This window comes from Pseudomonas lini, assembly GCF_030812475.1.
GTDB lineage: Bacteria > Pseudomonadota > Gammaproteobacteria > Pseudomonadales > Pseudomonadaceae > Aquipseudomonas > Aquipseudomonas lini_A.
The window spans coordinates 1-57,671 of the sequence record NZ_JAUSSR010000007.1 but is presented as its reverse complement, the minus strand read 5'-3'; the positions used below and the strand labels follow the sequence as shown (position 1 = coordinate 57,671).

46 protein-coding genes and 2 pseudogenes (1 of these 48 running past the window's edge) are annotated in these 57,671 nt (G+C 59.1%); 17 read left to right on the top strand and 31 right to left on the bottom strand.

Annotation, left to right across the window (positions count from 1 at the left end):
- The 4 genes from J2W17_RS14710 to J2W17_RS31265 form a co-directional block, all read right to left on the bottom strand.
- Positions 1–65 carry the start of a hypothetical protein gene (locus J2W17_RS14710; RefSeq protein ID WP_307335056.1) on the bottom strand. The gene continues 388 nt to the left of window position 1, outside the view, so 65 of the gene's 453 nt are visible here — the first part of the coding sequence; its start codon is at positions 63–65; its stop codon lies off the left edge, out of view.
- 352 nt (positions 66–417) lie between these two features.
- Positions 418–942, bottom strand: a complete 525-nt coding sequence (locus tag J2W17_RS14705; RefSeq protein ID WP_307335837.1) for an AAA family ATPase — start codon at positions 940–942, stop codon at positions 418–420.
- Positions 939–1,502 carry a nicotinamide riboside transporter PnuC gene (gene pnuC, locus J2W17_RS14700; RefSeq protein WP_307335054.1) on the bottom strand — a complete coding sequence of 188 codons (564 nt, stop codon included), beginning with the start codon at positions 1,500–1,502 and terminating at the stop codon, positions 939–941. The genes J2W17_RS14705 and pnuC overlap by 4 nt, the downstream gene beginning before the upstream one ends.
- Positions 1,503–2,447: 945 nt before the next feature.
- Positions 2,448–4,082 carry a methyl-accepting chemotaxis protein gene (locus J2W17_RS31265; protein ID WP_307335052.1) on the bottom strand — a complete coding sequence of 545 codons (1,635 nt, stop codon included), beginning with the start codon at positions 4,080–4,082 and terminating at the stop codon, positions 2,448–2,450.
- Between the two features lie 292 nt (positions 4,083–4,374).
- On the opposite strand from J2W17_RS31265, the gene J2W17_RS14690 reads away from it, so the two are divergent.
- Entirely contained in the window at positions 4,375–5,205 is an 831-nt protein-coding gene (locus tag J2W17_RS14690) for an undecaprenyl-diphosphate phosphatase (protein WP_064677579.1), read from the top strand.
- Positions 5,202–5,630: a DUF1294 domain-containing protein gene (locus J2W17_RS14685; protein WP_307335048.1), complete on the top strand. Its 429-nt coding sequence runs from the start codon at positions 5,202–5,204 to the stop codon at positions 5,628–5,630. Before J2W17_RS14690 ends, J2W17_RS14685 begins: the two co-directional genes overlap by 4 nt.
- Here the strand turns inward: J2W17_RS14685 and J2W17_RS14680 are convergent.
- The gene (locus J2W17_RS14680; protein ID WP_307335046.1) at positions 5,627–5,986 is read right to left on the bottom strand and encodes an MmcQ/YjbR family DNA-binding protein; all 360 of its coding nucleotides are present in this window, start codon (positions 5,984–5,986) and stop codon (positions 5,627–5,629) included. The two genes, J2W17_RS14685 and J2W17_RS14680, sit on opposite strands and share 4 nt — an antisense overlap.
- The gene (locus tag J2W17_RS14675) at positions 5,983–6,891 is read right to left on the bottom strand and encodes a LysR substrate-binding domain-containing protein (protein ID WP_307335044.1); all 909 of its coding nucleotides are present in this window, start codon (positions 6,889–6,891) and stop codon (positions 5,983–5,985) included. The genes J2W17_RS14680 and J2W17_RS14675 overlap by 4 nt, the downstream gene beginning before the upstream one ends.
- A gap of 127 nt (positions 6,892–7,018) precedes the next feature.
- Here J2W17_RS14675 and J2W17_RS14670 point away from each other — a divergent pair, with 127 nt between their 5' ends.
- Both J2W17_RS14670 and J2W17_RS14665 read left to right on the top strand, forming a co-directional pair.
- Positions 7,019–7,630: an FMN-dependent NADH-azoreductase gene (locus J2W17_RS14670; RefSeq protein WP_307335042.1), complete on the top strand. Its 612-nt coding sequence runs from the start codon at positions 7,019–7,021 to the stop codon at positions 7,628–7,630.
- A 167-nt stretch (positions 7,631–7,797) separates the two neighbouring features.
- Entirely contained in the window at positions 7,798–8,835 is a 1,038-nt protein-coding gene (locus tag J2W17_RS14665) for an alpha/beta hydrolase family protein (protein ID WP_307335040.1), read from the top strand.
- 25 nt (positions 8,836–8,860) lie between these two features.
- Here J2W17_RS14665 and J2W17_RS14660 read toward each other — a convergent pair whose 3' ends face one another.
- From J2W17_RS14660 to J2W17_RS14650, 3 genes are all read right to left on the bottom strand, one after another.
- Positions 8,861–9,286 carry a tail fiber domain-containing protein gene (locus tag J2W17_RS14660; RefSeq protein WP_307335039.1) on the bottom strand — a complete coding sequence of 142 codons (426 nt, stop codon included), beginning with the start codon at positions 9,284–9,286 and terminating at the stop codon, positions 8,861–8,863.
- A 167-nt stretch (positions 9,287–9,453) separates the two neighbouring features.
- Positions 9,454–10,650 carry an MFS transporter gene (locus tag J2W17_RS14655; protein WP_307335036.1) on the bottom strand — a complete coding sequence of 399 codons (1,197 nt, stop codon included), beginning with the start codon at positions 10,648–10,650 and terminating at the stop codon, positions 9,454–9,456.
- Positions 10,651–10,976: 326 nt separating this feature from the next.
- Positions 10,977–12,566 carry an ABC-F family ATPase gene (locus J2W17_RS14650; RefSeq protein WP_307335034.1) on the bottom strand — a complete coding sequence of 530 codons (1,590 nt, stop codon included), beginning with the start codon at positions 12,564–12,566 and terminating at the stop codon, positions 10,977–10,979.
- A 481-nt stretch (positions 12,567–13,047) separates the two neighbouring features.
- Here J2W17_RS14650 and lpxO point away from each other — a divergent pair, with 481 nt between their 5' ends.
- Complete coding sequence (gene lpxO, locus J2W17_RS14645; protein ID WP_307335032.1) at positions 13,048–13,947, top strand: lipid A hydroxylase LpxO; 900 nt, start codon at positions 13,048–13,050, stop codon at positions 13,945–13,947.
- 162 nt (positions 13,948–14,109) lie between these two features.
- On the opposite strand, the gene ku is transcribed toward lpxO, so the two are convergent.
- A complete protein-coding gene (ku, locus tag J2W17_RS14640) occupies positions 14,110–14,982 on the bottom strand; it encodes a non-homologous end joining protein Ku (RefSeq protein WP_307335031.1) in 873 nt (290 codons plus the stop codon).
- Between the two features lie 204 nt (positions 14,983–15,186).
- Here ku and J2W17_RS14635 point away from each other — a divergent pair, with 204 nt between their 5' ends.
- The 3 genes from J2W17_RS14635 to J2W17_RS14625 all read left to right on the top strand — a co-directional run bounded on the left by J2W17_RS14635 (position 15,187) and on the right by J2W17_RS14625 (position 17,420).
- Positions 15,187–15,531, top strand: a complete 345-nt coding sequence (locus J2W17_RS14635) for a hypothetical protein (RefSeq protein ID WP_307335028.1) — start codon at positions 15,187–15,189, stop codon at positions 15,529–15,531.
- A 50-nt stretch (positions 15,532–15,581) separates the two neighbouring features.
- Positions 15,582–16,733 carry a PQQ-dependent sugar dehydrogenase gene (locus J2W17_RS14630; RefSeq protein ID WP_307335027.1) on the top strand — a complete coding sequence of 384 codons (1,152 nt, stop codon included), beginning with the start codon at positions 15,582–15,584 and terminating at the stop codon, positions 16,731–16,733.
- Positions 16,734–17,150: 417 nt separating this feature from the next.
- Complete coding sequence (locus tag J2W17_RS14625) at positions 17,151–17,420, top strand: DUF1652 domain-containing protein (protein WP_307335025.1); 270 nt, start codon at positions 17,151–17,153, stop codon at positions 17,418–17,420.
- Between the two features lie 124 nt (positions 17,421–17,544).
- Here the strand turns inward: J2W17_RS14625 and J2W17_RS14620 are convergent, their stop codons facing one another.
- From J2W17_RS14620 to J2W17_RS14570, 11 genes are all read right to left on the bottom strand, one after another.
- Entirely contained in the window at positions 17,545–17,817 is a 273-nt protein-coding gene (locus J2W17_RS14620) for a DUF2790 domain-containing protein (protein WP_307335023.1), read from the bottom strand.
- Between the two features lie 164 nt (positions 17,818–17,981).
- Positions 17,982–19,478, bottom strand: coding sequence for a xylulokinase (xylB, locus tag J2W17_RS14615; protein WP_307335021.1), 1,497 nt, complete (start codon positions 19,476–19,478; stop codon positions 17,982–17,984).
- A 158-nt stretch (positions 19,479–19,636) separates the two neighbouring features.
- Positions 19,637–21,109 carry a mannitol dehydrogenase family protein gene (locus tag J2W17_RS14610; RefSeq protein WP_307335019.1) on the bottom strand — a complete coding sequence of 491 codons (1,473 nt, stop codon included), beginning with the start codon at positions 21,107–21,109 and terminating at the stop codon, positions 19,637–19,639.
- 16 nt (positions 21,110–21,125) lie between these two features.
- The gene (locus J2W17_RS14605; RefSeq protein WP_307335017.1) at positions 21,126–22,229 is read right to left on the bottom strand and encodes an ABC transporter ATP-binding protein; all 1,104 of its coding nucleotides are present in this window, start codon (positions 22,227–22,229) and stop codon (positions 21,126–21,128) included.
- 353 nt (positions 22,230–22,582) lie between these two features.
- Entirely contained in the window at positions 22,583–23,413 is an 831-nt protein-coding gene (locus J2W17_RS14600; RefSeq protein WP_307335015.1) for a carbohydrate ABC transporter permease, read from the bottom strand.
- 10 nt (positions 23,414–23,423) lie between these two features.
- Entirely contained in the window at positions 23,424–24,350 is a 927-nt protein-coding gene (locus tag J2W17_RS14595; protein ID WP_154851806.1) for a carbohydrate ABC transporter permease, read from the bottom strand.
- 257 nt (positions 24,351–24,607) lie between these two features.
- Positions 24,608–25,918, bottom strand: a complete 1,311-nt coding sequence (locus J2W17_RS14590; protein ID WP_307335012.1) for an ABC transporter substrate-binding protein — start codon at positions 25,916–25,918, stop codon at positions 24,608–24,610.
- A gap of 332 nt (positions 25,919–26,250) precedes the next feature.
- Positions 26,251–27,156: an AraC family transcriptional regulator gene (locus tag J2W17_RS14585; protein ID WP_307335010.1), complete on the bottom strand. Its 906-nt coding sequence runs from the start codon at positions 27,154–27,156 to the stop codon at positions 26,251–26,253.
- 73 nt (positions 27,157–27,229) lie between these two features.
- The gene (locus tag J2W17_RS14580; RefSeq protein WP_307335008.1) at positions 27,230–28,525 is read right to left on the bottom strand and encodes a glycosyltransferase; all 1,296 of its coding nucleotides are present in this window, start codon (positions 28,523–28,525) and stop codon (positions 27,230–27,232) included.
- A gap of 141 nt (positions 28,526–28,666) precedes the next feature.
- A complete protein-coding gene (locus tag J2W17_RS14575) occupies positions 28,667–31,627 on the bottom strand; it encodes a hypothetical protein (protein WP_307335005.1) in 2,961 nt (986 codons plus the stop codon).
- Between the two features lie 238 nt (positions 31,628–31,865).
- Positions 31,866–32,225, bottom strand: a complete 360-nt coding sequence (locus tag J2W17_RS14570) for a response regulator (RefSeq protein WP_307335004.1) — start codon at positions 32,223–32,225, stop codon at positions 31,866–31,868.
- Between the two features lie 252 nt (positions 32,226–32,477).
- Between J2W17_RS14570 and J2W17_RS14565 the strand changes: the two genes are divergently transcribed.
- The 5 genes from J2W17_RS14565 to J2W17_RS14545 all read left to right on the top strand — a co-directional run bounded on the left by J2W17_RS14565 (position 32,478) and on the right by J2W17_RS14545 (position 39,022).
- Entirely contained in the window at positions 32,478–35,969 is a 3,492-nt protein-coding gene (locus J2W17_RS14565) for a response regulator (protein ID WP_307335003.1), read from the top strand.
- Positions 35,969–36,802 (top strand): CheR family methyltransferase, encoded by an 834-nt coding sequence (locus J2W17_RS14560; protein WP_307335001.1) that lies wholly within the window; start codon positions 35,969–35,971, stop codon positions 36,800–36,802. The genes J2W17_RS14565 and J2W17_RS14560 overlap by 1 nt, the downstream gene beginning before the upstream one ends.
- Positions 36,799–37,392, top strand: a complete 594-nt coding sequence (locus tag J2W17_RS14555) for a chemotaxis protein CheB (protein ID WP_307334998.1) — start codon at positions 36,799–36,801, stop codon at positions 37,390–37,392. The genes J2W17_RS14560 and J2W17_RS14555 overlap by 4 nt, the downstream gene beginning before the upstream one ends.
- Positions 37,386–38,567, top strand: a complete 1,182-nt coding sequence (locus J2W17_RS14550; RefSeq protein WP_307334996.1) for a hybrid sensor histidine kinase/response regulator — start codon at positions 37,386–37,388, stop codon at positions 38,565–38,567. Before J2W17_RS14555 ends, J2W17_RS14550 begins: the two co-directional genes overlap by 7 nt.
- A gap of 77 nt (positions 38,568–38,644) precedes the next feature.
- The gene (locus tag J2W17_RS14545; RefSeq protein ID WP_307334994.1) at positions 38,645–39,022 is read left to right on the top strand and encodes a response regulator; all 378 of its coding nucleotides are present in this window, start codon (positions 38,645–38,647) and stop codon (positions 39,020–39,022) included.
- A gap of 120 nt (positions 39,023–39,142) precedes the next feature.
- Here J2W17_RS14545 and J2W17_RS14540 read toward each other — a convergent pair whose 3' ends face one another.
- The 3 genes from J2W17_RS14540 to J2W17_RS14530 form a co-directional block, all read right to left on the bottom strand.
- The gene (locus J2W17_RS14540; protein WP_307334992.1) at positions 39,143–40,813 is read right to left on the bottom strand and encodes a response regulator; all 1,671 of its coding nucleotides are present in this window, start codon (positions 40,811–40,813) and stop codon (positions 39,143–39,145) included.
- Complete coding sequence (locus tag J2W17_RS14535) at positions 40,810–42,312, bottom strand: ATPase domain-containing protein (protein ID WP_307334989.1); 1,503 nt, start codon at positions 42,310–42,312, stop codon at positions 40,810–40,812. The genes J2W17_RS14540 and J2W17_RS14535 overlap by 4 nt, the downstream gene beginning before the upstream one ends.
- Positions 42,313–42,745: 433 nt before the next feature.
- Positions 42,746–43,801, bottom strand: a complete 1,056-nt coding sequence (locus J2W17_RS14530) for a tetratricopeptide repeat protein (RefSeq protein ID WP_307334987.1) — start codon at positions 43,799–43,801, stop codon at positions 42,746–42,748.
- Between the two features lie 115 nt (positions 43,802–43,916).
- Between J2W17_RS14530 and J2W17_RS14525 the strand changes: the two are divergent.
- Positions 43,917–44,078, top strand: a pseudogene (locus J2W17_RS14525) (hypothetical protein); the annotation flags it as partial.
- Positions 44,079–44,142: 64 nt separating this feature from the next.
- A pseudogene (locus J2W17_RS14520) lies at positions 44,143–44,571 on the top strand (HlyD family efflux transporter periplasmic adaptor subunit); the annotation flags it as partial.
- A 307-nt stretch (positions 44,572–44,878) separates the two neighbouring features.
- Here J2W17_RS14520 and J2W17_RS14515 read toward each other — a convergent pair.
- The 3 genes from J2W17_RS14515 to mexE are packed head-to-tail and all read right to left on the bottom strand — an operon-like array spanning position 44,879 to position 50,745.
- The gene (locus J2W17_RS14515) at positions 44,879–46,300 is read right to left on the bottom strand and encodes an efflux transporter outer membrane subunit (RefSeq protein ID WP_307334985.1); all 1,422 of its coding nucleotides are present in this window, start codon (positions 46,298–46,300) and stop codon (positions 44,879–44,881) included.
- Entirely contained in the window at positions 46,297–49,479 is a 3,183-nt protein-coding gene (locus J2W17_RS14510) for an efflux RND transporter permease subunit (protein WP_307334983.1), read from the bottom strand. Before J2W17_RS14510 ends, J2W17_RS14515 begins: the two co-directional genes overlap by 4 nt.
- A 12-nt stretch (positions 49,480–49,491) precedes the next feature.
- Positions 49,492–50,745 (bottom strand): multidrug efflux RND transporter periplasmic adaptor subunit MexE, encoded by a 1,254-nt coding sequence (mexE, locus tag J2W17_RS14505; protein ID WP_307334981.1) that lies wholly within the window; start codon positions 50,743–50,745, stop codon positions 49,492–49,494.
- 707 nt (positions 50,746–51,452) lie between these two features.
- On the opposite strand from mexE, the gene J2W17_RS14500 reads away from it, so the two are divergent.
- Positions 51,453–52,751: an MFS transporter gene (locus J2W17_RS14500; protein ID WP_307334979.1), complete on the top strand. Its 1,299-nt coding sequence runs from the start codon at positions 51,453–51,455 to the stop codon at positions 52,749–52,751.
- A 289-nt stretch (positions 52,752–53,040) separates the two neighbouring features.
- On the opposite strand, the gene J2W17_RS14495 is transcribed toward J2W17_RS14500, so the two are convergent.
- Both J2W17_RS14495 and J2W17_RS14490 read right to left on the bottom strand, forming a co-directional pair.
- Positions 53,041–53,583 carry a histidine phosphatase family protein gene (locus tag J2W17_RS14495; protein ID WP_307334978.1) on the bottom strand — a complete coding sequence of 181 codons (543 nt, stop codon included), beginning with the start codon at positions 53,581–53,583 and terminating at the stop codon, positions 53,041–53,043.
- A 78-nt stretch (positions 53,584–53,661) separates the two neighbouring features.
- Positions 53,662–54,678, bottom strand: coding sequence for an SDR family oxidoreductase (locus J2W17_RS14490; protein WP_307335834.1), 1,017 nt, complete (start codon positions 54,676–54,678; stop codon positions 53,662–53,664).
- A 131-nt stretch (positions 54,679–54,809) separates the two neighbouring features.
- Here J2W17_RS14490 and J2W17_RS14485 point away from each other — a divergent pair, with 131 nt between their 5' ends.
- Positions 54,810–55,709, top strand: coding sequence for a LysR family transcriptional regulator (locus J2W17_RS14485; protein WP_307334976.1), 900 nt, complete (start codon positions 54,810–54,812; stop codon positions 55,707–55,709).
- Positions 55,710–55,788: 79 nt separating this feature from the next.
- On the opposite strand, the gene J2W17_RS14480 is transcribed toward J2W17_RS14485, so the two are convergent.
- Both J2W17_RS14480 and J2W17_RS14475 read right to left on the bottom strand, forming a co-directional pair.
- The gene (locus tag J2W17_RS14480; RefSeq protein WP_307334974.1) at positions 55,789–57,354 is read right to left on the bottom strand and encodes a BCCT family transporter; all 1,566 of its coding nucleotides are present in this window, start codon (positions 57,352–57,354) and stop codon (positions 55,789–55,791) included.
- Positions 57,355–57,578: 224 nt separating this feature from the next.
- Positions 57,579–57,671: NAD(P)(+) transhydrogenase (Re/Si-specific) subunit beta (locus J2W17_RS14475; RefSeq protein WP_163018286.1), on the bottom strand; the 93-nt coding region annotated here is incomplete at its 5' end.

Below are 57,671 nucleotides of genomic sequence, written 5' to 3'. Positions count from 1 at the left end.
AGCACCGAGCTGGCGGCACATCCAATCAGCAGTAAGCTGGTTAACCCTTTATTGAAAGTCCCCACAGCGGCAATTCCTTCTTCTTGTGGGCTGGCATCTGTCAGCGTTATGAAGGAGAGAGCGAAAGCTGTGCCGCTTTTTGATAGTCGTGGTAATTCAATAGCTTGCGAATTATGCGCGGAACGGGCTTGTTGGCACTGTTTCAAGTTTGAGACAGTCCAAAGTGCCTTCATCCGGTCAAAGTGGTTGCAATGCTCTAAAACGGGGGTTGACGGCGATGTGTATCACTGGCTTAACAGCCGAGGTGTAAAGATTATGAACCCGTTCAAATCGCGAGTTTGAGCTGGCAAGAGTGTTTCAAAAACGGACACTTTCCCCCCAAAACAGGGGAATTGGGGTGGGAATTCGCAAGAACAGTCAACAATCGAGCAGTCGTTCAACGGCGTTCAGGGCCTGGGTGCGACGCGCTGCCCAATCACCCTCCAGCACCTGAACCGGTTGTCGATGGTGCTCCAGCCAGGCGAGGGTCTGATCGAAGAACGCCCGGCGTTGACCCAGTTCGGGTTGGCAACGCTGACCGTCGTCGGTCCAGGGGACGTTTTCGGGGGATAACACCAGGTGCAAGTCGTACCTCCTGGCCAGCAATGCCTGTTCGATCCAGGCGGGGCAATCGCCGAACAGGGTCTGGCTCCAGAGGATGTTGCTCAGCAGGTGAGTGTCCAGCAGCAGCAATTGCGGCTGTCGGGCGCGGGCCTCGTCTTCCCATTGCAGTTGTCCGCGGGCTATGTGGGGAATGTCGGCCAGGCACGTGTCGCGCGGGTTCTGCTCGATGAACCAGCGGACATATTCATCCACCAGAAGGCCTCCGAACCGTGCTTGCAGCTCGGCCGCGAGCCAGCTCTTGCCACTGGATTCGGGGCCGGTGAGCACCAGGACTTTCATGTGCGCAATACCGGATCGGCGCGCCATTCCCGCCAGCCTTGCACGGCTATCACCGCAAACAGCCCGTAGAGGCCGGCGGTCAGGTACATGCTCTTGTAGATAAAAAGCCCGACGAAAACCACGTCGAGGGTGATCCACAGTGGCCAGCATTGCACGCGTTTCTGCGCCATCCAGACTTGCGCCACCAGGCTGAAACCGGTGAGCGCCGCATCGAGCCAGGGTTGGGCGGCATCGGTCCAGTGGGCCATGACGGCCCCCAGGATCAGACTGCCGATTGCGCCAATGGCAAGACTGACCGTTATCGATCGACCATCGAGCAGGCTGACCTGACGCCCCTGACGGGTATCGCCCGCACGGGTCCATTGCCACCAGCCATACAGCTGCAAGGCGGCATAGATCACCTGCAGCAACATGTCGGAATACAGCTTCACTTCAAAAAAGATCCAGCTGTAGAGCGACACCATGACCAGGCCGATCGGCCAGCACCAGGGGTTCTGTTTGACCGTCAACCAGACGGCGATGACGCCGAGGGTGGCGGCAAACAGTTCAAGCCCGGACATGGGGGTTCCTTGGGGAAGTTGGAGAGGGGGGCGATTGTAACGGGTAGGCGTGGGTGGTGGGTTGTTCGATCGTGTACATATTGGTTGCGGTTTTCGGATTCTTTGATCGTGTGCATATCCGTTGCGGTTTTCGGATTCTTTGATCGTGGGCATATCCGTTGCTGCGGTAACGTCTACTTAGGGTTTCGCCCTTACGGCGAGGCACTTTTTTCAAACGCCAAAAAAGTACCCAAAAAGGCTCGCCCCGGCGTCCGGCCCCTCGCTAAAGCTCGGGGTGCCTTCGCTCCGGTATTCATCCGGGGACACAGCCCGCAGGTTGGCTTCGCGACGACCTACATGCAGCGTGTTCGACTGCGTCGAACGGCGCTGCGCGCCACTCCCCGGATGAACACCTCCACTCAGCCTCCCGAAGGGGCGGGTGGATCAAGATCAAGAGCTGCAGGCGAGCTAACGCTCGGCCTGATGAGTGGTGAAGGGCGTCGATGTACGCCGATCCATTGTAGGAGCTAGCTTGCTCGCGATGGTCGTTAACGATAACGCGTGTTTACTGTTAAACGCGGCGCTCTCGAGTCCATCGCGAGCGAGCTCGCTCCTACAGGGGGACGCGTGCGCTTCAAAGGATAGGCCGGCCGGTAGGCCGCCTCGCTTTGGCTTTGGCTGTGCACGCCCCATCGAGAGGCCGAGTGGAGGTTCTGCGCAGTGGGCAACCCGGCATGGATGCCGGGTTAGCCGCCCCCGGCCATGGATGGCCGATGGCGGCGGGCCCACGGAGCAGGACCGGAGCGAGGGCATGCCGAGCCTAGGCGAGGCACCGAACGAAAGGGGCAAGAGCGCTTGGTTACTTGGCGCTTTTCCAAGTGACCCGCTGTAAGAGCGGAACCATCAGCGGCCGTTACCGCAGCAACGGATATGTACACCATCAAAAACCCGCCAAATACTCACTGGCTACACCCGAAACTGCCTGAGCAACCCGTTCAATTGCTCGCTCAGTTCCCTGAGATGCACACTGGCCAGGCTCGATTGTTCCGCCGCCAGCGCCGTGCTGTGGGACAAGCCGGCGGCCTGGGTGACGTTCTGGTTAATGTCCTCGACCACATGGGCCTGTTGCAGGGTCGCGCTGGCGATGGAAGCGTTGAGCCCGTTGAGGTTGCGCAGCGCCTGGCCAATGGCATTGAGGCTCGCACCGGCCAGTCCGGCCTGTTCGATGGTCAACTGCGAGGCGCGACTGCTGTCACCGATCACTTTTACCGCCGCTTCGGAGTGGCTTTGCAGGCGCTCGATCATCGACTGGATTTCGGCCGTGGACTTCTGGGTTCGCTGGGCCAGCAACCGCACTTCATCGGCCACCACCGCAAAACCGCGCCCTTGCTCGCCGGCCCGGGCCGCTTCGATCGCGGCATTCAGGGCCAGCAGGTTGGTTTGCTCGGCGATGGAACGGATCACTTCCAGGACGCTGCCAATCTGCGTGCTTTCGGCGGCCAGGGTGCGAATCACGTCTACCGCCTGATCGATCGTGGAGGACAGTTTGTCGATCTGTTGCAGGCTGCCATCGATGTTAACCTGGCCTTGCTGCGCCTGGGACTCGGCATCGCGCATTTCGCTGGCGGCGTGCTCGGCATTCTTGGCCACGTCCTGCACGCCGTAGGTCACTTCGTTGATGGCCGTGGCCACCAGTTCCATCTGCTGGGACTGCTGCTGGCTGCGTTGCCGGGCCTGGTCGGCGTCGTTGCCCAACTCGCTGGAAGACTGGCCCAGGGCACTGGCTGATGCCTGCAGTTCGCTGATCACCTGCCGCAGTTTGGCGGTGAAGGCATTGAAGTGGCGTGCCAGTTGCGTGACCTCATCCTGGCCGTGGGTGTCGAGGCTGCGGGTCAGGTCGCTCTCGCCACTGGCGATGTTGGCCATGGCGTTCACGGTTTCCTGAAGCGGACGCACGATGCTGCGGGCAATCAGGATCACCAGCAGCGCCATGATCAGGGCAATCACCAGGCCCATTAACGAGGCTTTCCCGACCTGGGTGTAAAACTCGTCCTGCATGTCATCGATGTACACACCCGAACCGATCACCCAGCCCCAGGGTTCGAACAATTTGACGTAGGAAGTTTTCTCGACCGGGGCGCTGGCGCCCGGTTTCGGCCAGCGATAGTCGATCGTCCCGGCACCCTTGGCCTTGGCCACGGCGACCATTTCGTTGAACAACGCGAACCCGTCCGGATCGCGGATTGTCGAGAGGTTCTGGCCGTCGAGTTTCGGATTGGTCGGGTGCATGACCATGACGGGGGTAAGGTCGTTGATCCAGAAATAATCGTTCTGGTCATAACGCAGGCCGCGAACTGCCGTCAGCGCCTGCTTCTGCGCCGCTTCCCGGGTCAGGGTACCGGCGGTCTCCAGGCCCTGGTAATAGCTCAGAATCCCGCTGGCGGTCTGCACCACGTGCTGGGTTTTCTGTGCCTTGGCTTGATACAAGTCCTGATGAATCTGTTTAAGCATCAAGGCGCCCAACGTCATCAACATCAAGACGGCCACGATCAAAATGAGCCACAAACGTCGGCTGATCGACATATTGCGCAAGCTGTTCATAACGCTGTCACTCCGGTTTCTTGTTCTTGTAATAATTGATCGCCAGCCTTCAGTCACGCGATGCCGGACGGGCCTGGAAGCCTCGATCCGTATAAAGGCGGCAGCGTTAATCGGGCTTGTCTGATAGGATTTCGGCCCCGCGCGGAAAAACCTGAGTCCAAGTTGATTTTTCACGGAATTTTTACGGTTTTGTGGGGCAATTGCGCGCGCGGGACTTCATCTGCACTGGTTACAGTGGCGTTCTGAAAAATATTAACGGGGCATGCCTGGCGCATCGCTTCTTGGGGGATTGATGGATCTTTGGACCGCCTTTCAGGCATTGATACTTGGCGTTGTTGAGGGATTGACGGAGTTTTTGCCCATTTCCAGTACCGGGCACCAGATCATCGTGGCCGACCTGCTGGACTTCGGGGGTGAGCGGGCCATGGCCTTCAACATCATCATCCAGCTCGGCGCGATCCTGGCGGTGGTGTGGGAATTTCGCCGCAAGATTTTCGATGTGGTCGTCGGCTTGCCGACCCAGCCAGGCGCTCGACGCTTTACCGCGAACCTGCTGATCGCCTTTATGCCGGCTGTGGTATTGGGGGTGATTTTCGCCGACCTGATCCACCATTACCTGTTCAACCCGATCACCGTGGCCACGGCGTTGGTCGTGGGCGGTGTCGTCATGCTGTGGGCTGAACAGCGTCAGCATGAAGTACATGCCCACACCGTCGACGAAATCACCTGGAAGGACGCCTTGAAAATCGGCTTTGCCCAGTGCCTGGCCATGATCCCGGGGACCTCGCGCTCCGGTTCGACGATCATTGGCGGTTTGCTGTTCGGCTTGTCGCGCAAGACCGCCACCGAGTTCTCGTTCTTCCTGGCGATGCCGACCATGGTCGGCGCGGCGGTGTACTCGGGCTACAAATACCGCGACCTGTTCGTGCCGGCCGATTTTCCTGTGTTCGCCATCGGCTTCGTCACGGCGTTCATCTTTGCGATGATTGCCGTGCGCGGCCTGCTCGTGTTCATCGGCAGTCACAGCTACGCGGCGTTCGCCTGGTATCGAATCGTGTTCGGCCTGTTCATCCTCGCCACCTGGCAGTTCGGCTGGGTCGACTGGACTGCCGTCACGCCATGAACGACTCCAGCGCGCGCAACAACCCCGGACGTCGGTCCGGGGGCGAGTTTCGCCGTCCCCGGCTGAAACTGCTGGTGTTTGCAATCCTGTGCGCGCTTCCGCTGTCGGGGTCGATGACGATGTGGCTGGGGGGCATTTCGCGGGTGCCCCTGGTGGCCTATGGCATCGTCAGCGCGCTGGCGTTCCTGCTGTACTGGAGCGACAAGCGCAAGGCCCGGCTCGATCACTGGCGCATACCGGAGAACGTGTTGCATGGGCTGGAACTCGCCGGAGGCTGGCCAGGCGCCTTGCTGGCCCAGCAGGTGTTCCGGCACAAGACGCGCAAGCTTTCGTTTCAGCTGCTGTTCTGGATGATCGTGCTGCTGCATCAGGTGTTCTGGATCGACCAGCTGTTCCTCGGCGCACATCTTTTCGCGTTGCTCTAAAGCAGCAGTCCCACTTGGGTGCGCTTGGGCAACTTGCGCACCACCAGTTGGTGGGATCGTTGCAACATCGCTTGCAGCTCTTCGGCGCCGAGCGGGTAGGGCGTTGCCATGATGATCCACTGCGCCCGCGCCAGATAAGGTGCCGGATGTATGCCCGGGCGGTCGCAATGGCCGACAAACAGGTCCTTGTCGACCTTGAACGCCAAGGATGCGCCCCGCAGGTTCTGCAAGGCGAACATCTTGTTCCCGGCAATCGAAAACACCCGCACGCCACCCCACTTGTAGTCTTCCCGCGCACCGGGCAATGCCAGGCAGAACTTCGCCACATCGTCTTCGCTCATGCGTACGGCCTTCATAACAATCGTTCTCCGCAGGCGTTGAATGATTCGATCAAATGGTCGATCCAGACCCGTACCGCCGGCATCACACCGCGCCGATGAGGGTAGACCGCTTGCAGCCAGCCGCCAGGCAATGACCAGTCCGGCAGCAATTGCACCAGTGAGCCGTCTGCCAGCGCCTGCTCGCAATACATCATCGGCAACAGTGTAAAGCCCTGGCCCGCCAGGGTGCAGGCCTTGCGCACGATGAAATCGTCGATACCCAATCGTGCTTCGAGGGCCAAGTCGACGCTGCTGCCCTGTTGATCGAGCAGGCGGATGTGCACCATGCGATCGGCTTCCAGCGCACCGAGCACAGGCAAATTCTTCAGGTCTTCAGGGTGGTTGATTTCACGTCCATGCAGGAAGGCGGGGCTGGCGACCATCGCCATTTGCGCCTGACGCAGGCGTCGGGTGACCAGCAAGGGGTCTTCGTCGCCCAAATCCCGTACGCGCAGGGCGACATCGACGCCTTCGGTGACCAGGTCGACCCGACGATTGAGCAACATGACCTCCAGTTGAACCTGTGGGAATTTCTCCAGGAAATCACTGATCACGCCCGGCAGTATTTCGTGTGCCAAGCCCACCGGGCAGGACACCCGAAGACGTCCCCGGGGTTCGCTGGACATGCTGGCCACTGCTTCATCGGCCATCTCGGCTTCCAGCAGCATCGCCTGACAGTGTCGCAGGTAACGCTCGCCCACGGCCGTCAGCTTGAGTTGGCGGGTGGTGCGCTGCAGCAATCGAGCGCCCAGGCGTTCTTCCAGTTCGGCGATTCGTCGCGACAGGCGCGATTTGGGAATCCCGAGCAAACGCCCGGCCGCCGCGAAGCCACCGGCTTCGACCACCTTGGCAAAATAGTAGAGATCATTGAGGTCTTGCATACCGTCACTCGATTGTTCTATCAGTGGGACGAACTATCGCATTTTAGCCAGCTAATCAGCTATTGGTTTCGTCTGTAGGATGGTAACCATCAGATCGCCATGAGCGGTCCTCACTTGGAGATCCCACATGAAATTGCTGCATATCGATTCGAGCATTCTTGGCGACAACTCGGCTTCCCGTCAGCTGAGCAGCGAAGTAGTCAAAGCCTGGCAAACCGCCGAGCCGAGTGCGGTGGTGACTTACCGTGACCTGGCTGCCGATGCCATCAGCCATTTCTCCGCCAACACCCTGGTGGCTGCCGGCACCACGGCTGAACTGCGCGATGCGGCGCAACAGCACGAAGCCGAGCTGAGCGCCCAGGCCCTGGCTGAATTCCTCGCCGCCGATGCCGTGGTGGTCGCAGCCCCGATGTACAACTTCACCATTCCGACCCAACTCAAGGCCTGGATCGACCGAATTGCCGTTGCCGGTCAGACCTTTCGCTACACCGAAGCCGGCCCTGAAGGCCTGTGCGGTAACAAGAAAGTGGTGATCGTGTCGACGTCCGGCGGTCTGCATCTTGGGGAGGCCACTGGCGTTGCCCACGAAGAGTACTTGAAGGTGATGTTCGGTTTTCTCGGTATCACCGACATCGAGTTCGTCCGCGCCCATGGCCTGGCGTACGGTGATGAAGTGCGTACCAAAGCCATGAGCGATGCACAGGCGCATATCAGCGAGCAGCTGTTCGACGCCGCATAAGGCGCACGCAAACGGCCACAAACAGCTCGGGCAACAGTCAAAAACTCTGTATTCTGGTCACGCAAGTGCCAGGTGCGGAGTTTTTTGTTTCTGAGTGTTGCAAGCTCTGGCCCGGGACAGGCAGTCGAAGGTTGCCGGTTGCGGTCACGAACAGGGTGGGGCATTCCATGGTGCGTCTATGTGCAAGCTTGCTGATGTGTGTGCTCGCCAGCCTGAATTCAGTGCACGCCGCCCCTGCGTCGCATCCGCACTGGAGCGTCGGTTTCCATGAGATGAGCTTTCTCGATCCGCTGGACCAACAGCCGATGCGCGCCATCGCCTTCTATCCCTCCAGCGACAAGGAACACACCAGCACACTCGAGGGCTATACGGTCGAAGCCGGCGAAGACGCGCGCGTCGCCATCGGTCGTTTTCCGATGCTGATGCTGTCCCATGGCAACACCGGAACCCCGCTGGCCCTGCACGATCTCGCCACCTCGCTGGCGCGCACGGGTTTCGTCGTGGTGGCGGTAATCCATCCCGGCGACAATTCCAGGGACCATAGCCGCCTGGGCACCTTGAGCAATCTCTACGGCCGGCCGATCCAGATTTCCCAAGCCATCACCGCGACCTTGGGCGATTCCATGCTTGCGCCCTTCGTCAACGCCCACCAGGTTGGCGTGATCGGTTATTCGGCAGGTGGGGAAACCGCATTGATCCTCTGCGGTGCGACGCCTGACCTGGACCGTCTGCGCCGCTATTGCCGGGAGCGGCCGGATGATCGCGATGCCTGCAACACCCAAGGCGAATTGATCGCAGATCGTGATGACCTGCAACCGGTGGCCGACCCACGGGTTCATGCCTTGCTGCTGATGGCGCCGCTTAGTCTGAAGTTCGGGCGCCATACCCTGGCCGACGTACACGTGCCGGTACTGCTTTACAGTGGCGACGGCGACAAACTGGTGGCATTCGACAAAAATGCCGCAGCGCTGGCGCGCAAGTTGCCGATCGCGCCGGACTTCAAGTTGCTGGCCGGGGCCGGGCACTTCGTGTTCATGGCGCCTTGTACCGAAGAGCAACTGGCGGCGATGCCTGCCTTGTGCACCGACGCCGATGGCGTCGATCGCAAGGACATTCATAGGACCATGACTTCCGAAGCCAGCCGGTTCTTTTTCCATGCGTTGGGCAATTCAGGCAGAGTAGGAATGCAAACCGCCGACCAATGAGCTGGTCGGCGAATTGTATGATCGGTTACTTATTGGCCAGGGCAGCTTCCAGTGTTTGAACCCTTGAATTCAGCTCGCGAACCGATTCGATAAGAGGCGCTACAAGTTTTTGGTAGTCTACTTGCAGATGACCGCCCTCAGTACGCACTAACTGTGGGTAAATGTTTTGCACGTCCTGAGCGATCAGGCCTATATCCGCTTGGTCGTTTTGCTTCCAGTTGAACGTTACACCCCGCAGTTTCAGGAGGTTTTCGGTCGGGTTTTCCAGGCGCTGGACATTGGTTTTCAATCGCTCATCGCTGAATGGGCAACACTCGCTGCCGATGTCGCCGAGATCCCAGCACTTGCCGTTATGGCAGATTTGCTGTTGAACCGAGTTTTCTGCATGTGCGGAGGAGATAAGGGCGAACGCCACCATCGGGGAGAGAAAAGTTAGAGGTAATATGCGCATTTTTTGTCAATTCCATTGTCGATCTAATATTAACTGCACCGTCTGGATATTGTCGTAATTAATAATTAAAACAACGCTGGCACTTTGCATTATTCGATTCGAAATGCTACATGTTGAATGTGGTTAAAATTGTTTAACTTTCTGTTGCACGTCTATTTAAACGGGATTCAACTAGCCGAGCGTTCAGCCAGCCGTGCCAGCAACAAGGTCAAGCCGAGTCCGCTCACCGACAACAACGCCGCGCTAAAGAAAATCCACGAGTACCCCAGGTTCAAGGCGATGGCACCCATCAACGGCCCGGCAATCGCCAGCGCCAGGTCGAAAAACACCGCGTAGGCACTCAACCCCGCGCCGCGACTGGAATTGGGCACCTGCTTGATCGCCTCCACACCCAGTGCCGGGTACACCAGCGACAGGCCGAAGCCGGTCAGCCCTGCACCGATCAATGCATAACTGGTCGAGGGCGCAAGCCACAGCAACCCCAGGCCCAGGGTTTCAATACTCATGCAGGCAATCGCCGAGGTGAATCCACCGAAGCGGCTGATGCTGGAAATGAACAACAGTCTCGCCAGAATGAAACAGACCCCAAACACCGTCAGGCAGTAAGCCGCGCCAGCCCAGCCGCGGCTGACGTAATACAAAGTGATAAAAGTGGTCAGGGTGCCGTAGCCGATGGAGGCCAGGCTCAGGCTTGCGCCAAATGGCGCAATGCGCCCAAACACCGCCCAAAATGGCAGGCGCTCGCCGCGAATCACCGGCACCGAGGGTTTGTTGCGGATCAGCAGCAATGCCGCCAGTGCCATCAGTGACAGTGCGATACCCAGGCTGGCGAATCCCAGCTCACTGACCATCACCACCCCCAGCGGCGCACCGATGGCGATGGCCCCATAGGAAGCAATGCCGTTCCAGGAGATCGAACGCGCGGTGTGTTCAGCGCCGACCTGGCCCATGCACCAGCTGATGGTGCCGACGCCGATCAGACCCTGGGCGACCCCCAGCAGCAAGCGGCCGGCAATCAGGATCAACAGGCTCGGCAGGGGAAAACTTTGCAGCAGCGTGGAAATCAAGGTCAACACGCCGCTCAACACAATCCCCGAAAGCCCGTAAACGATCGCCCGCTTGGTGCCAATGTTGTCCGACATGCGCCCGGCCATGGGCCGGCTGAGCAGGGTGGCCAGATACTGGCAGCCGATGGTCAATCCCGCCACGACGGCGCTGAAGCCCAACTGTTCGTGCACATACCCCGGCAAGACGGCGATTGGTAGGCCGATGCACAGGAAGGCAACGAAGGTATAAAAGACGATGGAGACGATCTGCAGGGTGATCGCCAGGGAGCTTTGCGGGGGCAGTTGCTGCACAGACATGAGGGCTCGTTCGCGGGCGGCGGTGGGAGAACTGCATCATGGCGCGGGCGTGGAATAAAAGAAAGCAGGCTAACTATGTTGATTGAGATCCGGGCTGCGTCTTCAGTATCTTCATTGGCTGTCAGGGCCTCTTCGCGGGCAAGCCCGCACCCACAGGGTTTTGTGCTGTACACGGGATTTGTGTATGACATAAACCCCTGTGGGAGCGGGCTTGCCCGCGAATAGGACCTCAGCACCGGCAAAATCATCGGCCATGAAATGCAAAAAGCCCCGTCACAAGGACAGGGCTTTTACTTGCAGCTTGCAGCTTGAACTAATAGCTGCTCTTAGAACACAACACCCTGACTACGCAGGTAGTCATCATAGGTGCCGCTGAAGTCGATCACGCCGCTGGCGCTCAACTCGATAATGCGGGTGGCCAGAGACGATACGAACTCACGGTCGTGGCTGACGAAGATCAGCGTGCCCGGGTAGTTTTCCAGCGCCAGGTTCAGCGCTTCGATCGATTCCATGTCCAGGTGGTTGGTCGGTTCGTCCATGATCAGCACGTTCGGCTTTTGCAGGATCAGCTTGCCGAACAGCATGCGACCCTGTTCACCACCGGAGATGACCTTGACCGACTTGAGGATCTCATCGTTGGAGAACAGCATCCGGCCGAGGGTGCCGCGAACGATCTGCTCGCCGCCCTGGGTCCACTGTCCCATCCAGTCGAACAGGTTGCAGTCGTCTTCGAAGTCGTGGGCATGGTCCTGGGCGTAATAGCCCAGTTCCGCAGCATCAGTCCACTTCACGGTACCGGCATCCGGGGTCAGTTCGTTGACCAGGGTGCGCAGCAGGGTGGTTTTGCCAATACCGTTCGGACCGATGATCGCCACGCGCTCGCCGGCTTCAACCTGGAAGCTGAAGTCCTTGAACAGCGGCTTGCCGTCGAAACCTTTGGCCATGCGCTCGACGATCACCGCCTGGCGGTGCAGCTTCTTGGTTTGTTCGAAACGGATGAACGGGCTCACGCGGCTCGAAGGCTTGACCTCGGCCAGTTGGATCTTGTCGATCGCCTTGGCGCGGGAGGTGGCCTGCTTGGCTTTCGAGGCGTTGGCCGAGAAGCGGCTGACGAACGATTGCAGCTCCGAAATCTGTGCCTTCTTCTTGGCGTTGTCCGACAGCAGTTGCTCGCGGGACTGGGTCGCCACGGTCATGTACTCGTCGTAGTTGCCCGGGAACAGGCGCAGCTCGCCGTAATCCAGGTCAGCCATGTGGGTGCACACGCTGTTCAGGAAGTGACGGTCGTGGGAGATGATGATCATCAGGCTGGAGCGCTGGGTCAGCACGTTTTCCAGCCAGCGGATGGTGTTGATGTCCAGGTGGTTGGTCGGTTCGTCGAGCAACAGCACTTCCGGATCGGAGAACAGTGCCTGGGCCAGCAATACGCGCAGTTTCCAGCCTGGGGACACTTCACTCATCGGGCCGAAATGCTGCTCGATGCCGATACCCAGGCCCAGCAACAGTTCACCGGCGCGGGATTCGGCGGTGTAGCCGTCCATTTCGGCGAATTCGGTTTCCAGTTCGGCCACGGCCATGCCGTCTTCTTCGGTCATTTCCGGCAGCGAGTAGATGCGATCGCGCTCGGCCTTGACCTTCCACAGCTCTTCATGACCCATGATCACGGTATCGATCACGGTGAATTCTTCGTAGGCGAACTGGTCCTGGCGCAATTTACCCAGACGTACGTTCGGCTCCAGCATGACCTGGCCGCCCGATGGCTCGAGGTCGCCACCGAGTATTTTCATGAAGGTCGATTTGCCGCAACCGTTGGCGCCGATGAGGCCATAGCGGTTGCCTGCGCCGAATTTCACCGAAACGTTTTCGAATAGCGGCTTGGCGCCGAACTGCATCGTGATGTTAGCTGTAGAGATCAAGGGTTTTTCCTGCGAAGCTTTAAGAGTAGCAAGGGTTGCGGCAGTACCGATTCAGTACCCGTTTCCGGTATCCGAACCACGGCACATTCATCCCGGTCAGAAGCGGAAGGTCCATCTGGCAATAAGTGGACAGCAGCATAAGGAGCGCTTGGCCCGAGTCGAAGTGCGCTGAGGCGGGGTTCATTCCCGTCATCAACCAAGGGGGGCGCATAATGTTTGGCCGCGATTGTACTGGTCTGGCTCTTTAAACGATAGGGCGTTAAGGCCATATGGCAGCTTTGGCACCCTGAGCGGACAGATTTTCACACCTGAATGCTAACAACTGGTTACAAACAGTGGCTAAAATGCCATCTTTCATCCTGATGCCGACAGTTGGCATGCGCTCAGGGACGCGCCACCCGGCACCGCTGTTTCGATTCCAGACGCTGCACAAGGCCCGCAGGGGCGCAGTTTGTTCACTTCTGACGTGTGACGATTTCCCGTGAAGCTCATCATCGCTGTTATTTATGTTGTATCGATTGCATACGTTCACTTGCGCGGACGCGTGCGTCATAAACTGGGCCGCCAGCTGAGTGATCACTCGACGTTTCTGGCACCGGTCAATTGCTTCCTTTACCTGTTCTCGAAAATCCCCAACAGGCCTTATCTCGACACCGCCGATTTCCCTGACTTGAGTCCGTTGCAGACCCATTGGGAAGACATTCGCGCCGAAGGCCAGCACCTGCTCCGCGCTGGCGAGATCAAACGCTCGAACCAGTACGACGATGTCGGCTTCAATTCGTTCTTCAAGACCGGCTGGAAGCGTTTTTACCTGAAGTGGTACGGTGACAGCCACCCGTCGGCCATGAAGCTCTGTCCACGCACGACGGAACTGGTGCAGAGCATCGGCTCGATCAAGGCGGCGATGTTCGCCGAGTTGCCCCCAGGCTCCAGGCTGGTCCGTCACCGCGATCCGTATGCCGGTTCCTATCGTTACCACCTGGGGCTGGACACGCCGAACGATGCCGGTTGCTACATCAACGTCGATGGCGAGAACTACCACTGGCGCGACGGTGAAGCGGTCATTTTCGATGAAACCTTCATTCATTACGCCGAAAACACCACCGAACACAATCGCATCATTTTGTTCTGCGACATTGAGCGGCCAATGAAGTATCGCTGGGCGGCAGCGTTCAATCGCTGGTTCAGCCGCACTGTGATGGCGGCGGCGGGCGCGCCGAACGACGGGGGTGACAAAACCGGTGGTATCAATCGCCTGTTCGGCAGAATCTACAAGTTTCGCCTGCGGGGCAAGGCGCTGAAGAAGCGTAATCGCAAGCTGTATTACCTGGAGAAGTGGGCGATTTTGGGTGGGTTGCTGGCGGTGTTTTTGCTGATCTGAATGATATGTCGCGGCGGATGACGCCTTCGCGGGCAAGCCCGCTCCCACAAGGTTCGGCGTTTGCCGCCAATTTCTGAGCTGACACTGAATCCTGTGGGAGCCGGCTTGCCCGCAAAGGGGCCGGCACTGGCACCGCATCACTCATGAATGTCCTGTGATCGGTCAGCCACTTGAGCGCTTTGTGGCTTTTTTGGCCGGTGTCGATTTGCTGGCCGGTTTGGGTTTGGCCGCCGGTTTACTACCTGCCTTGCCACCCAGGCTGCGTTTAAGCAACTCAGTCAAATCAATCACATCCGCCGTCTTGCGTTCCTCTTCACCCGTCGCCGTCTCCACATCCTCGATCTTCCCTTCATGGGCCTTTTTCTCCACCAGCGCCATGATCTTGTCTTCGAAGCTGTCGCGATAGTCTTCAGGGCTCCATTCGGCGCTCATGTCTTCCACCAGCCGTTTGGCCATGTCCAGTTCACCTTTGACCAGCTTCGCACTGGTGACGTCGCTGCCCAGTTCGAGCGTATCCAGGCTGCGCACTTCGGCCGGCCAGCGCAGCATCACCAGGACCATGGCCGACTCCAGGGGCATCAGCGCGGCCAGGTGCTGGCGCGTATGCAACACGACGTGGGCGAGGGCGACCTTGTTGGTTTTGCTGAGGGTTTCGCGCAGCAGCGCGTACACCTTGCCGCCGCGTTTATCAGGTGCAAGGTAGTAAGGGGTGTCGATGTTTTGCAAAGGGATCTGTTCACTGTCGACAAAGGCAAAGATATCGATGGTTTGCGTGGACAGCGGGTGCGCCGACTTGATCTCCTCTTCACTGAGCACCACATAGCGACCCTTTTCGTACTGCACGCCTTTGACAATGTGTTCTTTGGTGACTTCCTTGCCGGTGACCTTGTTGACGCGCTTGTAGCCGACCGGCTCCATGCTGCGGCTGTCGAGCCAGTCAAAATCCACCCCTTGGGAAGACGTCGCCGAAACCAGCGCGACAGGGATATGCACCAGCCCGAAACTGATTGCGCCTTTCCAGATTGCCCGTGCCATCGTCGTCTTCTCCCAAGTGATGATCAGGTGACCTGTAGCCCGGCGCAAAAGTTTCAGCCGCTTAAGGCCGCGTCTCGTGGGCGGATCAGCGGTACGGTCAAAGGGTGTTACATCTTGAGGGGGAGGTTTTGATTAACAAATGCGAACCCCGGGCGTAGCGTGCTATCGAAGACTCTATCCACGCTGACCTCCAGAGGCCTCCCGATGAATCGACTAATGCTTGGCATCACCGCATTGGCATTGAGTGGTGTGCTGAGCCATCCGGCCCAGGCAGATAATTCATCAATGTTGTTGGCCCAGAGCCCGACGGGCAATTCATCGAATCCCTACAACAGCCCGATTCGCCGGGCCAACCCCAACAGCATGCAGGGCACCCAACCTGGCGCTCCGATCATTCGCGGGCCAAACACCGTACCAGTACCGCGGCCACCGACCCTGGACAACGGCGGCATTGGCAACCGCTATCCCCAGGACCGATCGGTTCCGGCCAGCCCCCCTGAATTCATACCCAATCCGCCTCCTCGAGATGCAGGCACCAACAACCGTTGAACGGCAAGACACAAATCTGCCAGCCAATCTGACGACAAAAGGAATCGTGCATGTTGCGTAAAACCTTCCTGGCCACACTCTGTGCCAGCACCTTGATCACTGCGACCGCACCTGCGTATGCCGCGCCCATTCAAGAACTGAAAAGTGAACAGGGCATCCTCGAAGTCACTCCGATCGTCGAGGGCCTGGATCACCCGTGGGCTTTGGCGTTTCTCCCCGATCGCCAGGGCATGCTGGTGACTGAACGCCCCGGCAGCCTGAGGCTGGTCAGCGCTGACGGCAAACTGTCGGCACCGCTCGACGGCGTGCCGAAGGTCTGGGCCAAGGGGCAGGGCGGCTTGCTCGATGTGGTGCTGTCGCCCGACTTCAAGCAAGACCGTACGGTCTACCTGTCATACGCCGAAGGCGGTGGAAAGGGCGACAAGGCCGGAACAGCGGTCGGCCGCGGACAATTGTCGCAAGACCTGAAGACAATCAACAATTTCACGGTGATCTTCCGCCAAGAGCCCAAACTGTCGGTGGGCAACCACTTTGGATCGCGCCTGGTGTTCGACCGCGACGGTTATCTGTTCATCACTCTCGGTGAGAACAACGACCGGCCGACGGCCCAGGACCTCGACAAGCTGCAGGGCAAGGTCGTGCGGATCTATCCCGACGGCAAGGTACCGGACGACAACCCCTTTGTCGGTCAGAGCGGCGTGCGCCCGGAGATCTGGTCCTATGGCCAGCGCAATCCACAAGGCGCGGCGCTCAACCCCTGGACCGGCGTCCTCTGGGAAAACGAGCACGGCCCACGGGGTGGCGACGAGATCAACATTATCGAGCGTGGCAAGAATCATGGCTGGCCGCTGGCAACCCATGGCATCAACTATTCCGGCCAGCCGATTCCGGAAGCCAAGGGCAAGACCGCCGAAGGCACCGTCGCGCCACACCACGTCTGGGAAAAATCTCCAGGTTTGAGCGGTATGGCGTTCTACGACGCTGACCGCTTCGAAGCCTGGCAACACAATGTCTTTATAGGCGCGCTGGTCACTCAAGAGCTGATTCGCTTGCAGTTCGACGGCGACAGGGTGGTTCACGAAGAACGGTTGATGGGTGAACTAAACAAGCGCATTCGTGACGTGCGGCAGGGGCCGGACGGCTATTTATATGTGTTGACCGATGAGGATGACGGGGTGCTGTACAAGGTCGGCCTGAAGTAAAGCCGATTGCCTGCCGATCACATTCAGCCGGACGGTATTGATATGGGTCAAAGAACCCGTTTTGTGGTCTTGCGTGTGGGTGGGGTCGGCGGATACTGAGTCAACGTCGTTACATTTTTCCTGCCGTGAATCTTGCAAAATGCAGGGCCGCCGTCGGTCTTTATTGCATTTTGCATGAAAAGGCCTGCTGGCAGAGCCGCTATGTCATTGAATTAACCGATGAGCTGCACGGCGAAATTCCCGGCATGTTTTATGCTCTAGCTGGCCTTGAGCTGACCGGCTTTTCATTGAAGTCAGCGGCGATACCAAAACGGTCAGATGAAGACCTGATAAAGCCCGCAAGGAATATGAGCGGGGGATAGGTACTGATCGACGTGGATGTTTGATTGGCATTCTCATATTAAGGAGAGGGTCGTAATGTTTCTTTCTGCCTTGGAACTTCGAAACATCATTGAAAGCAGTTTTCTTCCGAAACGCTGTCAATGTACGCTGACACCGGACCTGTCGATGACCATAAAAGTGTATTCCGATCGTCAAACCGATCAACTCGATCTGATAAAGACCGGTATAGATGCCAAACATCTTAACGGCTGCAGGGAAATCAATGAATTGATAGCCGAATTGCGGGTTGATATGCAAAAAAGGGCCGATGTCCAGACGCTGCATCCTGACAAGAAAGCGCTTTAACCCACGGCTTTAAGGCGCGCCGGGTCTGGAGAATAGCCAGCCCCGACGCCAGTTCAACCACAAGCAAGCATGCCCGGACCGGTATGGCGATCGAGCCATTCGCCGAAAACGTCCGGCTGCCCGGTCAGCTTTGCATGCTGCAAGCATCGGACAGTTTTCGATAAGTGATTTGTGCAGGCTGGCCTGAGGTGTCGATGTATTTCATTTCAGCAGTAATGACTTCGCAATACACGGTCGTGGGTTCGGTCAATGAGATGACCTTCGCTATGTGCAATGGCATCCCGTAGTGATACGCAGGAGCCTGGACTTGGGTCGAGGAGGTATCGTCGGCCTGGGCGATACCGGCAAAGGCGGTGTAGGCGAGGGCGGCTGTCGACAGCAATGTGCGCGTGTTCATGAACGATCTCCAGTGCAGGCGAAAAGTCAGCTCGACGTAGGGTCGAACCTGCCGCACTGGGCGTCAGAGAGATCTGCGGGCGTGCGGTCCAGTAAAGCTTTGGACCGCAGCGTTAAGAGATGGTTAAGCCGGCTGAATGCCACCTGTCGGCGGTTTCCTTCTCTTTAAAGGGTTGCGACAAGCTGTCGATAGCGTTCGTAGGCCTGCTGGCTGGCCGCCACATTGTCTGCAATCGGCAGGGTTACGCTGGCCGGATCGAACTTCACGCAGCGCTCGCACAAGTCCGCCAGGCTGTATTCATGGCCGTTTGCCCAGTACCAGCACCACGCCGCCTGAATCGCAGCGCCCAGCGCCGCGGCTTCGCTTTGCCCGGTGCAGATCACTGGCGTGTTCATGATGTCCGCGACCATCTGCCGCCACACCGCGCTTTTCGAGCCGCCGCCGATCAGGCAGATGCTGCGGCTTTGCAGGCCATTGCCGCGCAACAGGTCCAGTCCATACCGCAAGCCGAAGGTCGCGCCCTCTACCACGGCGCGACACAGGTTGGGCTGGGTCAGGTTGGTCATGGTCAGCCCCAGCAGGCTACCCGTGGCATGGGGCAGGGCAGGCACCCGTTCGCCGTTGAGAAACGGCAGCATGCACACGCCTTCGGCACCGATCGGCGCTTGCGCGACGCGTTCGTTGAAGCGCGGGATGTCCAGCTCGAACAACTCGCGGATCACCCCGGTGGCATTGGTCAGGTTCATGGTGCAGATCAGCGGCAGCCAGCCACCGCTCGACGAACAGAAGGTCGCGACCGAGGCGTCCGGACTGACCTTCGGCTGGTCGGCATAGGCGTAAACCGTGCCCGAGGAACCGAGGCTCATGGTGATGGCGCCGGGCTTGATGTTGCCGGTGCCGATGGCACCCATCATGTTGTCGCCACCGCCGCTGGACACCCATGCCCGGGGGTTGATACCCAGGTGTTGGGCGATGTGCGGCAGGAGGGTGCCAACGGCCTGGTGGGCGTCGATCAGCTCCGGCAACGCGGCTTGCAGGCGGCCGGTGGGGTCGATGTCGCGCAGCAGCTGCAAGTCCCACTGGCGGGTGCGAACATTGAAATAGCCGGTGCCCGAAGCATCGCCATACTCGCTGCAGCTGCGGCCGGTGAGCCAATAGTTGAGGTAGTCGTGGGGCAGCAGGATGCGGGCGATGCGGGAAAACGCTTCCGGATACTGTTCTTTGGTCCAGAGCAGCTTTGATACCGTGTAACCCGGTGCGATGACCACGCCGAGGCGTTCCAGCGAGCCGCTTTCGCCGCCCAGATGGGCCAGCAGGAGATCGTTTTCCGGGGTCGATTCGGTGTCGCACCAGAGCTTGGCCGGGCGCAGTACCTGGCCTTGATCATCGAGCAGGACCAGGCCGTGTTGTTGGCCGGAGACGCCGATGCCGAGGATGTTCTGGCCGTCGACGTTGGCCGCGATCAGCGCTTGGCGAGTTGCCGAAGTGAATGCTTCCAGCCATTGCGAGGTGTCCTGCTCGCGCCGGCCATTGGCGCCGCTGATCAAGGTGTGTGCGGCGGCACCCTGGCCGAGAACCTCGCCGCTCTGCGCGTCAAGGATGAGGGCCTTGGTGCCTTGGGTGCCACAGTCGATGCCGAGGAAGAGTTGTTGGTTTGCCATGGAGGATCCTTGGTGTGTCTGGTCGATCTCGGTGAAGCCATTCGCGAGCAAGCCCGCTCCCACACTGGTTCTGAGGTGGCCCCAAATGTTGTGGACGCCAGCAAACTAATGTGGGAGCGGGCCTGCTCGCGAAGGCGGCAGCACATTCACCACTGTACTTACGCCAGAACCCTCTCCAGCGTCCGCGTCACACCCACCTCCCGCAAACTGTTGCAGCACCACTCGAACGCCGCCACAAAATCCGGCGAACGAGGTATCGCCGTACCAAAGATCTCCTCGACCGCCAACAACCGTTGGGTAATCAGCGCATCATCGGCCACCAATGCCTGACAAAACGCCGCCCGCGGATCGGGAATCGAGTACGTCTTGCCATGCTCATCCACCCCCTTCAAGTACAACGCCCAGGCCGCCACCACCAACGCCGCACGCGTCATCTCGCGACCATCGGCAATCAACCGGTTGATCGTCGGCACAGTGAACTTGGGAAACTTCGATGAACCATCCGAGCACACGCGCTCCAGCTGATCGGCAATTGCCTGATTTGAGAAGCGTTCGATCAGGGTGCTCTTGTATTCGCTCAGGTCGATGCCCGGCACGGACGCCAGCTGTGGCGTCACGTCCAGATCCATGTACGCGCGCAGGTAGCGTACAAACAGCGGGTCGTTCATGGTCTCGTCAACGAAGCGGTACCCCTTCAGGAACCCCAGATATGTCAGGGCCAGGTGGCTGCCATTGAGCAGTTTGATTTTCATGTCTTCGTAAGGCGTGACGTCGTCGGTGAACTGCACGCCGACCTGTTCCCAGGCCGGGCGCCCATTGACGAACTTGTCTTCCAGCACCCATTGCGCAAAGGGTTCGCAAACCACCGGCCAGGCATCATCGACGGCGTGCTTGTCGGCCAGTTGCAGGCGATGTTCGGTGCTGGTCATCGGCGTGATGCGGTCGACCATAGCGTTGGGAAAACTGACGTTACCGGCGATCCAGTCGCGCAGGCCGACATCGCGCAGGGCGGCGAAAGCCAGGAGCGCCTTGCGGGTGACCGCGCCGTTGTGCGGCAGGTTATCGCAGGACATCAAGGTGAATGCCGGCGTGCCGGCAGCACGGCGTTTGGCCAGGGCCGCGAAGAGAAAGCCGAACACGGTTTTCGGTGCGTCCGGATTCGCCAGGTCATGTTGGATCTGCGGCAAATGGGCCATGAATTCGCCGTTGCTGTCGTCGATGCAGTAGCCGCCTTCGGTGATGGTCAGCGAGACTATGCGAATCTCGGGGCTCGCCAGTTTGTCGATCAGTGCCTGGGCGCCGTCTTCGGCCAGCAGCATGTCGCGGATCGCGCCGATCACCCGGACTTCGGTGTCGTCGGTGTCGCCCAACTCGAGCAGGGTGAACAGGTAATCCTGCGCCTTCAGGTCATCCCGGGCGCGACGGTCTTCGGCGCGCAGGCCGACGCCGCAAATCGCCCAATCCAGGTCCTTGCCGGTGTTCATCAAGGCGTCGGTGTAATATGCCTGGTGCGCACGGTGGAAGCCGCCGACGCCGATGTGCGCGATGCCCTGGCGGGTGTCGCTCAGGGTGTAGGCGGGCAGGACAACCTCGGGGGCGAGGTGATGCAGGTTCTGTTTATTCAGTTTCATCTCAGGCTCTCTGAATTCAAGCGGCAGCGCGCAACGGACGGGTCAGCGCCACGCCGTCGGCATCGAATAAATGGCAATGTCCGGCATCCAGGTGCAGGCTCAGGGTTTCGCCGTAGCGGCTGGCCAGGTCGCCGCGCACGCGCAGGGTCAGGGGCTCGCCGGATGCGGTCACGACGTGGCAGAAGGTGTCGCTGCCCAGGCGCTCGCTGACGTCGGCGGTGACCTGCAGGCTGCAGTCGCCCGGTTGCGCGAGCTCGAGGTGTTCCGGGCGGATGCCCAGGGTCACGGCGCCCCCGACGCTCAGGGTGGCGCCGCTCAACGGCAAGGTGATGCGGGTGCCGGCGTCCAGCAGCACTTCGCAGCTCTGGCGTTCGACGCGGGTGACCTTGCCCTTGAGGAAGCCCATCCTCGGCGTGCCGAGAAAGCCGGCGACGAACAGGTTGGCAGGCTGGTGATAGAGCTCCAGCGGCGAGCCGACCTGTTCGACCCTGCCGCCATTCAATACCACGACCTTGTCGGCCAGGGTCATGGCTTCGACCTGGTCGTGGGTCACGTAGATCATGGTCGCCTGCAGTTCCTTGTGCAGCCGCGACAGTTCCAGGCGCATCTGCACCCGCAGGGCGGCGTCGAGGTTGGACAGCGGTTCGTCGAACAGGAAGATTTTCGGATTGCGCACGATCGCCCGGCCGATGGCCACACGCTGGCGCTGGCCGCCGGAGAGCTGCTTGGGCTTGCGCTCGAGCATCGGTCCGAGTTCGAGGATGCGTGCGGCGTCGTTGACCTTGTTCTCGACCTCGGCCTTGGGCACGCCGGCCAGGTCGAGGGCGAACGACATGTTTTTGCGCACGCTCATGTGCGGGTACAGGGCGTAGGTCTGGAACACCATGGCCAGGTCGCGCTTGGCCGGGCTGACTTCGGTGATGTCGCGGCCGTCGAGTTCGATGGTGCCGCCGCTGACTTCTTCCAGGCCGGCGATCAGCCGCAGCAGGGTGGACTTGCCGCACCCCGAGGGACCGACGAAGACCACGAATTCCTTGTCGCGCACTTCCAGGTCGATGCCCTTGATGATGGAAAAGCCTTCGAAGCCTTTTTGCAGGTTCTTGATTTTCAGGTTGGCCATGGTGATGGGCCTCCGATTGTTGTTATCGCAGGAGCCGGCTTGCTGGCGAAGGCGGCCTTGGAATTGATGCAAAATTGGCGGACACCGCTTTTTTGTAGGAGCTGGCTTGCCAGCGAAGGCGGCCTTGAAACCGATGCAAAATTGGCGGACACCGCTTTTTGTAGGAGCTGGCTTGCCAGCGAAGTCGGCCTTGAAATTGATGCAAAATTGGCGGGCCCCTTCGCTGGCAAGCCAGCTCCTACAGGGGGCGCGTTGTTCCAGGCACTACGCGTCATCGTTCACGTCCACCGCGAGCAAGCTCGCTCCCACAGGGGGGACATCTCCCACAGGGGATGGGGTTGGGCCGGCCAGATTCATTTCACCGCCCCAAACGACAGGCCGCGCACCAGTTGTTTCTGGCTGATCCAGCCGAAGATCAGGATCGGCGCGCAGGCCAGGGTCGAGACCGCCGACAACTTGGCCCAGAACAGCCCTTCGGGGCTGGAGTAGGAGGCGATCAGCGCGGTCAGCGGGGCGGCCTGGGACGAGGTCAGGTTCAGCGACCAGAAAGCTTCGTTCCAGCACAGGATCAGCGACAGCAACACCGTGGACGCCAGGCCGCCCTTGGCGATCGGCAGCAGCACCCGCACCATTTCCTGCCACAGGGTGGCGCCATCCAGGCGGGCGGCTTCGAGGATGTCCTTGGGGATGTCCTTGAAGTAGGTGTAAATCATCCAGACCACGATTGGCAGGTTGATCAGGGTGTAGATCACGATCAGGGCGATGCGCGTATCGAGCAGGCCGAAACTCTTGGCCAGCAGGTAGATCGGCATCAGCACGCCCACCGGCGGCAGCATCTTGGTCGAGAGCATCCACAGCAGCGTGCCCTTGGTGCGCTGGGTTTCGTAGAACGCCATGGAGTAGGCGGCCGGCACCGCGATCAGCAGGCATAAGGCCGTGGCGCTGAAGGAAATCACCACCGAGTTCCAGGCGAAACTGAAGTAATCGCTGCGCTCGTTGATGTGCAGGTAGTTCTCCAGGGTCGGGGTGAAGAGGAACTGCGGCGGCGTGGCGAACGCGTCGATTTCGCTCTTGAAGCTGGTCAGCACCATCCAGAAGATCGGGAAGAAGATCAGGATCGCGATGGCCCAGGCCAGGGTGCCCAGCAGCAGGCTTTGCAGGCGACGGGATTGTTGAAGGGTCATGGCAATGGCCTCAGGCTTTGTCGGTCAGGTTTTTGCCGATCATCCGCACCAGGACGATGGCCGCGATGTTGGCGATCAGCACCGCGATCAGGCCGCCGGCGGACGCCATGCCGACGTCGAACTGCACCAGCGCCTGGTTGTAGATCAGGTAGGCGAGGTTGGTCGAGGCGTAGCCGGGGCCGCCGTTGGTGGTGGTGAAGATTTCGGCGAACACCGAGAGCAGGAAGATGGTTTCGATCATCACCACCACCGCGATCGGCCGGGCCAGGTGCGGCAGGGTCAGGTGCCAGAAGATCGCGATGGGCCCGGCGCCATCGAGGCGCGCGGCCTCCTTCTGCTCCTGGTCGAGGGACTGCATGGCGGTCATCAGGATCAGGATCGCAAACGGCAGCCATTGCCAGGAGACGATGATGATGATCGACAGCAGCGGGTAATGTGCCAGCCAGTCCACCGGCTGCGCACCGAACAGTTTCCAGACGTAGGCGAGAATCCCCGACACCGGGTGGAAAATCAGGTTCTTCCAGATCAGCGCGCCAACGGTGGGCATGATGAAAAACGGCGAGATCAGCAGCACCCGCACCAGGCCGCGGCCGAGAAACTCGCTGGCCTCCAGCAACGCGCTGATCAACACGCCGAACACCACGCTGATCAGCAGCACGCTGCCGACCAGCAACAGGGTGTTGGTGGCGCCGGGCATGAACCCCGAATCACTGAGGAAGTAGCTGAAGTTTTCCAGGCCGACGAACTGGTTTTCTCCGGGGTAGAGCAGGTTGTAGCGGATCAGCGAAAAGTACAGGGTCATGCCCAGCGGCACGATCATCCACAGCAGCAACAGCGCCACCGAGGGGCTGACCAGGAACCAGCCGGGGTTGGCCAGGCGGCTTTTGCGCAGGGGTTGGGGTAGGTCGATGTGAGCTTTGGCAGTTGAAGTCGTCATGGCGATAGCACCGATTAATGCAGGGCTGTGAAGATCGAACTGTGGGAGCGAGACCGGCTTGCCGGCGATGGTGTGTCAGTCGACACCGATGTACCTGACACTCCATCGCGAGCAAGCTCGCCCCCACATGGATTGCGTTAAGTCTGTTGGAGCGTGGCTTGTCGGATCGCCGCACCGCCGCGATGGTGTGTCAGTCGACACCGATGTGCCTGACACATCATCGCCGGCAAGCCGGTCTCGCTCCTGCAGGAGGGGGGTTATTTGGGATAACCGGCGCGCTTCATTTCACGTTCGGTGGTTGACTGGGCGGCGGTCAGCGCCTGGTCGACCGTGGTCTGACCGATCAGCGCCGCCGAGAACAATTTGCCGACCTGGGTGCCCACGGCCTGGAATTCAGGAATGGTCACTAACTGAATACCGATGTACGGCACCGGTTTGGCGCTCGGCTTGCTCGGGTCCGCTGCTTTCAGCGATTCCAGCGTCACCTTGGCGAATGGCGCGGCCTGCAGATAGGCCTCGCTGTAGGTCGAGGCCCGGGTGCCTGGCGGCACGTTGGCAATGCCGTCTTTTTCTGCGACCAACGCCCCGTACTCCTTGGAAGTGGCCCAGGCGCTGAAGGTTTTCGCTGCGTCCTTGGCCTTGGAGCTGGTCGGGATCGCCAGTGCCCAGGAATACATCCAGGCCGAGCCCTTGTCGGTGGTTTCGTGCGGGGCGTAGGTGAAGCCGACCTGTTCACTGACTTTGCTCTGGGTCTTGTCGGTGACAAAGGAGCCCGCCACGCTGGCATCGACCCAGATCGCGCATTTGCCGCTGTTGAACAGCGCCAGGTTTTCGTTGAAACCGTTACTCGAAGCTCCCGGCGGGCCGGATTTTTTCATGGTGTCGACGTAGAAATTCAGCGCGTTCTTCCATTGCGCTCCGGTGAATTCCGGCTTCCACTGCTCATCGAACCAGCGCGCACCATAGGCATTGGCGACGGTGCTGATCAACGCCATGTTTTCGCCCCAGCCGGCCTTGCCACGCAGGCAAATGCCGTATTGTTCTTTATCCTTGTTGGTGAGCTTGCCGGCGAATTCGCCGATCTGGGTCCAGGTCGGGCGTTCGGGCATGGTCAACCCGGCGTCCTTGAACAAGTCGGTGCGGTAATAGGTGATGGAGCTTTCGGCATAGAACGGCAGGGCATACAGCGAGCCATTGACCGAGAGGCCTTCACGCACCGAAGGAAATACATCGTCGAGGGCGTAGCTGGCCGGCAAGTCCTTCATCGGCTCCAGCCAACCCTTGGCGCCCCAGAGTGCGGCTTCGTACATGCCGATGGTCAGCACATCGAACTGGCCACCCTGGGTGGCGATGTCGGTGGTCAGGCGCTGGCGCAGGACATTTTCTTCCAGTACCACCCAATTGAGCTTGATGTCCGGATGTTCGGCCTCGAAGGTTTTCGAGAGTTTTTGCATGCGGATCATGTCGCTGTTGTTGACGGTGGCGATGGTCAGGGTCTGGGCACCGAGGCTGACGCTGCTGAGGGTCATGCAGGTGAGGGCTAGCAGAGCTTTTGCAGAAGGTTGCATCGTGCACTCCTTTTCTGCACCGGCGGGTTGCAGAAGGACAGTTATTGTTTTTGTGTCTTCCGAAGGGAGGAAGAATGTGCACTGATTACAACGTTCAATCGATGGCGTGACAAATCATCGGTCACACTTCAATTGATACTATTTTGCACTGGTGCTGGAGGGGAAAGGCGCAGGGGAGGGCGTTGCTAAGGCTAAATGCCTTGGAATTTGTACAGGTTTTTAGGGCCTCTTCGCTGGCAAGCCAGCTCCTACAGGGTATTTGCGAAACCCCTGTAATTGGATGGACTCGCCCAAGCCGAGGCGATCTAAAAATCACCGCATGACCAAAACCGTCAACCGAGATTCTGCTCGGTCAACCGCTGCACCGCCAACTTGCGGTAGTGCGACGGTGTCATGCCCTTCAACTGCTGAAACCGCCGATTGAAATTGGAAATATTGTTGAAACCCGACTCGAAACACACATCGGTCACCGGTTTGTCGCCATCGGCCAATAGCTCGCAGGATTTGCTGATGCGCAGGCGATTGACGAATTCGATGAAGCACCGCCCGGTGGCTTGTTTGAACACCCGGCTGAAGTAGGTCGGCTTCATGCCCAGGTGCTCGGCCACTTCCTCCAGCGACAGATCCCGGGCGTAGTGGGCGAAGATATAATCCACGGCCCGGTTGGTGCGATCGATGTTGTGTTCGTCGGCCAACTGCGGCGTCGTGGCACCGGAGAGTGTCTGGTAATCGTCGCAGGAGGCCAACAGTTCCAACAGAATGAAAAAGTGCCCGAGCCGGGTCACCCCCGTCGAATCGGCGATACGCTGCATCAGGCCCATCGCCTGGCGGATGGTGCGTTGGCAGCGGAATTCGATGCCGTACTGCGCACGCTCCAGCAGCGGTATCAGGGTCTTGAGCTCAGCGAACACCAGATGGCCGCTGTCGAACAGCTCGTCGGTAAAGTTGACCAGCATGTCGCGCTTGGGCACGACTTCGTCTTCGGCGACCTGGCTGATCCAGTTGTGGGGCAGGTTGGGCCCGGTGAGGAACAGGGATTCGGGATAGAAGTTGCCGATGTAGTCGCCGATGAACACCTTGCCGGAGCTGGCGACGATCAGGTGCAGTTCGTATTCCTTGTGGAAATGCCAACGCACCAGGGGGCAGGGAAAGCCATGCTGGCGATAGATGATGGACAACCCGTTGTGGTCATCCATCAGCTCATAGGAAGGGTCGGTAACTCTGGCAGTCCGGGTCATGTCAATGCGCTTTTATTGTTGTCGCCCGCTGATCATGCCTCGTTCCAGCCGGTTAATGCTACCCGGTGGTTCATCAAGTGATCAGGCGGTTCTTCGCTTCAATCCATTGCGACATGTACTGAGTGCTCTTGTGCTGATGATGGCGCAGCATGCTGCCGGTGAAGTTATCCCTCCTGATGGACGAGAGATGCAGGCGGCATTCATTGATTCGGGCGATCAATGCAGGGCCATGACAGCTGCGCTGGTAACGACTGGCCAGCAGTTGCAATCCCTGCGCTTGTGCGTTCAACCAGCGGGTCTTGTCGTTATAGAGTTGCACGGCGTTATCGGCGAATGCCTGGGCCGTCAGGGCGACAGCCCCTGGCCAGGGTTCCTTGCCGTGCATGGCTTCTGCGCCAATCGGCGTAGTGACATTCGGCGTCCCGCAGAGCATCGCGTCAACGAGCTTTCCTTTGATGCCCGCCCCGAATCGCAACGGTGCCAGGCACACTCGCGCCGCCGCCATCACTTGCAAGGCATCTTCTGCCCAGTTCATCACATGAAACCCCTGGGCCGCATTGTGCAACGCAGTGGCCTTGGGCGGTGTATAAGCGCCGTAGATGTGCAACTGCGCACCTGGCAGTTGCTCGCGGATCAGCGGCCACAGGGTGGTTTTCATCCAGAGCACCGCGTCCCAGTTTGGCGCATGGCGGAAGTTGCCGATGCTGAGAAAGTGCGCCCGATCCTCGAAGATCGAGGGCGGCGCGCTCGGCAGATCGACCATCAGTGGGCACCCGTGCAGCAGGTTGCGCGGCACCTTGAATTGTTCGACCAGCAACTCGATTTCCACGTCGGAAATCATCAGGTTCAAGTCACAACGATAGATCGCCGCGATCTCCCGTTTAGCCAGGTCGGTCTCGGCCATGAACTCAAATTCCGCCCGCAGTGCCGGGGCGAACAGGTCGCTGAAATCATGGACATCGTCACTGGCCTTCAAGCGCTCCTTGAGGCGTTGGTGGCGGGCATCGCGCAGGCTTTGCAGATCGGAAGTCTCCAGTATGCGCAAGGCATCGGGACAGTGTCGTTCAACACGCCAACCGAATTGTTCTTCCATCATGAATCGATCGAACAACACCACATCCGGGGCCAATTGGCTGATGAATGTGTCAAAACTGCTGTTGTTCAATTCGATCGGCACTTCACGGATGCCGAGCGCCGTCAGGTCTGCCCGGTGTTCGCCAGTGCCGGCCGGGCTGCTGAAGGTGATGTCCCAGCCTTGCTCCAGAAAGGTTTCGAGGATTTGCATCATGTGCCCACCCGCGGCTGAAGAGCGCGGTTCGGGCCAGACGTAACCAATGACCAGGACGCTGGTCGTGCGGAGCTGGCTCATGGGGGGTCCTTTGAGCGAGAAGAAGACGGAGGAAAAACGGGCGCATTTAAGCACAGTCCGCCAACAGGATTTCCATCGCTGGGGTTGCGAGCGGCGAGCCCTTCGTTTTCGCCGCCCGCTGGCACTGCCAATCAATTCAGATTACAGCTGTTCAAGCGCTCCGCTACCGGTCATGTCTTTGTAACGCGTTATCTTTCCCCCTCGCGCCTCGCACGCGTTGAGCTTGAGCTGGAACCAATCGTTTCCCCTTCTGAGGATCAGTACGTCGGTGGCCTGGGACAGTTCGCCAATACCCTTAAGGCGCGCTAACTTCATATCTACGCAATTCAGGGATTTTGCCGCGCGATACAAATCGAATGTTCCATTGAGCGCGCGAAGTTGTCGGGCCGCCTTATGGGAGGTCTTGGCACCTTGACGGGTGATGAGCAACACCCCTTTTTCGGTGAGCTTTCCACCTTTTTTCAGGAGGCTTGGGACACCGTCCAATGGGTTGACCAAACTCAAGGCGAACTTGCCGGTGACCCTGAGCAGCCTGATGGTTTTTGTAAGAAAACTGCCGGTTTTGAACGCAGCACTCGCAAATTTTGACGCGACGCCCGCTACGGCGCCCACGACTGCCAGCGCATCCAGTGCGCATCCGAAAGCGCCGGCTGCTTTTCGGCCCGGATCACCCGAGGTCAAGTCTTCAATGCAAGCCTTGAACGGGATAACCAAGTTGAGAATCAACTCTTGATTATCCTTGCGGTTCTTTCTCGCCGCCTCGGTGGCGGTCATTCCGAAACCTATATCATAGAGTTCTTCATATTTGGTGGGCGGAAAATAAGCTAGCAGTTTGTTGACCGTGTCGTTTGTTTTTTCGGAAAAGAACATTTGAAGTCCGCTTATGGCGGTCGGGCTGCGACTCTCTGATTCGGAGGATTCCCATAATTTCTCCACAACCAATTTATGGCTTGCATTCTTGTCGGGTTTTGTACCGTTGACGTATGCATTGATATCCAAAGGCCATTCAATAGCCTGGGTCTGCCATTGCTTCTGGTCCTTGTCAGCGTCTTCCGTGGGGTCGAAATATTCGATGGCAGTTTTCTCGAATACATTACGCAGGTCTTCGCGTCTTTCGCATTCGGCGCGCAACGTGAACAGTTCATAATAGTACCGTTTCGACTCGTATTTGGAGCAGATGATCACGCCATAACGCCCCCTGTATTTGTCCCTTTGTCGTTGCGTTTCCTGGGTCGCGTGATCGGAAAACTTTTTGCGTACGGTATAAAAAGAAAGCGTCCCGTACGCCAGCCGATTTCGATCTTTTTCAGGCATTTTAGACAGCGCGAGTTTTAACGCGGTGGCTGTTGCGAGCTGTAGTTGCTGGTAAAAATGGCTGAATGTTTCTTTATACAGTTCTTGGGCATTGCGTAGCCTGGAGATGTAAGGCTTGATTTGCTCCAATACTTGCGGTGCCTCGTGGCTGTCTACGAAGAACGAAAGCCTGTTGCCGCTACCGTCTTGCAAATCTCCAGACATGAATAGCTCATGGATGGATATTGTTTTATCCAACGGTAGATCGTTGTGAATATGTTTTTTTTCTGTCAGGTAATCGCCCTCAGGCATCACCCTTATCAATTCTTTCAAGGCCACTTCGTTTCGCGTAGGGTAGGCTGTATTCATCGCGTTGCTGCATTGTTCCAGGGCCTCGGTGTACTCTGCGTAACGAGACTCTGCCTTGCTCAGGTCATCGGCGGTGTATTCTCCGGCAGCATTAGGGGTAATCAGACGGTTTACGGCGCCCCAATTCAGTATTTGCGTGATCACCGTAAGCCCGAATAATTGCTCGAGCTCGTCATTGAAGGGCTCCAGCTCGGCATAAGATTGCACCTGTTCGTAAGTCATCGCACGGGACGCGCCAGGAGAAATGATTTCTATTTTGGCCACGGTAAAACTGTGGAGTAACCATGCAGGGGAGCTGATGGTCATGTTTTCCGGGATGTTTTTCACAACATATTCCGGCGCGGTGTCGGCGGTCAGTATGTAGGCGGCCAGCGGGGCAACTCTTGAGTCGATGTTCTTGCTGTCGACAAGGTGCTGTTCCAGCCTTCGCAAAACTTGAGTGGGGTGGCACTCCCCATTGACCGGGTCGTAAAGTTCGTAGTCCAGCACCCGACCTGTGCTTCCATCTGCCCCCATTGACGGATCGATATTAAGCACGATAGCGGCCATGAGGAGTTGATTGAGGTCATCCTGCGACGGCGCTTCATCTGAACGGGTTCCATACCACCCTAAAGCCGCCAGATACCCCTTCGCCCAGATTTTGCCTATAGGACTCTCCAGTAGAACGGTTACGCACTGGTGGGGGGCGATTCTAAAGGAGTCGACGGTTGCGACAACTATTTGTTCGAACAGACGGTTCAGTAACTGGCCTCGGCCTGATGCCCCGAACGTCTTTGTCACCTTCTGAATTTCCTCGCGCTGGGCCAGGGAAAGCGCGGTAGGATAATTTTCCGGATTTTTAAGTATTTCGTTGTAGTGTCCAGTCCCTGACAATCCAGGATGTTCCTTGCTTAAAAACGCGATGAGGTTTGCAAGCTGCTTTGCCGAGGAAGGAATCGGGTACTCATAGAACCGCAACCATTGCTCGACGTTAAAATCATCGGAATTGTATATGAATCCGCCTGCTCTGCCGGCGTATTCGCCGAGTTCGTCCAGATGTCGGCTAAGGATTTCATTGTCCTTGAGAAGGTCGTCGATATGGATTGACGTATCAGCAACAAACACCTCCATGTTTTTGTTTGAGTCGCATACGTAAAGGGCGGTGTCGGGAAGCGAGGACAGATCATTCAAGCTTCGGAATTCCTCGCTGTTCAATAGATCATTCAATTTTGACTGGCCCGCGCGCAGTGCCAGTTTCAATGAACTTTCATGGGTGGCTGCGCATAAGAAATGGGAGAGTTTGAATTCGATGTTGGGGTCGGGGAGAGGTGATAGCTCTGTTTTCAGCGCGTCGATGATGGATTGTTTTTCTGCCTTATTGCTTATTGTCAGTGTATCAATATCGAATTTCAAATTTTCGACAGTGGAGGGTTTACGGTAATCATAGGGGAGGGTGTTCATCAATAAGTCCTTTTTTTGATGGGGCGACAGGCGTAGGTAAGCCAGCGAAGAGGCCTTTGCTCAATGTGATGTGTATGGGGTTGGATACAGTGTAAGGCCAATTATCATTGACGGAATAGTCGATATGTTGTGCTTTTTATTTCGTGCAGACACCGGTCGTTAAAGCCTGACAGTTACGGTGTCAGTTATAACGACTGGTTTTCAGGATAATCCAATAGTAAGAATCTGCATTACTGGATCAGCTAAGCATGCTCTTGACCTTGTCGCGCAGCTGGTCGATGGAGAACGGCTTGCCAATCACCTGCATCCCTTCCGGCACCTGGATGCTTTCTGCATAACCGCTGGCGAACAGGACTGGCAGTTCAGGACGCAACATCCGCGCCTGCGTGGCCAGTTCGCGGCCATCCATCACCGGCAGGCCGACGTCGGTCATCATCAGGTCGATGTGCTGATCTTCGTCGTTGAGAAATTCCAGTGCCTGTTCGCTGCCATCGGCCTCGAGCACCTTGAACTCCAGTTCCTCCAGCACATCGACGATCAGCATGCGGACGATGGCGTCGTCTTCGACGACAAGGATGATGGACGCATCAGAGGACATAGTAAGGGTTCTCAAAGGTTGAAAGGGCGGTGGCCGGTCGATCGAAACTGCCGGGCTCTAACATGAGTAAGTGACGGATCCCGACAAGTTCCCGGCACTGATGAAAAAAGGATAGCTGGCTAGGATAACCGCTCCTTTGCGCCGCAAGCAGCTGAATGTAGGATTTTGCGCGAAAACCTGTCGGAAAGTTGGATCGCGGTAGCGGTTTTGGGGCAAACTCCCTGGTTTTCAACAGATCGACAAGGCTTCCCCATGACCTCCGCGTCTTCGGTTGACGAGCAACGTTTTCGTAAACTCCTGAGCCGCAACGTGAGTCTGCCGTTGGGTGTCGGCGTACTCAGTGCCGTGTTCTTCGCTTCCCTGATCGCTTATCTGCTGTCGGTGATCCAGTGGGTCGAACATACCGACCGGGTGATCAATAATGCCAATGAATCGATAAAACTGACCGTCGATCTGGAAACCGGGATGCGCGGCTTCTTGCTCACCGGCGACGAGCAGTTTCTCGAACCCTACGAAACGGCGAAGCCGCGAATCGCGGTCGTCTTGGGAACCTTGCTCGAACTGACGGCGGATAACCCGGTGCAGACCGACCGCCTGCACCGGCTGCAGGCTTTGCAGGATGAATGGGCCGCTTACGCCACAACAATGATCGATTTGCAGCGCGCCCGCGGCGACTATCGCGGCGCGGTCCAGGCCGGGCGGGGCAAACGCCTGACCGACGAGATCCGCAAACAATTCGAAGATGTGATCGACATGGAACAGCAGTTGCGCACCTCGCGTAACGAGGACGTGCGCCGCACTACCATCTGGAGCATCGGCCTTTATCTGGTGTTCATTGCCGGTATCAGCGCATTGTTGGCCTACATCGGCCGCCGGGATCTGCTCAATCTTTCACAAAGCTACAGTGCCAACCTCGCCGCGCAACAGGCCAGCGCCCGCCGCCTGGAACAGCAGGCCTGGCTGCGCAACGGCCAGACCGAACTGGCCGAACAAGTGCTGGGGCAGCTGTCACTCAATGTGCTCGGGCGTAACATTCTGCAGTTTTGCGCGCAGTACCTCGGTACGGCGGTGGCGGCTATTTATATCCGTGAAGAACACGGCGGTCTCAAGCGCGTTGCCTCTTATGGTTTTTCCCGGGAACAGGAAGCGCTTGACCAACAGATCCACAGCGGCGAAGGCATTGTCGGCCAGGTCGTGCAACAGGCTCGCTTGATCCGCCTTGACAACGTACCGAGTGACTACTTCAAGGTCAGCTCCGGCCTCGGCGAAGGCTTGCCCCATAGCGTGCTGGTGGTGCCGACCAGTGACGATGACCGGATCAACGGGGTGATCGAGCTGGGTTTTCTGCGACCTGTCGACGAGCGCGATGTCGAATTGCTTGAAGTGATTGCCAGCAACATCGGTACGTCGATCGAAGCGGCACGCTATCGCCAGCGTCTGCAGGAAGTGCTGGCCGAAACCCAGCAGCTCAACGAAGAGCTGCAGGTTCAGCAGGAAGAACTCAAGACCGCCAACGAAGAGCTGGAAGAGCAATCGCGGATTCTCAAGGAGTCCCAGGCGCACCTGGAAACCCAGCAGGTCGAGCTTGAACAGACCAATGAGCAACTCGCCGATCAGGCGCAGATCCTGGCCGATCAGCGCGACGCCATGGACCAGAAGAACACCAAGCTCAATCAGGTGCAGATCCAGCTCGAAGAGCGCGCCGAAGAGCTGCAGCGTTCGAGCAAGTACAAGTCCGAATTCCTCGCCAACATGTCCCATGAGTTGCGCACGCCGCTGAACAGCTCATTGATCCTGGCCAAGCTGCTGGCGGAAAACCCTCAGCAAAACCTCAGCGCCGAGCAGGTCAAGTTCGCCGAGTCGATCTACTCCGCCGGCAATGACTTGCTCAACCTGATCAACGACATTCTCGACATCTCCAAGGTCGAGGCCGGCAAGCTCGAGGTGCGTCCGGAGAACACCAGCGTCGCGCGCCTGGTGGAGGGATTGCGCGAGATGTTCCAGCCGTTGGCTGCAAACAAGCAGCTGGAGCTGCAGGTCGAGTTGCAGCAGGACGCGCCGTTAATGATCTATACCGACCGCCAGCGCCTGGAGCAGGTCATCAAGAACCTGCTCTCCAACGCGGTGAAATTCACTGAAAAAGGTTCGGTCAGCCTGACAGTGGCCGACCAGCCTGGCGACGGGATCGCCTTTATCGTTCGCGACTCCGGGATTGGCATCGCGGCGGATCAGCAGGACAGTATTTTCGAAGCCTTCCGCCAGGCTGATGGCACCACTAACCGCCGTTACGGCGGCACCGGCCTGGGCCTGTCGATTTCCCGTGACCTGGCGGCATTGCTTGGCGGTTCCATTAGTGTTGCCAGTGAGCCAGGGCAGGGCAGTGTGTTTACCCTGGTCTTGCCACGGCAGTACGTTGAACCGGGGGATGAACCGGTCGAGCCGATGACGGCCTCACCGGTGGCCATGAGCCCGAGAGTCGCGCCAACGACGCCAGTGCCGCTGATCGCTGCAGTCGACATCCCGCGTTTCGACGACGATCGCGCAAAGGCGCCATTCGCCACACGGTGCATCCTGGTGGTGGAGGATGAGCCCAACTTTGCGCATATTCTCTACGACCTGGCCCATGAGCTGGGATATCAGTGCCTGGTGGCCCACGGGGCCGACGAAGGCTACGACCTGGCCAGGGAGTTCATCCCGGACGCCATCCTGCTGGACATGCGCCTGCCGGATCATTCCGGATTGACCGTCTTGCAGCGACTGAAGGAACACGCGCAGACCCGACACATTCCGGTGCACGTCATCTCTGTGGAAGATCGCGTCGAAGCCGCCATGCACATGGGCGCCATCGGGTATGCGGTCAAGCCGACCACCCGCGAAGAACTCAAGGACGTGTTCGCACGCCTCGAAGCCAAGCTGACCCAGAAAGTCAAGCGTGTGCTGCTGGTTGAAGACGACGATGTGCAACGGGACAGCATTGCCCGGCTGATCGGGGATGATGACATCGAGATCACCGCCGTGGGCCTGGCTCAGGAAGCACTGAACCTGCTGCGCACGACTGTTTTCGACTGCATGATCATCGACCTGAAGCTGCCGGACATGCTCGGCAACGATCTGCTCAAGCGCATGTCCACCGAGGATATCTGCTCGTTCCCGCCGGTGATCGTCTACACCGGACGCAACCTGACCCGGGACGAGGAAGCCGAACTGCGCAAGTATTCGCGCTCGATCATCATCAAGGGAGCGCGCTCGCCCGAGCGTCTGCTGGATGAGGTCACACTCTTTCTGCACAAAGTCGAATCCGGGTTGTCCCATGAACGGCAGCGGATGCTCAAGACCGCGCGCAGCCGCGACAAGGTCTTCGAGGGCCGTAAAGTGCTGCTGGTGGACGACGATGTGCGCAACATCTTCGCCCTGACCAGTGCGCTGGAGCACAAGGGGGCGGTCGTGGTCATTGGTCGCAACGGCCGCGAGGCGATTGAACGTTTGAATGAAATCGAGGACATCGATCTGGTGTTGATGGATGTGATGATGCCGGAGATGGATGGTTTCGAAGCCACCAGCCTGATCCGCAAAGATCCGCGCTGGCGCAAGTTGCCGATCATTGCGGTGACGGCCAAGGCCATGAAGGATGATCAGGAGCGCTGCCTGCAGGCCGGCTCCAATGATTACCTGGCCAAGCCCATTGACCTGGATCGCCTGTTCTCGCTGATTCGCGTGTGGCTGCCGAAGATGGAACGCATTTAGTGGAAAGCATTTATCCAGGGGAGCGAAACAGCGAAATCGAATTGCGCTTGCTGATCGAGGCGATTTACCTCAAGTACAGCTATGATTTTCGCGATTATTCCGGCGCGTCGATCAAACGTCGCGTCAACCACGCGTTGACCCAGTTCGAGTGCACCACCATTTCGGCGTTGCAAGAGAAGGTGCTCCACGATCCGACAGCGTTCATGCAATTGCTGCAATCGCTGACGATTCCTGTCAGTGAAATGTTTCGCGACCCCTCGCATTTCCTCGCCATCCGCCAGGAAGTGGTGCCGTTGCTCAAGACCTATCCTTCCATCAAGATCTGGATCGCCGGTTGCAGCACCGGCGAAGAAGTCTATTCGATGGCGATTCTGCTGCGCGAAGAGGGGTTGCTGGATCGCACCATCATCTACGCCACCGACATCAATCCGCGTTCGCTGGACAAAGCCAAGCAAGGGATTTTCTCCATGGAGAATGTCCGCGCCTACACTCGCAACTACCAGCAGGCAGGTGGCCAGCAGTCGTTTGCCGACTACTACACCGCCGCCTATGGGTACGCCATTTTCGACAAGACGCTATGTGACAACGTGACCTTCGCCGACCACAGTCTGGCGACGGACAGTGTGTTTTCAGAAACCCAATTAATTTCATGTCGTAACGTATTGATTTATTTTAATAAAAAATTGCAGGATCGCGCTTTTGGTTTGTTCCACGACTCCCTTTGCCACCGAGGATTCCTGGTGCTGGGTAGCAAGGAGACCCCGGATTTCTCTGCGTACGGCAACCAGTTCGAGCCCCTGATCAAACAAGAACGGATTTACCGCAAATCATGAACAGTGCAAAGGAATTGCCGTGTATGGAAGCGATTGTGATCGGCGCCTCGGCGGGCGGCGTGGAGGCGTTGCTCAGGCTCCTCGGCCCGCTGCGCAAAGGCTTCGTCCTGCCAATCATTGTAGTGCTGCACCTGCCTGAAGCAGGTCGCAGTCAACTTGCCGAAGTCTTTGCGCGAAGAGTGTCCCTACCGGTGCTGGAGGCCCGCGACAAGACGTGGATCGAAGCCGGAACCCTGTATTTCGCCGGGCCTGGGTATCACTTGTCGGTAGAGCAGGACCGTAGCTTTTCCTTGAGCCTGGAGGACCGCGTGCATTATTCGCGTCCCGCCATCGATTACCTGTTCGAGTCGGCTGCCGATGCGTATGGCCCGGCGCTGGCTGCGGTGTTGCTGACCGGCGCCAATCGCGACGGCGCGCGTGGCCTGGCCCAGGTCAAGCAGCGTGGCGGTCTGACCATCGTGCAGGATCCGGACGAGGCCCAGGTCGCGACCATGCCCCTGGCCGCGCTGGATATCCTTGCGCCAGACCACATCCTTCCCCTGCGCGGCATCGGCCGTCTGCTTGTCGAGCTGGAACGAATAGCATGCTAAGTAACATCCAAGCCAAACTGCTGATCGTCGACGATTTGCCGGAAAACCTGTTGGCGCTCGAAGCGTTGATCAAGCGTGAAGACCGTATCGTCTATAAAGCCTTGTCGGCTGACGAAGCCTTGTCCCTGCTGCTGCAGCACGAATTCGCCATGGCCATTCTCGACGTGCAGATGCCCGGCATGAATGGTTTCGAACTGGCGGAGCTGATGCGTGGCACCGAAAAGACACGAAACATTCCGATCGTATTTGTCAGCGCTGGCGGTCGCGAGCTCAATTACGCATTCAAGGGCTACGAAAGCGGTGCGGTGGACTTCCTCTACAAGCCCTTGGATATCCACGCGGTCAAGAGCAAGGTCAATGTATTCGTCGATCTGTTCCGCCAGAGCAAAGCGATGAAACAACAGGTCGAAGCGCTGGAACAAAGCCGGCGCGAACAGGCGGCATTGCTCGAGCAGTTGCAGCGCACCCAGCTCGAACTGCAACAGGCGATACGCATGCGCGATGATTTCATGTCGATCGTCGCTCACGAAGTCCGCACGCCGCTCAATGGCCTGATACTTGAAACCCAGCTGCGCAAGATGCACCTGGCCCGGGATAATGCAGCGGCGTTTACCCTGGAAAAGATGCACGCAATGGTCGATCGCGACGAACGGCAGATCAAAAGCCTGATCCGCCTGATCGAAGATATGCTGGATGTGTCGCGAATTCGCACCGGCAAGCTGTCGATCCGGCCGACGCGTTTCGATTTGTCGGCGCTGGTCAGGGATTTGTTACAGAACTTTGCGCCGCAGATCGAAGCCGCCGAGTCCTCCGTCACCTTGCAGGCCGGGCAGCCGGTGGTGGGCCACTGGGACGAGTTTCGCATCGAACAGGTCATTTCCAATTTGTTGACGAACGCTTTACGGTACGGCGCCAAGAGTCCGATCACCGTGAAGGTGTACAGTGAGAGCGGCCAGGCGCTGGTGGAAGTGCAGGATCTGGGAATCGGCATTAGTGAGGAAAACCAGAAGCGCATTTTCCAGCAGTTCGAGCGGGTCACGGCTAAACATGCCGTCGCCGGGTTGGGCCTGGGGTTGTTTATTTCAGAACAGATTGTGACCGCCCATGGCGGTTCCATTACCGTCCAGAGCCGGATTGGCGAAGGCGCCTTGTTTCGCGTTTGTCTGCCGCTGTAGGAAAACAGCCAGCTAAACGCAACCTCTGATCGACCCCACGGTCGTATCAGCAGCTATTGACCGAACAAAGGCTACCCATGAGTGAAGATGCACAAGACGTCGTACTGATCGTCGAAGATGACCCCTCGATATTGATGGTGCTATCGGCCTATCTGTCGGGTGAGGGCTACCGGGTGCTGCAGGCCGAAAACGGTGAGCAGGCCTTCGAAATCCTGGCGAGCAAGCCGCACCTGGACATGATGATCACGGACTTCCGCTTGCCTGGCGGGATCTCGGGCGTACAGATCGCCGAACCCGCCGTGAAACTGCGACCTGAGCTGAAGGTGATATTCATCAGTGGCTATCCGCAGGAAATACGCGAGACCGACAGCCCGATCACGCGCAAGGCGCCGATCCTGGGCAAGCCGTTCGACCTGGATGTGCTGCAGGAGCTGATGCAGAAGATGCTCTCGTAGCAGCGAGCCCGCTCGCGATGGTCGTTAATGATAGCGCGTGTTTGCTGGATGACACGCGGTGCTCTGGAATCCATCTTCGGAACGCCGCCCGGAGCAAGCTCGCTCCTACAGGGGAGGGCTTCAGATCCGGATCATCTCCCGCACCTTCGCCGTCAACAGGTCAAAGGTGAACGGCTTGGTGATCATCTGCATGCCCGGGTCAAGGAAGCCGCCGCGCACCGCGGCGTGTTCGGCGTAGCCGGTGATGAACAGCACCTTGAGTTCAGGCCGGTACTGCCGGCCGATTTCCGCCAACTGCCGGCCATTCATGCCCGGCAGGCCGACATCGCTGATCATCAGGTCGATCCGTTGCGCCGAATCCAGAATCGGTACCGCACTGTCGGCATCAGCGGCCTCGACAAAGGCGTAACCCAGTTCGCTCAACACGGTACGGACCAAGATCCGCACCGCCGGGTCGTCTTCGACGATCAACACGGTTTCGCCGTGTTGCGCGAATGGAGCGTGCTGGACGTCTGCCGGAACGTCCCGGGGCAGATCGCCACCGAAGCGCGGCAGGAATAAACTCACCGTGGTGCCGTTGCCCACTTCGCTCTGGATGGCGACATGGCCGCGCGATTGTTTGCTGAAGCCATAAATCATCGATAACCCGAGGCCGGTGCCCTGGCCGATCGGCTTGGTGGTAAAGAACGGGTCGAAGGCCCGGTTGATGGTGCTTTGCGGCATGCCGCACCCGGTGTCGGTGACGCTGAGCATCACATAGTCGCCCGGGTCGAGGTTGCTGTGGGCCTGGGTGAAGGCGAGGTCCAAGTGCCGATTGCGGGTCTTCACCACCAGTTGGCCGCCATCGGGCATGGCATCGCGTGCATTGATCACCAGGTTGAGCAGGGCGCTTTCCAGTTGATTGGGGTCGGCTTCGGCCACCCACAGCTGATCGCTGAGCTGCATGTCCAGTTGAATGCTTTCGTTGATACTGCGTTGCAGCAACTCCCCCATGGAAACCACCAGGGTGTTCATCTGCACGGGTTTGGAGTCCAGTGACTGGCGCCGGGAGAAGGCCAGCAGGCGGTGGGTCAGGCTAGCCGCGCGGTTGGCCGAAGTCACCCCCAGGTCGATCAGGCTGTCCAGGTCTTCGATGCGGCCACGGGCCAGGCGCCGTCGCAGTAACTCCAGGCTGCCGATGATACCGGTCAACATGTTGTTGAAGTCATGGGCGATGCCGCCGGTGAGTTGGCCGACCGCTTCCATTTTCTGTGACTGGCGCAGGGCTTCTTCGTTGTTGCGCAGCTGTGCGGTGCGTTCCTCGACCTGCTGTTCGAGGGTTTCGAGGGTGTTCTGCAACCGCAGCTCGCTTTGACTCAGATCGATCAACCGATCCCTGGCTTCGTACTGTCGTCGTCGACCGCGCAACGCGGTGGTCACCAGGCTGATCAGGGTCACGGGATGAAAAGGCCGCTCGAGAAAGGTGACATTGCCCAGTTGTGGACCGAGCCGCGACGCCGGGTTCTGTTCCGGGCCGCCATGGTAGGTCAGTAACACAATCGGCAAGTCCGACCAGGCCGGCTGTTGCTCGATCAGGTCGAGCAGCGGCGCAAGATCACTGCCCAGCAATGCCTCGGAAGAGATCAGCAGCATTCCCGCGCCTCGCGTCAACTCACTGCAAAGGCCCACCAGATCGCGGGTGATGACGCCGTTAAAACCCGCTTCATTGAGCATCATCAGGGCAATCTGGCTGTCACGTCCCAGCGGCGCGAGAATGATCGCGCGCTCGGACATCGGCTCCAGAACCGTCACGGGCTCTCGTCCCCGAGCAACGGATTGCTCGCGCCCATATAAGTGGGTACACCGCGCAGTACGCCCTGGAACGCGTCCAGCGGTTCGCCGATCGTCATGCCCTGGCCGCTGATGCGGTATTCACGAATGGTCGATTCATGGCTGCCGGTGCGTTTCTTTATGATCGAAATCGCCCGACGAACCTTGCCCAGTGCTTCGAAGTAACGCAACAGGATCACGGTATCGGCCAGGTAGGTGATGTCTACGGGGGCCTGCATGTCACCGACCAATCCGTGCTGGGCAACGGTCATGAACGTCGCGGCGCCCCGGCGATTGAGGTACAGCAGCAACTCGTGCATGTGCAGCACCAGGGCGTTTTCTTCAGGCATTGCCGCCTGATAGCCATTGATGCTGTCGATCACCACGGTCTTGATATCACGCTGGTCGACGCAGCGGCGGACCCGGTGCGAAAATTCGCCGGGGGACAATTCGGCTGCATCCACTTGTTCGATCAGCAGGTTGCCGGTGTCTTGCAGGGCTTTCAGATCGATGCCCATGTTGTTCATGCGCTCGAACAACAGCCCCAGTTCTTCATCGAAAATGAACAACGCGGCTTTCTCGCCCCGGGCCACGGCCGCTGCGGCGAAGATCATCGAGATCAGCGATTTTCCTGTACCGGCCGGGCCAAGGATCAAGGTGCTGGACCCGGTCTCGATGCCGCCGCCGAGCAGGGCATCCATTTCCTGGATGCCGCTGGTCAACTGTTGACGGATATACACGCCGCGATGTTCGGCGGCGACCAGGCGCGGGAACACGTGGACGCCATCGCCCATGATGGTGAAATCGTGGTAGCCGCCACGGTACTTCTGGCCGCGGTACTTCACCACGCGGATCCGCCGGCGCTCGGCGCCATAGTTGGGGGTCAGTTCTTCCAGGCGAATCACGCCGTGGGCGACACTGTGCACGGTCTTGTCGAGGGATTCGGTGGTCAGGTCGTCGAGCAACACCACCGTGGCGTCATAGCGCACGAAGTAGTGTTTGATCGCGAGGATCTGGCGCCGGTAGCGCAGGGAGCTCTGGGCCAACAGGCGGATCTCGGAAAGGCTGTCGAGTACTACGCGAGTCGGCTTGACCCGCTCGACCACTTCGAAAATCTGCTTGGTGGCTTCGCCCAGTTCCAGGTCGGAGGAGTACAGCAGGCTTTGCTGATGTTCGGAATTGAGCAGGCTTTCCGGGGGCGTCAGCTCGAAGATGTGGATGTTTTCATCCAGCTCCCAGCCATGGGACAACGCACCCTGGCGCAGTTCGCGCTCGGTTTCCGACAAGGTGATGTACAACGAGCGCTCGCCGGCTCGTGCGCCGGCCAACAGAAAATGCAGGGCAACAGTGGTTTTACCTGTGCCGGGTTCACCTTCGAGCAAAAACACATGACCGCGGGACAATCCGCCGACCAGGATGTCATCCAGACCGTCGATGCCGGTGGCGGCTTTTGCACTGAACAACTCGTTAGATGTAGACAAATAATGCCCTCTCAAGATCAGGGGATACGAGGCAGCAGGCCGGAAGTGCCTGAATGGACTGCCTGAACACTTGACCTTTGGCGGCGAAGAGCGTTCAACACTTTTTGCCGGGATTGCACACAAGATTCGTTTACGCCCCCGATCCTGTAGGAGCCGGCTTGCCGGCGAAGGCGGCGTGTCAGTCGACATCGATGCCGGATGCCCGTGCGCCTTCGCTGGCAAGCCAGCGCCTACATGGGATCTTTGCCGGTCACGGGATCTGGGCACGACCCGATCCCTGTAGGAGCCGGCTTGCCGGCGAAGGCGGCGTGTCAGTCGACATCGATGCCGGACACCCGTGCGCCTTCGCTGGCAAGCCAGCTCCTACATGGGATCTTTAACAAGTCACAGGATTGGTGTTCGCCCGGTAACGCGGTCGCGTTCGGACGACCTTTCAAAGCCCCTGCTGCAACGCCGGGTCGTCGGGGTTGAGCTGTTCCAGTTGCGCCAACAAAATCTGCACGTTTTGCAGTTGGCCGCTTTCCTTCCAGTAATTGATCAACAACACCCGGGCCCTGCGGTCGGCCGGGTGGCGCTGGACGATTTCCTGCAGCTGTTTCTGCGCCGCTTCCAGTTCCAGTTCGCCGTGCAGTGTGGTGGCCAGGTCGTAGCGATAATCCTTGTTGTCCGGCTCCAGTTCCACCGCCTTGGACAGGCCGAGCAGAGCGAATTCACTTTGCCCGTGATGCAGCAGCCACAACCCCAGGGCATGCTGCAGGTAGGCCGAATCGGGTTGCGCCTTCAACTGCTTGGCCAATAGCAGCCGGGCGGCTTCGCTTTGGCCCTGTTTGTCCAGCACTTCAATTTGCATCACCAGCGCGGGCAGGTTGCCGGGGGCAAGACGCAAGACGCTCTCCAGTGCCTGTTGCGCTTCTTTCAACTCGGTATTGTGCAGGTGCAGCCGAGCCAGTTGGTATTGGTTATCGGCGCTTTCGGGCTGGCTTTTCAGGTCCTGTTCCCAGGCGTCGATCGCGTGTTGCAGCGTCCCGAAATACAAACCGAGATCGTCTGGCGAAAGTCCCAGCAAGGCGTTCACGGCGGCGTAGCGCACGCGCTGGTCGCCGTCATCGAGCAGCGGGCCCAGCAACAGGCTGCGCTGTCCGCTGGGCACCAGGCCGCTGATGCTGTTGATCGCCGCCACGCGCACGTCCGGCGATTCATGCTGCAAGTCCGCATCCGCCAGTTTCAAGGCGACGGAGCTTGGGTAGTTGGGCAGTTCGGCATGCAGCCAGATACGTCGCTTCGGAGAAAGGTCCGGGCGTGCCAGTTGCTGGTAGAGCACCCGCGCCGCACCTGGCTGACCCGCCCGGGCCTGGTCGAGCGCTTCGGTGTAGCCGCGCTTGATCGCAGCCGGCACCACGGGGGTGGTGCTGCTCATGAAAAACCAGGCTAGGCCGATGGCGAACAGGACACAGAGGCTGATGATCAGGTAGCGGCGGGACTGGGACATGCAGGGATCCGGAAGCTGGCAAGCTGTTGCAGAGCCGCCAGCTTCGGTCAGGAGGGGCCGTGAGTCAAATCCTGACGCCAACATCCTGACTGAAACCTGACGGGGCAACACTGCAATGACTACGCTTGCTGGAGATGACCCAACGGGCATTCCCATGCAAGCGCTGCTCTTATACTTCAAGGCGATGCTCAACCCCGGGCGCGGGGTGCTGTTGTTCGCCTTGCGGACGATCGCCGCCGGGTTGTTGACCCTGTACCTGGCCTTCCTGTTCGACCTTGACCAACCCAAGTGGTCGATCATGGCGGTGGTCATCGTCAGCCAACCGTTGGCTGGCATGGCCCCTGGATTTGCAGCGCACTCGGGTCCAGGCGCCTGTCACCGGTTACGTCACCAACCTGCTGACCCGCCAGGGCGACTATGCCACCGCCGGCGGGGCGCTGTTGGCGCTGGTGGACAGCGACTCGTTTTACGTCAGCGGCTACTTTGAAGAAACCAAGCTGCCGCGAATCGGGCAGGGCGATCGGGTCAGGATCGAATTGATGAGCGGCGAGACTTTCGGCGGCACGGTGCAAAGCATCGCCTTCGCCATCGCCGACCGGGAGAATCTGCCGGGCGGCCGGCTGCTGGCCAACATCAACCCCAGCTACACCTGGGTCAAACTGGCGCAGCGGGTGCCGGTACGGATACAGATCGATGCCGATTATGCCGGCAAGAACCGCCTGCGTGCCGGGACCACGGCCACCGTCACCGTCCGGGAAAACCAACAATAACGCGGCCACCCACGCCCCCTGTAGGAGCTGGCTTGCCAGCGAAGGCGTCCTCAAAGTCAATGCAAGACTTCGAGGTTGATGCAAGATTCAAGGGCCCCTTCGCTGGCAAGCCAGCTCCTACAGGGTATGTGCTGTGCGCAGATTCTGTGACTGGCGCAGAACCTGTAGGAGCTGGCTTGCCGGCGAAGGGGCCCGAACAGACACCACAAAACCTTCAGAAAAAAACCCCGCGACCGAATGAGGCGCGGGGCAAAAATCTGGTTGGTTGCGGCCAACCAAAGGAGCTCGTTGCTACATTACTGGCCGGTTACTGCCTGGCCACCGTCTCTGGTTGCCAGCCACCGCCCATTGCCTTGTAAATCGCTACAATGCCGCGATACAGATCGACTTCGGCCTGGGCCTGGGTATCTTCCGCGGCCAGGCGCTCACGCTGGGCATCGAGCAGGACGAGGAAGTCTGCGGTGCCTTCGCGGTAGCGGATTTGCGCCAGGTCGGCGGCGGCACGGCTCGATTCACTCTGGCGAATCAGCGAAATCAGGCGTTGCTGGCGCTTGCCGTAGTCGCTGAAGGCGTTTTCCGATTCTTCCAGGGCCAGCAATACTTGCTGCTCGTAGGTTGCCAGGGCGCCTTCGGCTTCGGCATCGGCGCCGCGCAAACGCGCGCGCACGCTGCCCAGGTCGAACGCCGCCCAAGTGATGCTCGGGCCCAGCGCCCAGGCGTTGGCTGCCGATGAACCGATCTGCGAACCGCGCCCGGCGGTGAAGCCGAGGAAACCGCTGAGGCTGACCCGCGGGAACAAGTCAGCCTTGGCCACGCCGATACGGGCGGTGGCGGAGGCCAGTTTGCGCTCGGCACTGAGAATGTCCGGACGACGTTGCAACAGTTCTCCCGGATCGCCGATTGGCAGGGCCTTGGCAATCGCCGGCAGGTCCTTGGGACTGAGGTCCACCGTCAATTTGTCCGGCCGCTCACCCAGCAGGGTGGCGATGCGGTTTTTCTGCCGGACCTGTTCCGCCTGCAGTTGCGGCACGCTGGCTTCCACAGACGCCAGGCGCGCATCGGCACGGACCACATCGAGCTGGTCGCCGACACCGGCATCGCGCAGGCTTTCGGTGATCTTGCGCGATTCCTGCTGGTTGTTCAGGTTGGCCAAGGCGATCTTTTCCCGCAGTTGCGCACCGCGCAGTTGACCGTAGGCGTCCACCAGTTCGGCAATCATGCTGACTTGCAGCTGGTACAGATCCGCTTCAGCCGCCTGCTGCTCGGCGTCGCTGGATTCCAGATTGCGCTGGATGCGCCCGAACAGGTCCAGCTCCCAGGCCATATCCAGCCCCAGGTCGTAGCGCTCGCTATTGACCCGGTCGGTGGTCTGGCCAGGAATCTGACCTTTGCCCAGGTTACTGCTGGCGCGGCTGGTGATGGTCGGCATGGCGTCATTGCTGGCGTCGTCGCGGATCGCCCGCGCCGCTTTCCAGCGGGCGAAGGCGACCCGCAGATCACGGTTGCCCTGCAGCGATTGCGTTACCAGCCGGTTGAGGGTCGGGTCTTCGAACTGCTGCCACCAGATGCCTTCGAAGCGGGCACGGTCGAAGTTCTTCTGGCCGGCGGCGCCATCGGTAGCGTGAGTGATGTTGGCCGGCTCGGTGGCTGGGGTTCTGTAGTCCGGGCCAACGGCACAGGCACTCAGGGCCAGCACCAGCAGGCTCGGCAGAAAGGCTTTCAGGCTCATTGTTGCGCCTCCAGTTGCAGCGCCTTGGCCGCTTTGCGCTTCTCGCCGCGCTCGACAAAATTACGAATCAACACGTAGAACACCGGCGTCAGCAACAGACCGAAGAAGGTCACCCCGAGCATCCCGGAGAACACCGCCACACCCATGGCGTGACGCATTTCGGCACCGGCACCGCTGGAGAACACCAGTGGCACCACACCCATGATGAACGCGAAGGAGGTCATCAGGATCGGCCGCAGACGCAGACGGCACGCTTCAAGTACTGCTTCGAGCGGGCTCATGCCTTCGTCCTGCTGTTTATCCTTGGCGAACTCGACGATCAGAATCGCGTTCTTGCAGGCAAGCCCCACCAGAACGATCAAGCCGATCTGGGTGAAGATGTTGTTGTCGCCTCCCGAAGCAATCACCCCGGTGATGGCCGACAGCAGGGTCATCGGTACGATCAGGATCACCGCCAGTGGCAGGCTCCAGCTTTCGTACTGAGCCGCGAGTACCAGGAACGCCAGCAATACGCAGAGCGGGAACACGAACAGCGCGGTGTTGCCGGACAGGATCTGCTGGTAGGTCAGGTCGGTCCATTCGTAGGTCATGCCGTTGGGCAGTTCTTCCTTGAGCAGTTTCTCTATGGCTTTTTCCGCCTGGCCGGAGCTGTAGCCGGGGGCTGCCGCACCGTTGATTTCAGCGGTGATGAAGCCGTTGTAGTGCATCACGCGGTCCGGGCCCGAGGTGTCACTGACCTTGATAAAGGTCGCCAGCGGGATCATCTCGCCCTTGTTGTTGCGCACTTTCAGCTGACCGATCTGGTCCGGCTCGAGACGGAACTGCTGCTCGGCCTGAACGTTGACCTGATAGGTGCGACCGAAGCGGTTGAAGTCGTTGGCATACAGCGAACCCAGGTAGATCTGCAGGGTGTCGAAGATGTCGCTGACGGCCACGCCGTGGGTCTTGGCTTTTTCCCGGTCGATAGCGGCATCGACCTGCGGCACGTTCACCGTGTAGCTGGTGAACAGCGCGGCCAGTTCTGGCACGTTGTGGCTTTTGTTGATGATGTTCATGGTTTCTTTATACAGCTCGTCGTAGCCCAGGTTGCCCTTGTCTTCGATCTGCAGTCGGAAACCACCGATGGTGCCCAAACCTTGTACTGGCGGCGGCGGGAAAATCGCCATGTAGGCTTCTTGAATCCCGGCGTACTGACCGTTCAAGGCACCGGCAATCGCACCGGCGGACATGCTCGGGTCTTTACGCTCATCGAACGGCTTCAGGGTCACGAACACGATGCCGGCGTTCGGACTGTTGGTGAAGCCGTTGATCGACAGGCCTGGAAACGCCACCGCACTTTCCACGCCTGGCTGTTTCAGGGCGAGGTCGGACATGCGCTTGATCACGTCTTCGGTACGGTCCAGGCTCGAGGCGTCCGGCAATTGTGCGAAAGCCACCAGGTATTGCTTGTCCTGGCCGGGTACGAAACCCGTCGGGGTGTGGGCGAAACCGAAGAAGGTCAGCACCATCAGGCCTGCGTACAACAGCAGCGCAATACCGCTGCTGCGGATAACCCGGGCTACGGTGCCGACATAGCCATGGCTGGCACGGTCGAAAAACCGGTTGAACGGACGGAACAGCCAGCCGCCCAACAGTTTATCAAGCACTTTGGTAAAGCGATCTTTCGGCGCATCGTGGCTCTTGAGCAGCACGGCGGCCAGGGCAGGGGACAGTGTCAGCGAGTTAAACGCCGAGATCACGGTCGAGATGGCAATGGTCAGGGCAAACTGTTTGTAGAACTGGCCAGTGAGTCCGGAAATGAACGCCGCCGGGATAAATACCGCACACAGCACCAGCGCCGTCGCGATGATCGGCCCGGTCACCTCACGCATGGCTTTCTTGGTGGCTTCGACGGGCGTTTCTCCCAGCTCGATGTGCCTTTCGACGTTCTCCACTACCACAATGGCGTCGTCCACCACGATACCGATCGCCAGTACCAATCCGAACAGTGACAAGGCGTTCAGCGAGAAGCCGAACAAATGCATCACCGCGAAGGTACCGATCAGCGACACCGGCACAGCGACCAATGGAATGATCGAGGCGCGCCAGGTTTGCAGGAACAGAATCACCACCAACACAACGAGGATCAGTGCTTCGAACAGGGTATGAACCACCGCCTCGATGGAGCCGCGCACGAAGATCGTCGGGTCATAGACGATGCTGAAGTCCATGCCTTCCGGGAAGCTCTTCTTCAGCTCCGCCATCTTGTCGCGCACTTCGTTGGAGATTTCGATCGCGTTCGAGCCTGGGCGCTGGAAGATCGGGATCGCCACCGCCGGCTGGTTGTTCAGCAAGGAACGCAGGGCGTATTGGCTGGAACCCAGTTCGACGCGAGCGATGTCCTTCAGACGAGTGATTTCACCGTTGTCGCCGGAGCGAATGATGATGTTCTCGAACTCTTCCTCGGAAACCAGACGGCCCTGGGTGTTGACCGACAACTGGAACGCCGTGGCATTCGGCGCAGGCGGGGCACCCAAGGCACCTGCCGCCACTTGACGGTTCTGCTCGCGAATCGCGGTCACCACATCGGTGGCGGTCAGATTGCGTGAGGCAGTCTTGTTCGGATCGAGCCAGACGCGCAGCGAGTAATCGCCCATGCCGAACAGCTGCACGTCACCGACACCGCCCAGGCGCGCCAGCTCGTCCTTGATGTTGAGCAAGGCGTAGTTGGACAGGTAGAGCATGTCGTAGCGTTTGTCCGGCGAGGTCAAGTGCACGACCATGGTCAGGTCGGGCGATGCCTTGTCGACGGTGATACCGATGCGCGTCACTTCCTCGGGAAGCTTGGGCTCGGTCCGGGTCACACGGTTCTGCACCTGCACCTGCGCGTTGTCAAGGTCAGTGCCCAGGGCGAAGGTGATGGTCAGGGTGATCTTGCCATCGGCGGTGGACTGCGAGGACATGTACAGCATGTTCTCGACGCCGGTGATGGCTTGCTCCAGGGGAGCGGCCACGGTTTCACCGATGACTTTAGGGTTGGCGCCCGGGAAGTTGGCGCGGACTACTACGGTCGGCGGCACCACTTCCGGGTATTCGCTGATCGGCAACTGGAACAGCGAGATGGCACCGGCGATCAGGATCAGCAGCGACAATACCGCTGCGAAGATCGGCCGTGAAATGAAGAACTGGGAAAAATTCATCGTAGGGATCCCTTAACCGCGTGGTGTCGCAGCAGCCACTTTCACAACCGAGCCCGACGCGACCTTGGCAGGGGCGACTTGGGGCAGGTTGCTGGCTTCCAGCGCTTGTCGTTGTTGAGCCAGAGCGGCGAGGGTTTCCTGGCTGGCCATCGGGATCACTTCAGGGGTGACCGGCGAACCAGGACGTACACGTTGCAGGCCCTTGACGATGACCGTGTCATCCTTGTTCAGGCCGTTGCGTACGATACGCAGGCCTTCGATCTTTGGACCCAGCTCGACCGAGCGATACACCGTCTTGTTGTCGGCATCCATCACCAGCACGAACTTCTTGCCCAGGTCGGTGCCGACCGCTTCGTCGTTGATCAGCACGGCGGAGTAGGTGCCGCTGCCGACCAGTTTCAAACGCGCGTAGAGACCCGGGGTATAGGTGCCGTCCGTGTTATCGAACACCGCGCGGCCACGGATGGTGCCGGTCTTCGGATTGACCTGGTTGTCGACGAAGTTCATCACGCCCTGGTGCGGGTTGCCGTCTTCGTTGGACAGGCCGAGGTAAACCGGGGTAGTGGCGCCACGTTTACCCTGGCGGGCGAGGGCGGTGTACTTGAGGAACACGCGCTCGTCGGCGTCGAAGTAGGCATAGACCTTGTCGGTGGACACGACGCTGGTCAGCGCCGTGGTATCGGCGGTCACCAGGTTGCCCGCGGTGATCTCCGCACGGCTGACGCGACCGCTGATCGGTGCGGTGACGCGGGTGAAACTCAGGTTCAATTTCGCCAGATCGAGTTGCGCCTGAAGGGCGCCGACGGCGGCGCGGGCTTCCTGGGCAGCGCTGGTGCGCGAGTCGGCCAGCTCGGCGGAAATTGCGTTGCTGGTGCGCAAGCGTTCACCGCGCCGGGCTTCGTTTTCGCTGCGGGTCGCGTTGGCGCGGGATTGGGCAACCAGGGCTTCGAGGCGGCGGACCTCAGCCTGGAACGGACGCGGGTCGATCTGGAACAACAAGTCGCCTTTCTTGACCAGGGCGCCTTCAGTGAACGCCACTTCATCAATCTGGCCGGAGACCCGCGGACGAATCTCCACGGTTTCCGGGGCTTCGAGGCGCCCGGTGAATTCGTCCCACTCGTTGACCGGTTGTTCCAGCACCTTGGCCACGCTGACCTTGGCTGCGGGCATAGTGGCGGCCGTGTCCGGAGCCTTGCCGCAAGCGCTTATCACCAACATGGCCAACAGGGCCAAGGGGAAGCGCATATGTTTGAGAGATTGTTCCATGGATGCATCCGCCAATGTATTGAGAATGGACGGATGATGCTCGGCGAACCTGGATCTCACGAATCGAATGAGGCAAAGGTAACTATCATTCGGAATGATATAAGCGTGGCGCGAGCCCTCTAGTCTGCGGGTTTTGTTAGGATGCTATCAATTGGATTGATGACAATTCAGTGTTGCTGAAAATGTAAAGGCCGGCTTGAAATCGAGGCGTGGCCATTGCAAACGCTGCCCAAAGGACTGGCAGCATTCGTAGCAAACGCTTTGGAAAGCCCCAGGTCGGCAAGTCCACCCTTGATCATGGGGCGGTTTTTTTCATTCGATTCTTCAAAGACAGCGTTGTCCCGAAAGATGGTTTCAAGCGATCTATTGAAAAATTAACGTATGCAAGCCTGCTTCTGTGTTTTCCACTTGACGTTTACCGCCGCAACCACGCTGTTCGCCTCGCGCGTTCGAGCCGGTAAGTCTCCATATTCAAAAGGAACTGAATATGTTTGTTCGCAGTATCCGCGATGTTGAAAAAACCGATTTTTTCGTCGAGTGGGGCTCAGGCACCAGCCACCGTCTGCTGACGGAGCAGGACGGAGCCTCTTCGTATTGACTTTGCGCAGTGGCATTGCCTGTTTTCGACGGGCCAGTTGTTTCCAAACGAATAACGAAACGACAGGGGCTGTCGCAGAACTATTGAGTGACTATGCGGAGTTGATGATATGAAATTGTTCAGGCCATTACTTCAGCGGCCAGTGGCCTTGCTGTGGGGAGGGTTGGCGCTCTCTTCGATCGGTGACGAACTCTTCGCGATTGCCATCGCCTGGATGGCGGTGCAGATAGCCGGAACCGATGCTAGCTGGCTCAGTGCTCTACGCGGTGCTGCTGCGTTGGCAGGTGCTTTGCTGGGGGGGATTTGGGCGGAGCGTTGGGACCACCGTCGCACGATGATCGGCGCCGACCTGGCGCGGGCCGGGTTTGCCTTGATTCCGGTGCTTGCTTGGGGGTTCGGCATCATGAGTCTGTGGATGCTGGCGGTTGCGCTTATGCTCATGATGATCCTCAACTCGCTGTTTGAGCCGGCGCTGCGCGCCAGTCTGCCGCGGATTGTCGCGGCGCCGGACCAGTTGCAATCGGTCAATGCGCTGTTCGATGCGATCATCCGGATCGCCCGGGTGATCGGGCCAATGCTGGCAGCGGCGATTACGCTGCTGATTCCGATCGAGCATCTGTTTACCCTGAACAGCATCACCTTCCTGATCTCCGCGTGGGCGATCAGGAAGTTGGGCAAAGCGTTGCCGCGCCAGCCTGTCAAGGCAACAAGCCGGCGGGCCGGATTTACCGCCGGTTGGAGAAGTCTTGCGGGACGCAGCCAGATGCAGGCGGTGTATGTGTGTGCGGGTCTGGGCAATGTTGCCTGGAGCGTGGGTATATCGATCGGCATGGCGCTGGCCGTCGTCAAATATGATATCCAGGGATTCGGCGTACAGGGTTTTGCTGCCTACGGCCTGATCATGGGGGCTTACGGGGCAGGGAATCTGATCTCCATTTTTGTTGTGGGCAATCTGCAAATACGCCGCTTGTATCACGGGTTTACCCTCGGCGCCGTGGTTAACGGCCTGGGTATCGCAATCATTGGTGCTGCCGTGTTGTACCTGCCACCGGACCACGTCCTGACGGGGATGATGGTCGGCTCAAGTCTGGCGGCACTCGGCGGACCATTGATCGACATCTCATTCATTCTGCTGATTCAAACCCGGTTCAGGCAAAGCGAAATCGCCGGGCTGGCACGGCTGCGTTTTGCGGCGTTGGGCGCGTCGATTTTGATTGCCGGTGCTTGCGGTGCTGCGCTGTATGCCCGCTTTGAAACCAGCCTGGTGATTGTCGGTGCCGGGATTTTCGAAGTGATGGTGGGAGCACTTGTGCTGCTCGCCCCTAAGGATAACGAAGTCGTACAGGTGAGCAGGGAAGACGGCTCTTCGTCGTCATCCCTGGTGGATGGTAGCGAGGTGGCCAGATGAGAAAGTTTCATGACTATGTAAAAGACCACGCCGAGCGAATGCCGGACGCTTTGAAGACTGACCTTACTTTGTCGGATCGCACCCATAGTATCCGGCGATTGCCGCCAGGACGAACCCGAGCTGCGCCACCCAACCCGCCCACTTCTTCCAGTCGATACTCGCGAGGGTTTTTCTGAAGTTCATCGTACTTTTTCCTCTCGAAGCGCCCGCAGGCGCTCCAGTTTTTCAGCGCAGACGAGTAGGGCGTCGTGCTTGGCATCGACTGTCATGTGCACGCAGTTGGCGCCTCTTACACACCGCCATATTGATACACGGTCGCACTCCAGTACTGACTGCCGTCACGTTTTTGGCGAGCCCATCCGTCGGCCACCAGTTGATTGGCGATCATTCGATTCATAAAGCCATGACCGAGCAGCAGAACGGGTCCATCGCTGGCAAGGGACTGCAGTCGTTTGGCTGCCGTGCTGGCGCGAATCCTCGCGGTGCCTACGGACTCCACGTTGCGTGAGTAACCGCACAGCCATAAGACTCGAAGGATAAATGACCAGGTAAACGGCGATAGCCGGGGCAGTTTCCAATGACCATAAGGTAGTTGTGCTTCGCAGAAAAGTGCGTCGACCAACGCAGGCTTCAGGCCGAGCGCCTGGACGGAGGTCAGGGCACGAGGCGCGGTGCTTGAAACTATCACGGTGGCGGTTGCGGCAAGTTGCATACTGCTATGCGGGACCGCGTGGTGTGTTATTTCGGATCGGTTGTATTGCTCGATCCAGCCTTTCATCTCGACCGCTGAGATTTTGGCGGTTGCGGCCAATTCTGGTTGGCCGTGACGCATCAGGATTATTTCCCTGCTCACAATTTACGTCCTTGTTCTGGTGTGTGGTAAATGACCACGAAGTGCGGTTTCGGGAGCTCAGTTTTCAAACCAGCCGTGAGCACGATACCACGCCACGGTGTCGGTCATTGTCAGCTCCAGCGCCCGGAAACACAGGCCAAGCTCCTGTTCACTCTTGCGGTGGTTGAAACAGGTGCGATGCTCCTCTCGTATCAACAGGCGCAACGTGGCCATGCTCAGCAGAATGGGCTTGCCAGTAAGGCGCGCATAGATCTCCTGCACAATCGCCAAGGTATATAGAAGGGGCAGCGGCAGTTGTCGACCGGGTGTCTTGACGCCCGCTATCCGTCCTAGAACAGGCACCAGTTGACGCATTGTCATGGATCGGCCCGCCGCCAGATAGCGCTCACCTCGCCGGCCATGTTTGGCGGCAGCAATCAGCGCCAATGCCACATCACGGGCGTCGACGACGGAGAAACTGCCCGGGATCAGCCCGGGCAACTTGCCGTTGACGACATCGTTGATCAGTTGTCCCGAGGAGGTCGGGCCAATGTCGGCAGGACCCCACATCCAACCGGGCAGGACCATGCAGGCATGCATCTCGGGATGTGCTTCCAGGAACGACAAGACGACACGGTCGGCGAGGATCTTGCTGCGGTAATAGTCATCCGCGTCGGCGTCGGCTCGTAGACATGTCTCATCGATGGACGAGCCCGGTGCGCCGTCGAGCACGGCAATGGAAGACGTATGAATGAAGCGACGTACGCCGGCGCGATAAGCCTGGTGAATCAGGTCCCGGGTTCCGGCGACATTGATCTTTTCGAGTTCGTTCCAGTGCCTGCCGCCCTTGTAGTTATCGCGAAAGAACGCCGCAGTGTGAAACACCGTATCGCAACCCTGCAGCGATCCTGCGAAGGCCTCGACATCGGCCATGTCACCAACGACCAGCTCCACATTTGGCAGATGGTTGAACTGCTGTTCACCTTTGGCTCTTGAGCGCACCAGGCCTTTGACCGCATAACCACGAGCGACCAATTCACGCACCAGGTTATTGCCCAGCAAGCCGGTTGCACCGGTAACAAATACGCTGCGCATGGGGCCAGTAGTCATACCATTCATTCCATTCGTTTCGAGGGCCTGTAGATATACCGTTGATGTCACTCCCGAAAAACAGCGACTGCTGCATAATGGTTTTGCACATATGCCGATCAGGGAGGACAGGACGCATGGCGTTGCAAGCAAATTGGGACGATCTCCGTCTGCTGTTGGCGGTCTCGCGGCGTGGTAGCTTCCTTCAAGCGGGCCAGTTGCTGGGTATCGCGGCGTCTACCGTGTCCCGCCGCGTGACCCAACTTGAAGTCGCGCTGGGCGAGCCTCTCGTCGAACGGGGCGTTGAAGGGTGCTGGTTGACCTCGCGGGGCCAATCCCTCGTGGAAGTTGCCCTGGCTGCGGAAGCGGGCTTGAGGCGTCAAACCGCTGCAGACATATCACCGGACACCGCGTTATTTGGCAGTGTCCTGGTCAGTGCCGGAGAGGGGTTTTCGTCTTGTGTGCTGGAGGCCGCAAGTCGCTTCACTGCTTTGCACCCGCGTTGTTCGGTGGAGCTGATGGTCACCGCCGACTTTCACAAAATCGTCCGAGGCGTGGCAGATATTGCTGTACGTACAGCTCATCTGGGTGAGCCGTCGCTGATTTATCGACCCATAGGCCGGCTTGCCTACGGTGTCTTCGCTGATGCAGGTTATCTGAAGCGGTTTCCAGGGGTGACCCCGGCCACTGCGGTCAATATTGCCTTGCTTCCACCGCTGGACATGTTGCCGCAAATGCGTGCGGCAAAAGCTGGTGGACTGGGCCACGCGCAGATCAGCGTGAACTCGTTCACCGTGCAGCTCGAATCGGTGAGGCGGGGTATGGGGGTAGCCGTACTGCCCCGCATACTGGCGAAGGATCTGATCGGGTTGTTCCCGGAGCTCCACCTTCCAGATATGGAGATATACCTGGTGACCCGGCCTCAAGCATTGAAACAGGCCCACATCCAATGTTTTTTTGCCATCTTGGAGCAGGTACTGTTCGAAACCCTATCGATCAGCACCTGTCACAGCCGTGGCGACCTGGCCTCGGTGTGAAGTTGGGGGACAAAGAGGCGAGGGCGAGAAGGCACTCCTGTTGAAGCAGCAGCGCCTCGGCTCGCGCAACAAGGAATTGTCAATCCACAGCGGCTCGCTCTGGTTCGCTGGGGATGCGATCCAGCTCACGCTTTTCGCTAAACTGCAGATCATCCAGCAGCGCCTTCCACAGCGACACGCACATCCCGATCATGACCAACAGGAACGGCGCGGCGACGATGATGGACGCGGTCTGCAGCCCTCCCAGGCCACCCATCACCAGCAGCACCGAAGCCGCGGCTCCGGCCAGCGTACCCCACAGCACCACCAGCCAGCGCGGCGGCTCCAGATTGCCGCGGGCGCACAGCATGCCCATGACGATGGAGCCGGCATCGGCCCCTGAAATGAAGAATACGCCGACCAGCATCATGGCCGCAAACGAGGTCAGCGTCGCGGCGGGATACTGAGCCAGCAGGGCGAAGAGCGCCACCGCCGGTCCCTGGTCTTTCACTACAGCGGCGATGCCGCCGACGCCGGCCAGCTCCGAGTACAGGGCTGCGCCTCCCATGATCGAGAACCACAGCATCGTCACGCCGCTGGGGATGAAAATGACGCAGATGACGAACTCGCGAATGGTGCGGCCGCGGGAAATTCGTGCGATGAAGGTGCCCACGAACGGCGCCCAGGAGATCCACCAGGCCCAGTAGAAGATGGTCCAGCCGGCGAGCCACTTGCCATCACTGAAGGCGGCGGTGCGAAACGACATCGGCACCAGCTCGCGGAGGTATTCGCCTACCGACGCGACCAGTGTGTTCATGATGAACACGCTGGGGCCCACTGCCGCCAGGAACAGCAACAGCAGCACTGCAACCACCATGTTGACGTTGCTCAGGAACTGCACCCCCTTGCCCACGCCGGAGACCGCGGAGAAAATGAAGAGCACCGTCATCCCCGCGATGATCGTCAACGCAATGCCATTCGACTCGCCGGTGTGCCACAGGTAGTTCAGGCCGCTGTTGATCTGCTGCGCGCCCAGGCCGAGCGAAGTGGCGGTGCCGAACAGAGTGGCCAGGACCGCCAGCACGTCGATCGACTTGCCCAGGGGGCCGCGCACGCCTTTTTCTCCGATCAGCGGCGTAAAGGCGCTGGATATCAGGTTTGGCAGCCCCTTGCGGAACGAGAAGTAGGCAATGACCAGACCGACGATGGCGTAGATCGCCCAAGGGTGGAATGCCCAATGGAAGTAGGCGTACTGCATGGCCAGCTTGGCGGCTTCCCTGGAGTGCGGCTGCGCCAGTCCGTGCGGTGGCGTCGCAAAGTGCGTGATCGGCTCGGCTACACCCCAGAACATCAGCCCGATGCCCATGCCAACGCTGAACATCATCGCGATCCACGATGAAGTGCTGAACTCGGGTTGCTCCCCGTCCTTGCCCAGCGTGATTCGACCGAAGCGGCCGAAGGCCAGGAATAACGCGAAACCCAGGAAGAACACGGTGGAGACCACGAAGCTCCAACCGAACTCGTCGATGATGGTGTCCAGTACGGCCTGTAGCGTCGTCGCCATGGCCTTGGGCGAGAGCGCGCCCCAGGCGACGAACGAGGCTGAAATCACGGCAGCCACCCAGAAAACCACCTTGTCGATGGGTGACTCAGATGTTTTTTGCATACTCCATCCTTTAGTAAAGCGTGGAACCCGCGGCGACGGGCGATAACGGTTGCCCACTTATGGTCGCTCCTTGGACGGAAGGTCTTGGAATAAGAGGTTGGTTGGCGTGGCTTGGGAAACAAAACATCCTGCGAAAGCGTAGCCCCCGCGGAATGTCGGGGGACCATCTTAAAAACCCCAGCCTGATAAGGGCCGGGGTTTTGGGTATTGCGTTGAAGCAGGTATTACTCGACGGCTTTGACCATGTCTTCGATGACTTTCTTGGCGTCGCCGAAGACCATCATGGTCTTGTCGAGGTAGAACAGTTCGTTGTCCAG

Coding starts and splice junctions, on each gene's coding strand:
- J2W17_RS14705 (WP_307335837.1), bottom strand. CDS start 942: ATGAAAGTCCTGGTGCTCACCGGCCCCGAATCCAGTGGCAAGAGCTGG.
- pnuC (WP_307335054.1), bottom strand. CDS start 1,502: ATGTCCGGGCTTGAACTGTTTGCCGCCACCCTCGGCGTCATCGCCGTC.
- J2W17_RS31265 (WP_307335052.1), bottom strand. CDS start 4,082: ATGAACAGCTTGCGCAATATGTCGATCAGCCGACGTTTGTGGCTCATT.
- J2W17_RS14690 (WP_064677579.1), top strand. CDS start 4,375: ATGGATCTTTGGACCGCCTTTCAGGCATTGATACTTGGCGTTGTTGAG.
- J2W17_RS14685 (WP_307335048.1), top strand. CDS start 5,202: ATGAACGACTCCAGCGCGCGCAACAACCCCGGACGTCGGTCCGGGGGC.
- J2W17_RS14680 (WP_307335046.1), bottom strand. CDS start 5,986: ATGAAGGCCGTACGCATGAGCGAAGACGATGTGGCGAAGTTCTGCCTG.
- J2W17_RS14675 (WP_307335044.1), bottom strand. CDS start 6,891: ATGCAAGACCTCAATGATCTCTACTATTTTGCCAAGGTGGTCGAAGCC.
- J2W17_RS14670 (WP_307335042.1), top strand. CDS start 7,019: ATGAAATTGCTGCATATCGATTCGAGCATTCTTGGCGACAACTCGGCT.
- J2W17_RS14665 (WP_307335040.1), top strand. CDS start 7,798: ATGGTGCGTCTATGTGCAAGCTTGCTGATGTGTGTGCTCGCCAGCCTG.
- J2W17_RS14660 (WP_307335039.1), bottom strand. CDS start 9,286: ATGCGCATATTACCTCTAACTTTTCTCTCCCCGATGGTGGCGTTCGCC.
- J2W17_RS14655 (WP_307335036.1), bottom strand. CDS start 10,650: ATGTCTGTGCAGCAACTGCCCCCGCAAAGCTCCCTGGCGATCACCCTG.
- ku (WP_307335031.1), bottom strand. CDS start 14,982: ATGGCACGGGCAATCTGGAAAGGCGCAATCAGTTTCGGGCTGGTGCAT.
- J2W17_RS14635 (WP_307335028.1), top strand. CDS start 15,187: ATGAATCGACTAATGCTTGGCATCACCGCATTGGCATTGAGTGGTGTG.
- J2W17_RS14630 (WP_307335027.1), top strand. CDS start 15,582: ATGTTGCGTAAAACCTTCCTGGCCACACTCTGTGCCAGCACCTTGATC.
- J2W17_RS14625 (WP_307335025.1), top strand. CDS start 17,151: ATGTTTCTTTCTGCCTTGGAACTTCGAAACATCATTGAAAGCAGTTTT.
- J2W17_RS14620 (WP_307335023.1), bottom strand. CDS start 17,817: ATGAACACGCGCACATTGCTGTCGACAGCCGCCCTCGCCTACACCGCC.
- xylB (WP_307335021.1), bottom strand. CDS start 19,478: ATGGCAAACCAACAACTCTTCCTCGGCATCGACTGTGGCACCCAAGGC.
- J2W17_RS14610 (WP_307335019.1), bottom strand. CDS start 21,109: ATGAAACTGAATAAACAGAACCTGCATCACCTCGCCCCCGAGGTTGTC.
- J2W17_RS14605 (WP_307335017.1), bottom strand. CDS start 22,229: ATGGCCAACCTGAAAATCAAGAACCTGCAAAAAGGCTTCGAAGGCTTT.
- J2W17_RS14600 (WP_307335015.1), bottom strand. CDS start 23,413: ATGACCCTTCAACAATCCCGTCGCCTGCAAAGCCTGCTGCTGGGCACC.
- J2W17_RS14595 (WP_154851806.1), bottom strand. CDS start 24,350: ATGACGACTTCAACTGCCAAAGCTCACATCGACCTACCCCAACCCCTG.
- J2W17_RS14590 (WP_307335012.1), bottom strand. CDS start 25,918: ATGCAACCTTCTGCAAAAGCTCTGCTAGCCCTCACCTGCATGACCCTC.
- J2W17_RS14585 (WP_307335010.1), bottom strand. CDS start 27,156: ATGACCCGGACTGCCAGAGTTACCGACCCTTCCTATGAGCTGATGGAT.
- J2W17_RS14580 (WP_307335008.1), bottom strand. CDS start 28,525: ATGAGCCAGCTCCGCACGACCAGCGTCCTGGTCATTGGTTACGTCTGG.
- J2W17_RS14575 (WP_307335005.1), bottom strand. CDS start 31,627: ATGAACACCCTCCCCTATGATTACCGTAAACCCTCCACTGTCGAAAAT.
- J2W17_RS14570 (WP_307335004.1), bottom strand. CDS start 32,225: ATGTCCTCTGATGCGTCCATCATCCTTGTCGTCGAAGACGACGCCATC.
- J2W17_RS14565 (WP_307335003.1), top strand. CDS start 32,478: ATGACCTCCGCGTCTTCGGTTGACGAGCAACGTTTTCGTAAACTCCTG.
- J2W17_RS14555 (WP_307334998.1), top strand. CDS start 36,799: ATGAACAGTGCAAAGGAATTGCCGTGTATGGAAGCGATTGTGATCGGC.
- J2W17_RS14550 (WP_307334996.1), top strand. CDS start 37,386: ATGCTAAGTAACATCCAAGCCAAACTGCTGATCGTCGACGATTTGCCG.
- J2W17_RS14545 (WP_307334994.1), top strand. CDS start 38,645: ATGAGTGAAGATGCACAAGACGTCGTACTGATCGTCGAAGATGACCCC.
- J2W17_RS14530 (WP_307334987.1), bottom strand. CDS start 43,801: ATGTCCCAGTCCCGCCGCTACCTGATCATCAGCCTCTGTGTCCTGTTC.
- J2W17_RS14515 (WP_307334985.1), bottom strand. CDS start 46,300: ATGAGCCTGAAAGCCTTTCTGCCGAGCCTGCTGGTGCTGGCCCTGAGT.
- J2W17_RS14510 (WP_307334983.1), bottom strand. CDS start 49,479: ATGAATTTTTCCCAGTTCTTCATTTCACGGCCGATCTTCGCAGCGGTA.
- mexE (WP_307334981.1), bottom strand. CDS start 50,745: ATGGAACAATCTCTCAAACATATGCGCTTCCCCTTGGCCCTGTTGGCC.
- J2W17_RS14500 (WP_307334979.1), top strand. CDS start 51,453: ATGAAATTGTTCAGGCCATTACTTCAGCGGCCAGTGGCCTTGCTGTGG.
- J2W17_RS14495 (WP_307334978.1), bottom strand. CDS start 53,583: ATGCGTCACGGCCAACCAGAATTGGCCGCAACCGCCAAAATCTCAGCG.
- J2W17_RS14490 (WP_307335834.1), bottom strand. CDS start 54,678: ATGCGCAGCGTATTTGTTACCGGTGCAACCGGCTTGCTGGGCAATAAC.
- J2W17_RS14485 (WP_307334976.1), top strand. CDS start 54,810: ATGGCGTTGCAAGCAAATTGGGACGATCTCCGTCTGCTGTTGGCGGTC.
- J2W17_RS14480 (WP_307334974.1), bottom strand. CDS start 57,354: ATGCAAAAAACATCTGAGTCACCCATCGACAAGGTGGTTTTCTGGGTG.